Origin of the sequence: Mycobacterium sp. WUMAC-067 (assembly GCF_020217485.1) — a bacterium.
Taxonomy (GTDB): domain Bacteria; phylum Actinomycetota; class Actinomycetes; order Mycobacteriales; family Mycobacteriaceae; genus Mycobacterium.
The window spans coordinates 1-40,904 of sequence record NZ_JAEKMI010000041.1; the positions used below are offsets into that span (position 1 = coordinate 1).

The 40,904-nt window shown below is 66.1% G+C and carries 25 protein-coding genes and 2 pseudogenes; 13 read left to right on the forward strand and 14 right to left on the reverse strand.

Going from position 1 to position 40,904, the window contains the following annotated elements; genetic code table 11:
* Positions 1-480: 480 nt before the first annotated feature.
* Positions 481-1,095: a DUF305 domain-containing protein gene (locus tag JF781_RS22170; protein ID WP_225330634.1), complete on the forward strand. Its 615-nt coding sequence runs from the start codon at positions 481-483 to the stop codon at positions 1,093-1,095.
* A 20-nt stretch (positions 1,096-1,115) separates the two neighbouring features.
* Here the strand turns inward: JF781_RS22170 and JF781_RS22175 are convergent, their stop codons facing one another.
* The 6 genes from JF781_RS22175 to JF781_RS22200 form a co-directional block, all read right to left on the reverse strand.
* Positions 1,116-3,311 carry a heavy metal translocating P-type ATPase gene (locus JF781_RS22175; protein WP_255642209.1) on the reverse strand — a complete coding sequence of 732 codons (2,196 nt, stop codon included), beginning with the start codon at positions 3,309-3,311 and terminating at the stop codon, positions 1,116-1,118.
* A gap of 138 nt (positions 3,312-3,449) precedes the next feature.
* On the reverse strand, positions 3,450-3,656 hold the full coding sequence (locus JF781_RS22180; protein WP_014711838.1) for a heavy-metal-associated domain-containing protein: 207 nt from the start codon (positions 3,654-3,656) through the stop codon (positions 3,450-3,452).
* A gap of 289 nt (positions 3,657-3,945) precedes the next feature.
* A complete protein-coding gene (gene nbtC, locus JF781_RS22185; RefSeq protein WP_225329657.1) occupies positions 3,946-7,047 on the reverse strand; it encodes a nocobactin polyketide synthase NbtC in 3,102 nt (1,033 codons plus the stop codon).
* A gap of 3 nt (positions 7,048-7,050) precedes the next feature.
* Entirely contained in the window at positions 7,051-8,349 is a 1,299-nt protein-coding gene (locus JF781_RS22190) for a polyketide synthase (RefSeq protein WP_225329658.1), read from the reverse strand.
* A complete protein-coding gene (locus JF781_RS22195) occupies positions 8,346-9,104 on the reverse strand; it encodes a thioesterase II family protein (RefSeq protein WP_225329659.1) in 759 nt (252 codons plus the stop codon). Before JF781_RS22195 ends, JF781_RS22190 begins: the two co-directional genes overlap by 4 nt.
* A 165-nt stretch (positions 9,105-9,269) precedes the next feature.
* Positions 9,270-9,827, reverse strand: coding sequence for a GNAT family N-acetyltransferase (locus JF781_RS22200; RefSeq protein ID WP_225329660.1), 558 nt, complete (start codon positions 9,825-9,827; stop codon positions 9,270-9,272).
* Between the two features lie 265 nt (positions 9,828-10,092).
* Here JF781_RS22200 and JF781_RS22205 point away from each other — a divergent pair, with 265 nt between their 5' ends.
* Together JF781_RS22205 and JF781_RS22210 are read left to right on the forward strand one after the other, a co-directional pair.
* Complete coding sequence (locus JF781_RS22205; RefSeq protein ID WP_225329661.1) at positions 10,093-15,123, forward strand: non-ribosomal peptide synthetase; 5,031 nt, start codon at positions 10,093-10,095, stop codon at positions 15,121-15,123.
* Positions 15,080-19,678: a non-ribosomal peptide synthetase gene (locus JF781_RS22210; protein WP_255642208.1), complete on the forward strand. Its 4,599-nt coding sequence runs from the start codon at positions 15,080-15,082 to the stop codon at positions 19,676-19,678. The genes JF781_RS22205 and JF781_RS22210 overlap by 44 nt, the downstream gene beginning before the upstream one ends.
* Positions 19,679-19,878: 200 nt before the next feature.
* Here the strand turns inward: JF781_RS22210 and JF781_RS22215 are convergent, their stop codons facing one another.
* The gene (locus tag JF781_RS22215; protein ID WP_225329676.1) at positions 19,879-21,255 is read right to left on the reverse strand and encodes a SagB family peptide dehydrogenase; all 1,377 of its coding nucleotides are present in this window, start codon (positions 21,253-21,255) and stop codon (positions 19,879-19,881) included.
* A gap of 398 nt (positions 21,256-21,653) precedes the next feature.
* On the opposite strand from JF781_RS22215, the gene JF781_RS22220 reads away from it, so the two are divergent.
* The 3 genes from JF781_RS22220 (at position 21,654) to JF781_RS22230 (ending at position 24,430) form a co-directional block, all read left to right on the forward strand.
* Positions 21,654-22,361: a YoaK family protein gene (locus JF781_RS22220; protein ID WP_225329663.1), complete on the forward strand. Its 708-nt coding sequence runs from the start codon at positions 21,654-21,656 to the stop codon at positions 22,359-22,361.
* 508 nt (positions 22,362-22,869) lie between these two features.
* A complete protein-coding gene (locus tag JF781_RS22225) occupies positions 22,870-23,079 on the forward strand; it encodes a hypothetical protein (RefSeq protein ID WP_225329664.1) in 210 nt (69 codons plus the stop codon).
* A 16-nt stretch (positions 23,080-23,095) separates the two neighbouring features.
* Complete coding sequence (locus JF781_RS22230; RefSeq protein WP_374109732.1) at positions 23,096-24,430, forward strand: MATE family efflux transporter; 1,335 nt, start codon at positions 23,096-23,098, stop codon at positions 24,428-24,430.
* 216 nt (positions 24,431-24,646) lie between these two features.
* Here the strand turns inward: JF781_RS22230 and JF781_RS22235 are convergent, their stop codons facing one another.
* The gene (locus JF781_RS22235; RefSeq protein WP_225329665.1) at positions 24,647-26,062 is read right to left on the reverse strand and encodes a cell wall metabolism sensor histidine kinase WalK; all 1,416 of its coding nucleotides are present in this window, start codon (positions 26,060-26,062) and stop codon (positions 24,647-24,649) included.
* Positions 26,055-26,747, reverse strand: coding sequence for a response regulator transcription factor (locus JF781_RS22240; RefSeq protein WP_374109733.1), 693 nt, complete (start codon positions 26,745-26,747; stop codon positions 26,055-26,057). The genes JF781_RS22235 and JF781_RS22240 overlap by 8 nt, the downstream gene beginning before the upstream one ends.
* Before the next feature lie 370 nt (positions 26,748-27,117).
* Between JF781_RS22240 and JF781_RS22245 the strand changes: the two genes are divergently transcribed.
* The 4 genes from JF781_RS22245 (at position 27,118) to JF781_RS22260 (ending at position 30,641) form a co-directional block, all read left to right on the forward strand.
* Positions 27,118-27,471, forward strand: coding sequence for a hypothetical protein (locus tag JF781_RS22245; protein WP_225329667.1), 354 nt, complete (start codon positions 27,118-27,120; stop codon positions 27,469-27,471).
* Positions 27,472-27,661: 190 nt separating this feature from the next.
* Positions 27,662-28,321: a TetR/AcrR family transcriptional regulator gene (locus tag JF781_RS22250; RefSeq protein ID WP_225329668.1), complete on the forward strand. Its 660-nt coding sequence runs from the start codon at positions 27,662-27,664 to the stop codon at positions 28,319-28,321.
* Positions 28,318-29,256 carry an alpha/beta fold hydrolase gene (locus JF781_RS22255; RefSeq protein ID WP_225329669.1) on the forward strand — a complete coding sequence of 313 codons (939 nt, stop codon included), beginning with the start codon at positions 28,318-28,320 and terminating at the stop codon, positions 29,254-29,256. The genes JF781_RS22250 and JF781_RS22255 overlap by 4 nt, the downstream gene beginning before the upstream one ends.
* A complete protein-coding gene (locus tag JF781_RS22260; RefSeq protein WP_225329670.1) occupies positions 29,253-30,641 on the forward strand; it encodes a carbon-nitrogen hydrolase family protein in 1,389 nt (462 codons plus the stop codon). Before JF781_RS22255 ends, JF781_RS22260 begins: the two co-directional genes overlap by 4 nt.
* Here JF781_RS22260 and JF781_RS22265 read toward each other — a convergent pair.
* Positions 30,638-31,948, reverse strand: a complete 1,311-nt coding sequence (locus tag JF781_RS22265; RefSeq protein ID WP_225329671.1) for a hypothetical protein — start codon at positions 31,946-31,948, stop codon at positions 30,638-30,640. The genes JF781_RS22260 and JF781_RS22265 overlap by 4 nt on opposite strands.
* Positions 31,945-33,828, reverse strand: a complete 1,884-nt coding sequence (locus JF781_RS22270; protein WP_225329672.1) for a N,N-dimethylformamidase beta subunit family domain-containing protein — start codon at positions 33,826-33,828, stop codon at positions 31,945-31,947. Before JF781_RS22270 ends, JF781_RS22265 begins: the two co-directional genes overlap by 4 nt.
* 177 nt (positions 33,829-34,005) lie before the next feature.
* Here JF781_RS22270 and JF781_RS22275 point away from each other — a divergent pair, with 177 nt between their 5' ends.
* Positions 34,006-35,379 (forward strand): FAD-binding protein, encoded by a 1,374-nt coding sequence (locus tag JF781_RS22275; protein ID WP_225329673.1) that lies wholly within the window; start codon positions 34,006-34,008, stop codon positions 35,377-35,379.
* Positions 35,380-35,424: 45 nt separating this feature from the next.
* Here JF781_RS22275 and JF781_RS22280 read toward each other — a convergent pair whose 3' ends face one another.
* On the reverse strand, positions 35,425-36,687 hold the full coding sequence (locus tag JF781_RS22280) for a DegT/DnrJ/EryC1/StrS family aminotransferase (RefSeq protein WP_225329674.1): 1,263 nt from the start codon (positions 36,685-36,687) through the stop codon (positions 35,425-35,427).
* Between the two features lie 324 nt (positions 36,688-37,011).
* Between JF781_RS22280 and JF781_RS22285 the strand changes: the two genes are divergently transcribed.
* Both JF781_RS22285 and JF781_RS22290 read left to right on the forward strand, forming a co-directional pair.
* Complete coding sequence (locus tag JF781_RS22285) at positions 37,012-37,299, forward strand: hypothetical protein (RefSeq protein WP_225329675.1); 288 nt, start codon at positions 37,012-37,014, stop codon at positions 37,297-37,299.
* A gap of 125 nt (positions 37,300-37,424) precedes the next feature.
* Positions 37,425-38,777, forward strand: a pseudogene (locus JF781_RS22290) (phosphopantetheine-binding protein); the annotation flags it as partial.
* Between the two features lie 301 nt (positions 38,778-39,078).
* On the opposite strand, the gene JF781_RS22295 reads toward JF781_RS22290, so the two are convergent.
* Both JF781_RS22295 and JF781_RS22300 read right to left on the reverse strand, forming a co-directional pair.
* On the reverse strand, positions 39,079-40,380 hold the full coding sequence (locus JF781_RS22295) for a pyridoxal-phosphate dependent enzyme (RefSeq protein ID WP_308011591.1): 1,302 nt from the start codon (positions 40,378-40,380) through the stop codon (positions 39,079-39,081).
* 188 nt (positions 40,381-40,568) lie between these two features.
* Positions 40,569-40,904 (reverse strand): annotated as a pseudogene (locus tag JF781_RS22300) (integrase core domain-containing protein); the annotation flags it as partial.

Sequence of the window (40,904 nt, forward strand, 5' to 3'; positions counted from 1 at the left end):
ATCGGCCTCACACGTTTGCAGGTGTGACCCAACGTTAACGAATACAGCGAAATTGTTGATACAGATTACTTGCACATGACACAAGAACTCACAAAGGGTTTGGCGCCTCGTCTGAGAAATCGCGTCCAGCCGCCTTCGAGGCGCCGCACAGCCATGATGGGTTGTGGGGTGTCGATGCCCCTCACTGCCATTGGCGGCACAGCCGGAGTGATTCGCTGAACGAGAATGCCGTCCGACGCCGCGACTCGGTATATGCCGGTCCACTGGTGCTATCGGGATGCGGTAGCAATACGACCATTCCTCAGGAGGGTCATCGGGATCGTGACCGGGTAGGGTCTCTATCGGGTTGGTGGAAGCGTCTGATTGAGCCACAGCGGCTGCGGGCAGACTTGTAGCTGTCGTGCAGCGGTCCAGAAGTCAAAGCACCGCCAAGGGCCGCCAAGGGAACCGGCCCTCGAACCGAGGAAAGGGCTTGTTGTGATGAGAATCAGGACTCTGACGGCGGCTGTCGCGGCGTTAGCGGCGCTGGTCGGCGTCGGCGCATGTAGTAACTCCCACACTGACCAGGCAGGCGCCACAAAGGGCGCACCGACGTCAGCGTCGGCCCCGGACGGCCATAAGCAGGCTGATGTCGTGTTCGCACAGCACATGATTCCGCATCATCAGCAGGCCGTTGAGATGAGCGACATTGTGTTGGGCAAGCAAGGGATCGATTCCCGTGTCGTAGATCTGGCGAATCAGATCAAGGCAGCTCAAGGGCCAGAGATTGAACAAATGCAGACTTGGTTGGGTCAGTGGGGGACGCCGAGCCAGACGATGATGCCCAGCCAGAGCATGATGCCCACTCAGAGCACGATGCCGGGTATGAGCGGGATGTCCGACGAGGACATGGCTGCGCTAAAGAATGCTCAGGGCGTGGAGGCCAGCAGGCTGTTCTTGACGCAGATGATCCAACATCATCGGGGCGCGATCGCCATGGCCCAGGACGAGGTCAATTCCGGTGGATATCCTGCGGCGACGGCGATGGCCCGCTCGATCATCGCCAGCCAACAGCAGGAGATCGACACTATGCAGAAGCTGCTGGCCTCGCTGTAACTGTCAAGACGCCCGCGGGATCACCGGATGCCCGGCTGAAACCGGCGAAGCCGCAAGCTGTTACTGACGACGAACCCCGAGGAGAGCGCCATCGCGGCGCCGGCCAGCATCGGATTGAGCAGCCCGGCGGCGGCGAGTGGCAGCGCGGCGACGTTGTAGGCGAAGGCCCAGAACAGGTTTCCCTTGATCGTGGCCAACGTCTTGCGCGATAGCCGGATCGCATCCGGCACCGCGCGCAAGTCGCCGCGGACCAGGGTGAGGTCACTGGCCTCGATGGCGACATCGGTGCCGGTACCCATCGCCAGTCCGAGGTCGGCCCGGGCCAGCGCGGCAGCGTCGTTGACGCCATCGCCGACCATGGCCACCACCTTGCCATCGGTCTGCAGCCGCTTGATGGTATCGACCTTGTCCTGGGGCAGCACCTCCGCGATCACGTGGTCGATGCCGACCTGACGGGCGACCGTGTCAGCGGCGGCCTGGTTGTCGCCGGTGAGCATGATCGGCGTCAATCCAAGCGCGCGTAGTTGGCTGATGGCCTCGGCCGACGTCGGTTTGACCGCGTCGGCCACCACGAGCACGCCGCGTGGCCTGCCATCCCAGCCGACCGCGACGGCGGTTTTACCATGCGACTCGGCCGCGTGCATGGACTCAGCGAGCGTCTCCGGCAGGTGCTGCGACCAGTCCGCCAGCAGCCGTTCGCGGCCCACCATCACCGCGTGGCCATCGACCACACCTTGGACACCGAGCCCCTCGAGGTTGGTGAATTCCTCGACGGCCGGAAGTTCGCCGAGCTTCTCGCGTGCCGCTTTGGCGATCGCGGTGGCGATGGGATGCTCGGAGGCAGCCTCCAGCGCGCCGGCTACCCGGAGCACCTGATCGGGCTGTTCGCCGTCGTCGGTGATCACATCGGTCAGGGTCATCGCGCCAGCGGTTACCGTGCCGGTCTTGTCGAGGACGATGGTGTCGATGCGTCGCGTCGATTCCAGCACCTCGGGACCCTTGATGAGGATGCCGAGTTGGGCGCCGCGGCCGGTGCCGACCATCAGAGCGGTCGGCGTGGCCAGGCCTAGTGCGCAGGGGCAGGCGATGATCAATACTGCGACGGCGGCCGTGAACGCCGCGCCGATCGACCCGCCGACGACCATCCACAATCCCAGCGTCGCTACCGACAACACGATGACTATCGGCACGAAGATGGCCGAGATCTTGTCGGCCAGCCGCTGCGCTTTCGCCTTTCCGGTTTGCGCCTCCTCGACCAGCCTGGCCATCTGCGCCAGCTGGGTGTCGGAGCCGATCCGGTTGGCCCGCACCACTAGTCGGCCGCCGACATTGACGGTGGCCCCGATGACGTGGTCGTCGGGCCGAACCTCCACCGGCACCGATTCGCCGGTCAGCATCGATGCATCCACCGCCGAAGCGCCCTCGACGACGACGCCGTCGGTGGCGATTTTCTCCCCAGGCCGCACCACAAACTCGTCGCCGACCGCCAGTTGTTCAATCGGAATGCGTTGCTCCACACCGCCTTTGCGCACCGCGACGTCCTTGGCGCCAAGGTCGAGCAACGCACGCAGCGCGGCGCCGGCCCTCCGCTTGGCTCGGGCCTCGAAGAACCGGCCAGCCAGGATGAAGGTTGTGACACCGGCGGCGGCCTCGAGATAGATGTTCCCGGTGCCATCGGTGCGTGTGACGGTGAACTCGAACGCGTGCCTCATCCCAGGCATTCCGGCGGTGCCCCAGAACAGCGCATAGACGGACCAGCCCAACGCGGCGAGCGTGCCCATCGAGATCAGCGTGTCCATGGTGGCGGTGCCGTGCCGCAGGTTGGCCCACGCGGCCCGATGGAACGGCCATGCCCCCCACACGACCACTGGAGCCGCCAGCGTCAGCGAGAGCCATTGCCAATTGGTGAACTGGAGCGGCGGGACCATGGCCATCACGATCACCGGCACGGTCAGCACCAGCGAAACCAGGAGCCGCTGCCGTAGCGACGCGGTGGGGTCGTCGGGCTGCTCGTTCAGGTCGCCATCGGTCGCCTTGGGCTGGGGAAGCGCCGCCGAGTAGCCGGCATCCGCGACAGCGGCCACCAACTGATCGGCCGAGACATCTCCGACGTAGGCCACGCTGGCCCTTTCCGTTGCGTAGTTGACCGTCGCGGTGACGCCGTCAAGCTTGTTGAGCTTCTTCTCAATTCGGGCCGCGCACGACGCGCAGGTCATGCCGTCGATCAGCAGCTCGACGTGGCCGTTGGGTGTTGTCTCGATGACGGGACGCACAATGCTCTCCTTTAGGGGCCCGGCCTGCTAGCGGGGCCGGCGGACCGTTCGACGGGGGTCGCACACAGTTGAGGGTTTGCTTCAGCCGGCGAGCTGGTATCCGGCCTCTTCGACGGCGGCCTTGAGCGCGTCGTTGTCGACTGGGTTGTCGCTCTCCACGGTGACCTTGCCAGTTGACAAATCGACGTCGACTGCGGTGACGCCGGCGATGCTGCCGACCTCATCATGTACTGAGGATGCGCAATGGGCGCAGGTCATTCCCGCAACCCTGACTGTGACGGTGCTCATGTCGGCTCCTTTCACGTCGAAAGCCGTTTCAATCAACAATATACCCCCATAGGGTATCTGTCCAAGTGTCAACATCCCGAACGAACGCGTTGCCGAGCTCACGGGGACGAAGGTTCATTTGGCATAACCACATTTCGCCGAAAATATTGCCCCGATCGAAAGATGGCACGGACCACCAACGGCTATTGACGGCCTCACTGCGAAGCGAAGCGCCCATTTATCGAGTCGCATCGGGCCGGCATGCAGTCCGGCGGCCGGATCGACGCGACGCACAGGAATTAGTTCCTGGTCAGGGTGCAGCTCCCGGTCCGCCCAACTGCGTCAGAACGTCTGCAAGGGATGCCCCTCCGAGAAGGTCCGAGACCTCTAGATCGTGATTGAATTCCGCCTTTACGCGGCGGCGCAACTCCAGTGCCTGCAGGGAATCCAGACCGATGGCGACCATGGGGGCGGTGGTGTCGATTGTCTCGGCGCGGTCGACACCGATGGCTTCGGCCAACAGGTTTACCAACCGTTGGGGCAGGCCTGTCTCCTCGACGGGGGCTGGAGCTTCGATGACAGAAGTTGCCGCGACGGGCGAGGTCAGCCGGGATAGCAGCGGGCCGTAGCCGTAGACCTCCAGTACCGATCGCGCGCGAGGAAAGTCGAATGCCGCGACGATGGCATTGCCAGGAAGTCGGCGCATTCCCAAAGCGATTGCATCGGCGGGAGACATCGGGACGACACCGATGCCTGCCAGCTGCGCCATGCTCGTGGCATCGAGGTCAAAGTGGACGGTCCACTGCCCCCACTGCACGGACACGCAGTCCAGCCCCTGGGCTCGCAGCCGGTGCGCCATGGCATCCAGCATCCGATTGGCCGCCGCGTAGACGACCTGCCCTCGGCCTCCGATCGTCGCCCTGGCCGAGGAGCATAGAACTACACGACAGTTATCCGTCCTGGGGAACGCCCCCAATATCCGCCAGATGCCAACAACTTTGGCGCGTAACGCCTGGTCGACTTTCTCGGCGGTGATGTCCAGGAAATCGACAGCCGAATACTCTACGGCGGCGTGGATTATCAGATCCGCAGGCACGCCTTGGTTTTCGGTAGCCAGTCGCGATACCGCTGCTTGGTCGTCCACGTCGCACCTGGTGACACGGATCTGCGTCGCTGTGGCCGAACGAATGTGCTGCAGCCGATCTGCGACGGCAGCCGTCTCGCCCGATCTGCTTACCAACGTGATCCGCTGCGCGCCGCGGTGCGCGAAGTGCTCACAGAATTCGAGCCCGAGATTTCCTGTGCCCCCGATGATGAGCACATGCTCAAGGGGTGCTGTGTCGCGGTCGCCGGCGAAGGTGTCGCCCTCGGCGAGCCGCTTGGCGTAGAGGCCGCCGTTGCGGAGTGCCAGCTCCGATTCTTCAGCCGTGTGCAGCGCCATGAGGATCGCGTGTGCCGAGTCTGACGCCGTCAACCCGCGCGGCAGATCGAGGTGCCGGAATCCGATGCCCGGATAATCGGCGCCTATGCTGCGAAACCCTGCGCTGGCTGCCGCATGCACCGGATCCGGCGGCGCATCGTCTGCAACAACCGCCTCACCGCCGACTGTTACGAGCCAGCAGTCGGTGAGCGCGTCGTGTATCCCCGGCCACCAGCTGCGGTCGGCAAAGAATGTTGCGACCTCGGCTGCTGCGGCGGCGTCGTCCAGTTCGGGCGATTGCGGAACCAGTATGACGAGCGTATCGAGATCGCCACTGGCGGCGCTGTTTTCGGTGTTGATCATGCGAGCCGTGGCGCCGATCTCTTCTGCCACGACGCATAACGTGGTGGCCAGGTCCCCGCAGGTCCCGGTGTGATCAACTATTCCGATGGCGCGCGGCGGCATCAGTGAGCGCTGCGACAGCCGAACCCACTCCTCGACGAGAAGGCGAGCCGGTATGGCTTCTGCGGCTAGGCCGCGCGCCGAATCAGCCACTGCGGCAACGGGTGTGACAGCGGATGATTGGCGGGCACGCACGGGCAGAACCTCGTTATACGGCAGCCACAGCCGCGTCTCGTTCATCCGGGTGTTGGGAAAATCGCGTAATGGGAGCCGGACGTGGCAGTCAGATTCGGTGCGCAGGCACTCCCACGAATAGTCGAGGTCGTGTACTGCCACCTGCGCGAGGCCGCGGGTGAACTCGCCCAAATCGGTGGCAGTTCGCTCCGACGTGCCGACCACCACCGCCTCGCGTTCACCCGCCTGGACAGCGAGATTCTCGTGAATCGCCAACTGCAGCGTCGGATGTTCGGCCATTTCAACGAAAGTGTCGATGCCGTGCCGCACCGCGGTCGCAATCGCTTTATCGAAGCGAACGGTGTTGCGCAGGTTCCAGAACCAATATTCGTCGACCGGCAGCTCAGGCATGATGGGGCCGCCGAGAGTGCCTCCGAGGCAGTCGATGTCGGTGTCGAGGAACTTCGGATTCTGCAGTTGGCGCTGCATGGACGCACGTACCGAAGTGGCGAGCTCATTGATCAAGCTGCTGTGCGCGGGATACTGCACGGCAATGACGCGCGCGAACGTGCCGCGCTCGGTCAACGTGTCCACGATGCCCTGCACCGTCTCTTGATCACCTGAAATGCCCACCATGCTCGGGGAATTCACCACCGACAGCTGCGCCCAGCCCGAGCAACGTGCGAGTAAGTCCTCGCAGGTGTCGCGGTCGGCGGCGACAACGGCCATGGCGTAATCACCGGACGCGAACTCGTCGGCGGCACGTGCGCGGAGCCCGACGACTAGCGCGGCATCTGCCAAAGTGGTCATCCCGGATACGTAGGCCGCGGCGATCTCGCCCTGACTGTGCCCGATGGTGACGTTGGGCGCAATGCCGAATGATCGCCACATCGCGGCCAGGCCGGCCATCTGGGTGAACAACGCGGGCTGGACGACGCCCGAACTGTCTTCGGCTGGAAATTCGTCGTCGAGAAGGTATTTCAGCGGCGACTCGCCGAACTGCGTCTGGAATGCCTCGGCACAGCGATCTGCCTCGGTGCGGAACGCCGGTAGCGACTCGTAAAAGAGCCGCCCCATCCCCGGCCGTTGGCCTCCCTGCCCGGGAAAAACATAGGCGAGCCGTCGGGTGCTGGCGGGTGTATTCGTGCGAACCAACGAAGGGTGTTCGTGTTCATCGATAACCGCGCGCAGGGCGCTGATCAACTCGTCGTGGTGGGTCACCATGGCCAAGGCTCGGTGCCGGCGGGCGATCCGCGTCCGAAACAGCATTTCGGCGATCCGGTCGGGTGCCACCTCGGGATGATCTGCCGCATAAGAAAGAAGGCCTGCAGCTTCCTCACGCAGAAGGTCGCGGGATTCGGCGGATAGCAGGACGGGAATGGCGCCGTTCGGAAGCCGGTAGGTAACAGGTGCCACTATTCACTCCTGGGAACTCGCGGGCATCGCGACGATTGCGTGCGCGTTGGCGCCTCCAGCGCCGAACGACGACACGGCACCGTAGCGGACGCCGCCTTTGGGCTCCCACTGGTGCAGTTTTGTCGCCAGTCGCAGGCCCGTCAGGTCCCAGTCCACCATCTTGGTTGCGTTGTCCGAGAAGAGAGTTGGTGGGATCTGACCGTGCTGGCCGGCGAGTAACAGTTTGATCAGTCCGAGGATTCCGGATGCCGCTTGCGCGTGCCCGGCGTTCGACTTCAACGAGCCCAGCCGCGCCTCGGATCGCGCCGCGCCGTAGGTCTTGAACAGGGCGAGCAATTCCACCGGGTCGCCCGCACGGGTCGCGGTCCCGTGCCCTTCGATCATTCCGACATCGACCGGATCGATCCCCGCCGCCTCTATTGTCTTGCGGATGAGCTGCTCTTGCGCGCGCACCCGGGGTACGAGGATCGGCTTGCCTTTGCCGTTGTGGTTGGTGCGGACGGCCAGGATGCGCCCATAGATCCGGTGTCCCAGCCGGCGTGCGCGGGATTCAGATTCGACAACCACCATCCCCGCGCCTTCCCCCCACACGGTGCCGCTGGCGTCCTCCGAGTAGGCGCGGCAATGCCCGTCAGTGGAAAGCGCATTGAGCCTTGCGAACTCGTAGAAAGCTCCCGGTGACCCCATGACGCACGCCGCGCCGGCAAGCGCCCATTCGCACTCGCCCGTCCGCACCGCCGTGGCTGCCAGGTGCAGGGCGGTCAACGACGACGCACACGCCGAATCGATACACATCGATGGTCCGGACAGTCCAAGGCAGTGCGAGATACGCCCGGCGGCCCCCAGCTGGCCTAGGCTGGCGATCCGATGCCCGCTGTGGGCATCGGCTACGGCCGCACGCGGGCCGTACTCCATCGGGGACATCCCGACGAAACAGCCGACGTCGGCGCCGTCCAGCGCGCCGGGGTTTATCCCCGAATTCTCCAGTGCCTTCCACGCCACGCGCATCGCCACCCGTTGCTGGGGCTGCATCACGAGGGCCTCGCGATGCGTGATACCGAAAAAAGGCGGGTCGAATGTTGTTGCGCCGTCGAGGAACCCGCCCGCGTCGAACACCGGCCCCCAGCCGTCTAGCTCGGATACCGACAGGAGATCGTCGATCGGCCAGCCGCGATCGCGCGGAAAGGGGGCAATCAGTTCCCTGGCTTCGGCAAGTGCGGACCACAAGGCTGCGGGGCTGTCGATTCCCCCGGGCGCCTCGACGGCCATTCCGGAAATGACGATTGGGTCGTCGCTGCTCACGCCGTCTGCTCGCGGTGCGCACTAGACGCCAACAACTCCGCGACGGCGCCTATGTGCGATTCCAGGTAGAAGTGTCCGCCGTCGAACATCGTGACCTTGAGGGTGTCGGTATGTTTGCCCCACCCGTACAAATCGCCCAACGTGATATACGGGTCCTGATCACCGCCCATCGCGTGTACCGGAGCCGCTACCTTGATGTCGTCGGCGCAGGAGTAGGCGTCAAAAGCGTTGTAGTCGGCTTTAATCACCGGAAGTGCCCGTCTCATGATTTCGCGGTCCGTGAACACGTCCGTGCTGGTTCCCTCCAGCGCCGCTAGATGGTTGAGGATCCCCTCGTCATCCTTGGGATGCGGTGGCTTGGCCGCGGCGCGGTAAGGGGCAACCGCCGCGGAGACGTTCAACTGGCGCACATCGATTCCGCTGGCTTCGGCGATACGGACAAACTCGAACGCGACCAACGCCCCCATGCTGTGCCCAAACGTGACGATCGGGATCCCGCGATTGTGCTCCGACGTCCAGAATTCGCCGAACGCTCCAGCGGCGATCTCGGGGAGTGATTGCAACGACGCTTCAGCCGCCCGGTCCTGCCGTCCCGGGTACTGGAAAATGATGACGTTGAATGTCGTGCGCAGTGCTTTCGAAAATTCGCGGTAGGCCGACGCGCCAGCCCCAGCATGCGGAAAAACCAGCAACGGAACGCTTTCGGGCAAATCCGGTTCGTGGAACTGTCGGATCCACCGCAGTGTGCGCGGCATGCAACGCTACCTTTCGCTTCGTGTCGCTCGATGCGCCACGAGGAACCCGCGCGGCGGCACGACCACCGCGTGCGTCATTAACTTAGCGTAGGCTAACATAAGCTCCTCGCCTGCGGGAGATGGCACTGGCCCGCCGTCCGAGTTTGGGGCGGCGCTTGGTCGGCCCTATCGGTCACGGATCATGAGGGCGGCGCGCTTGTTCGGCAGATCGAGTTCCGTGATGCGCTGAAACCCAGCGTGGTCGAGCACCCGGAGCACCCGCACATTGTCAACGTCGGGTTCGGCGACCACCCGGGCGGCTTGCGTATCCGCATCCAGTTGCCATGACGAGACCGTGCGTAGCAGGTCCACCGCCAGCCGCCGTCCGCGGTACTCGGGTGGACCCAGCAGCATGTGTACGCCTGCGTCGTGCTCGCGGGCGTGGTAGTACTCGGCCAGCGGATCAAGATCGGCGCGGTAGAGCTCCCAGTAACTCATCGGGACGCTATCCAACAGGCCCAGGTATGGAACCGAGTGCGCGCTGGAGTGCTGTTGGTGCAGATAGGACGCAATCCGGACGCGGGACCACGGCTTCCTCCAGAATCGCGCCACCTCGGGGTCGTTCATCCAGCAATGCATCAGGTCGAGGTCGCCGTCGGGGTCCAGCCGGCGCAGCGAGAATTCGCCCGCGAACACTTCATGATCAACCGCGGCGCGGCGTTGCTGCAGATCTAGCGTCTGCACCCCGTGTACCTCCCGACCAAAGGGCCCATGCGGTGCGCGACGAGCACATCGGGCAATGAGCAATCCGATCTCGTCGCCGCGGCAGGCGCACGAGCCATGTAACTTAGCGAAGGCTAACATAAGCCCTCATCGCGGTACGGTGCCGGCGACGAAGGGATCATTGATGCGTGTCGTGTCGTGTCGTTCGGGATTGCGGACCCGGGGGCACAGGACGCTCCGTGCTCTGATCGATCCGGCGAACTGAATAACGGGAGTGAGGCGAGCCATGGCCGACGACGTCAAGACTTTGCAGCAACATCGCCTGGAACTGTTACGAAGGCGCATCGCCGAACGCGGTCTGGCGGCGAGGGACTCGGCCGAGCTGGTGCAGATCTGTGCGGGAGAACGTTACCGTCTGTCGGCCGGCCAGCGCCGGATGTGGTTTCTGCAGGCCATGGACGCAGACGACGTTACGCTGAACATCTGCGTCGCCTACCGGCTGACGGGCGCTCTGGACGAGGCACGCTTACACGCAGCCCTCAATGAGGTCGTTGCCCGGCACGCTGTTTTGCGTACCACATACGCGGTGGATAACGAGGGTGAACCTTATCAAGTATTTTCCGATGATGCTGAGATCGGTTGGCGAACAGATGATTTGACCCATCTTTCAGAGGCCGAGCGCGAGCGCCAGATCCAGGCGTTGGTGCGAGACGAATTCGGCAGGCCATTCGACCTGACCGAGGATCTTCCGCTGCGGACAACCCTGATCCGCTCCGGCCCAGACGAATTCGTGCTGATCCTCGTCGTACACCACATTTGTTGGGATGATGACTCCTGGGCTGTCTTCTTCGGCGAGCTCAGCGCCGCCTACAACGGTCATCAACTGAACGGTCGCGCGCCACAGTTCATTTCGGTCGCGGTGCTTGGGAACGAGGCGGAACCCACCAGTGCCGACGTCGGCTACTGGACGGACACTTTGCGGCCGTCACCGGAACCGCTGGAGCTTCCCGGTGTGGGTGCCGCGCATCCGTCCAGGCGGGCCGAACGTCGAACTCGCGCCCTTCCCGCCGACTTGTTCGGCAGGGTCGAGGATTTTGCCCGAAACCGCTCCGCTTCACCATTTATGGTGTTATTGGCGGTCTTTGGCGTGCTGATACGCCGCTATACCGGCGCAGCAGATTTTGTGATCTCCGTGCCGGTTACCGGACGCAGCGCCCCGGCCGAGGGGGCGATCGGGTACTTCGGCAACACGCTGTTGCTGCGGATCGTCGCTCGACCGCACGACACGTTCACCTCGTTCGTCGACACGGTACGTGAAACCTGTTTTGCCGGGTTCGCCCACCAGTCCGTTGGCATCGATCGAGTGGTGCGCGAAGCCAACCCGGAGCGGGCAATGGGGCACGATGGCATGGACCAGCTGGTCCGCTTGGGTTTCAGCATGCGCAACAGCGCAAGTGGATTGGCATTGGACGGTGTCGCGGTAGGACAACTCGAATTGGGCGCGGTGGCCGCCCACCTTCCGTTGACCTTGACGGTGGTGCTCGACCCGGACGGCGTATCGGTCGAGCTCGAGTACCAGACCGATGTGTTGAGCTCGGCACTCGTCGATCAGATGCTGGCTCATTACCTGCAGCTGTTGAACAACGCCCTGGCCGAACCCGAACGTCGCCTCACCCGTCTGGACCTGCTCGGCGCCGGTGAGCGGGAAGCCGTCCTGGCGCAGTCGCATGGGGAAGTTGTGGCCACGCCCGCCGCCACGATGGTCGCGATGCTTGAAGCAGCCGCGGCCGTCGCTCCCGGCGCGGTCGCGCTCGTTTCCGACGCGGGTGAACTGACCTATGCCGACCTGCATGCTCGCGCAAACCGCCTGGCGCGCTGGCTTATTGGGCAGGGTCTCGGCGCCGAGGACATCGTCGGCCTCCACATGACCACGTCGATCGAGTTCATCGTCGCGCTGCTCGCCGTGCTGAAAGCCGGTGCGGCTTACCTGCCGATCGACCCCGCCTATCCCGACGACCGCATCCGATACCTCGTCACGGATGCCCGCCCGCAGGCGGTTATCGGGCGGCAGGAACTCGACGCCGCCGAAAATGCCGCCGCACAGTTGTCGGACGCCGCGCTCACCGACGCCGACCGGAAACGTGCGTTGAGTCCGGACCACTTGGCTTACGTCATCTACACTTCCGGTTCCACTGGCCGGCCCAAGGGCGTAGCGGTCTCGCACCGCGCGATCGCCGAGCACGTGGAGGGTTTCATCGCCGAGTGGAGTGTGACCGCAGAAGACCGGTGGCTGCAGTCGTCGTCGGTGAGCTTCGATGCGTCACTGGCAGACATTTTCATCCCGTTGTCGCTTGGCGCACAGCTGATCGTGCCCAGGCCCGAGGCCTTCGGTGACATCGACTACGTCGCCGAGCTGATCAATCGGCGCGGCGTCACCGTGCTCCACATGGTGCCCTCCGTGCTGAGCACCCTGCTGATGCTGCCGCAGGCCAGCCAATGGCGGCAGTTGCGTCATGTGCCGGTGGGCGGGGAAGCGCTTCCCGCTGAGGTAGCCGACAAATTCGCCAGCTACTTCGACGCGGAGCTACGCAATCACTATGGCCCGACCGAGGCCGTCGTGTGCTCGACACACAAGCGGGTCGCGGGGTCGCCGGGCGCGCGCGTAGTGCCGATCGGCGTGCCGAACCGCAACGTCTACGCCTATGTGCTCGACGAGCAGTTGCAACCGGTGCCCGCGGAGGTCGTCGGTGAGCTGTACCTCGGTGGCATTCAGTTGGCGCGTGGATATCTCGGTCGTCCCGGGCTGACCGCGCAGCGATTCATCGCCGACCCTTTCAATCCCGGCATGAGGCTGTATCGATCCGGAGACCTGGTCCGCCGCAACATCTCTGGCGACCTGGAGTTCGTCGGCCGAGCCGACGAGCAGGTAAAGATTCGTGGCTTCCGCATCGAGCTCGGCGAGGTCGAGTCCGTGATCGCAACGCATCCAGCGGTGCGGCATTGCCTCGTCGCCGTGGAAGACACCGAGGCCGGGCCCATGCTGGCCGCGTACCTGGTGCCAGCGGCTGATGAACACCTCTCCGCCGACTTGGATCTCGATGAGATACGCGCACATGCCGCCTCGGCCCTGCCTGAATACATGGTGCCCAGCGCATTTGCGGTTATCCATGAGATCCCGCTAACTGTGAGCGGCAAACTGGACAAACGGGCACTGCCCGCACCTACGCCTATCGCCGTGCGCCGCTACCGTGAGCCGGCGACCGAGACCGAGCGCCGGATGTGCTCGATTTTCGCCGAACTGTTCGGCTGGGAGCGTGTGGGTGCTGAGGACTCATTCTTCGGGCTGGGTGGCCATTCGCTGTTGGCGGCTCGGCTGGTCGCGCAGATCCGTGCCGAATTCGGCATAGAGCTGACCGTTCGCGCCGTGTTCGATACGCCCACCCCGGCCGGCTTGGCGGCTGCGCTGGTCGAGCAGTTCCGTGCCGAGTTCGATATCGACCTTGACGCGATGGACGCCGAGGACACTTTCGACGACGCAACGTCGGCGTGGCAATCAAGCCGCCCAGAACTCGTCGAATCGGTCCGCCCGGAGCGGCTTCCGTTGTCCTACTCGCAGCTCGCCGCGTGGTTCCAGTATCGGATGGAAGGGGCGGGGGACGGCTTTAACATGCCCTTTGCGCTTCGCTTCGACGGTCCCCTGGACATCGTCGCCCTCACCGCGGCGGTCAACGACGTCGTTAAGCGCCACGACGCCCTGCGCACGAACTTCGATGAGCACGAAGGCGTTCCGTATCAAATCGTGCACCCGAGCTTGCAGTTGGAACTACCAGTCCGGAAGATCACCCCGGACGGCTTCGATGACACGGTGGCGCAGCTGCGCCGGCACGTGTTTATGCCCGAGTCGGGGCCGTTGATTACGGTCACCCTGTTGGCGCTCGGCAAGGATACGCATGTGCTGTTGGTGGTCGTGCACCACATCGTCAGCGATCACGCCTCTCTGGGGATCTTCTTTGACGACCTCGTCACCGCCTACCGCGAGCGGCACCAAGGGCAGGCGCCGCGGTGGACCACATCGCCGATCCAGTTCGTGGACCACGCGCTGTGGCAACGAGATGCATTCGCTTCCCTATGGGGACAGGCGGAGCTGGCGTATTGGCGTGACGCCCTAGCTGGGTTGCCCGACGAGGTCTCGGTTGCCCACGATTATTCCCGCCCGCCGACGCTCGGAAAGCGTGGGGAGGTGGTGACTTTCACCTTACCCCCCACCCGCCGGGCGTCCTTAACACAGCTCGCCGAGCAAAATGGCGCCAGCGAGTTCATGGTTTATCAGGCCGCCCTGGCGGTAGTGCTGCACAAGCTCGGCGGAGGGACGGACATTCCGCTTGGCAGTCCGGTCGCGTCCCGTGTCGAACCGATCACGGCCAATCTGATCGGCTTGTTCGCCAACGTGGTGGTGCTGCGCAACGACCTGTCCGGTGATCCCAGCCTGCGCACCATGCTCACCCGTAGCCGCGACACGGTGCTCGACGCATTCGCACACCAAGAGCTTCCGATCGAACGTCTGGTTGAGGCTCTCAACCCGCCGCGCTCACGGTCCCGAAACCCGCTGTTTCAGAACATGATCCACTTTCGCGGAGAGGACTGGGCGCTGATACCGCGCCCTCTCACCGAGACCGGCGGCACCACGGTCGTACCGCTTCCGATGGACTTCGAGGTCTCACTACTGGATCTGGACGTGGGCATCAGCGTGACGCCGGGCGGTGAACTCGACGTGCGCGTCGTCGCCAATGCCGATCTCTACGAACCTGCGACGGTTGCCCTTATCGCCGCCGCTCTGAACGCAGCACTCGATGCGTTCGCGACGGCGCCGGACCGTCCCGTGTCCAGCCTGGAGTTGCTTCCCACGGATGATATGGAGAAACTCCTCGCCCCGCCGGCCCCGCCCGTCGCTGCGCCATCGAAACCGCCCACCGCAGGCTCGGTGGAAACCGAGCGGATCCTCATCACCTTGCTGGAGGAGTTGCTCGACGTCACCGGTCTCGATCGCGACGACAACTTCTTCGCGCTCGGCGGTGACAGCATCATTTCCATTAAATGGTCGGCGCAGGCAACCGCGCACGGACTGGCCTTCACCCCGGGAATGGTGTTCGAGTACATGACCATCGGCGAGCTGGCCGCGGCGGTCGACGCGGCAGCGGGTGAGCCGGCGGCCGAGGCGGATTCGCCGCCGAAGCAGGAATATACGCCGATGAGTGCGTCGGGCCTGACCCCCGATGCGTTGGCCCAACTCAACGCATCCTGGCTCAACGAGTCGTGAGGTATTTGTGACCACAGATCCGCCGCAGATCGAGGATGTACTCGCTCTTAGCCCTCTGCAGGAAGGGCTGTTTGCGTTATACCGATTGGCGCAGGACAGTATCGACCTTTACAGCATGCAGTTCGTCGTCGATGTCGACGGACCAGTCGATCTCGAGCTGCTCCGCCGCAGCGCTCAAGCCATGCTGGTCCGACACCCGAATCTGCGCGCCGCCTTCTGGGATCGTGATGTACCGAAGCCCGTGCAGATCGTGCCCACGCAGGCCGAGCTGCCCTGGTCCGAACGGTTCGCACCGCCAACGGAATTCGATGCCATCGCACGATCGGAGCGGCGCCGCCCGTTCGATCTGAGTCGTGGACCGGCATTGCGGGTTGTGCTGCTTGGCACTCCCGGCGAGACCAGGCGCCGGATGATTTTCACCGCCCACCATATTCTGGTCGACGGCTGGTCCCTCGCCGTGTTCTTCACCGAGATGCTCACCGTGTATCGGGCGGGAGGATCGACCGACGGGCTACCGACCGCGCGCCCGTACCGTGACTACATCGTCTGGCTCGCCCAGCAGGACAGGGCGGCCGCGGCCGCTCAATGGATGACGTACCTGCAGGGTGTGTCCGGGCCGCTCATGGTGGCAGACGGGACCGTCGCCGCGGGCGAGGGCGAGCCGGAGAAAACCGAACTGGTGTTGCCTGCGGCCGATACGGCGCGGCTGCGACAATGGGTGGGTCGCAACGGTCTTACCCTCAACACCGCCGTGCTATTCGCGTGGGCGGTCGTGCTCAGCAGGCTCACCGACCGTCGCGATGTCGTTTTCGGCACCGTCGTCTCCGGCCGTCCGGAAAACCTGCCCGGCGTGGAAACCATGGTCGGACTGTTCATCAACGCCGTGCCGGTGGTGCACCAGGTGAGCAGCGCCGACTCGGTGGTGGAGCAATGTGCCCGGTTGCAGCGCGAGTCATCGGCGATGCGCGACATCGGTTATCTCAGCCTGTCGGAAATCCAGCGTGAGCATGGCCGGGGAGCCCTATTTGATTCGCTGTTCGTCTTCGAGAACGCACCGATCGAGGACGCGATCCGGGCGGTGACCACACCGGACGGGGCCCGGTTCAGTCCGGTAGAGATGGAAAGTCTCACGCACTACCCGTTGACTGTGGTCGCGCACATGAAAGACGACGCGCTGTTGGTACTGGTCGAGGCGATTTCTGAGGCACTTCCGCATCTTCGGCCCTCCCAGATCGGCGAGCGCTTGCTCGCCGTGCTGCGCCAACTCCCCGATATAGGCGACGGCACCCCCGACGCACTGGATATTCTCACCACGGCGGAGCGCGCCGAGTTCGAAGGGCTTGCGACGCGGCCGCTACCCTCTGCGGAGAGCGTCTCGGTGTGGGAGACGTTCGAGCGGCAGGTGCACGCCACACCGCATGCCGTCGCCCTGACTACCGGTGGTGGTGAGTGCTATACCTATGCCGAACTACACGCGCACGCGTGCCGGCTCGCGGGGGAACTGGCCGAGCAGGGCATAGGACCGGAGAAAATCGTCGCGCTGGTGCTGCCGCGCTCGACTCGATCCATCGTCGCCATCCTGGCCGTGCTTGCCGCCGGTGGCGCCTATCTGCCGGTCGATATCACGTTGCCGAACGCTCGTATCGAATCTATTTTGCGGCAAGCAAATCCGGTACTCGCCATTGTTGAAGCCAGCTACACGGAGTTGGTAAGCGGTGGGGTCGCCACAGTGGTCATCGACGATCCCGCTGCCGCCGGGCGCATCTCGCAACGCGCAGCCGCCAGCCCGGCGGTTCGCCGGCACCCCGAGCACAGCGCGTATGTCATCTTCACATCGGGTTCGACCGGTGAACCCAAGGGCGTCATCGGCACCAATGCCGCGTTACTCAGTTATTTCGCTGACCACCGCGACCGTGTCTACCGGGCGGCCTCGGCACGCCTGGGCCGCCCGCTGCGGATCGCCCACGCCTGGTCCCTGAGCTTTGACGCCTCGTGGCAGCCCATGGTCGGCCTGCTCGACGGGCATGCGATCCATCTGTTCGACGCCGAGGAGATGCGCGACGCAGATCGGCTGGTGAAAGGGATGTCCGCCAACCAGATCGACATGATCGACACCACCCCGTCGATGTTTCTCCAACTGCGTGCCGCGGGACTTTTGGACCACCCTCTTTCGGTGCTGGCCCTCGGCGGTGAGGCAATCGATACCGCGCTGTGGGAGCAATTGCGCGCTCCGTCGCCGACCGCGGTCTACAACTGCTATGGCCCCACCGAAACTACGGTGGAATCCGTGGTGGCACCGGTCGCCGCATATCAGAGGCCGACGATCGGCACCGCGAACGCTGGAACATTCGGCTACGTCCTGGATTCGGCGTTGCGGATGGTGCCCGACGGTGTGGTAGGCGAGCTCTATCTGTCCGGGGCGCAGCTGGCCCGTGGCTATGTCGGCAAGTCCGCGATGACCGCTGCTCGCTTCGTGGCGGACCCGCTGCGTCCCGGACAACGCATGTACCGCACGGGTGACCTGGTACGTCGTCTACCGCACGGCGGATACTCCTATTTGGGACGTGGCGACTCCCAGGTCAAGATTCGTGGCTATCGCGTCGAAATCGGCGAGATCGAGGCTGCGCTGCGTGGGCAGCCACAGATACACGATGCCGCGGTTTCCGTTCTGCGTCGCGACAGCGGCACAAGCCTCGTGGGTTTTGTTGTGTGGCAGGAGGATACGGCTGCTGACCCGGTGCGGCTGCGTGCCGCGCTCGCCGAACGGCTGCCGCCGTACATGGTTCCCGCCCGGATCGTGGCGATACCTCAGCTGCCGGTGAACGCGAACGGCAAGCTGGATGGCCGTGCATTGGACCGGCTCGCCGAGGATGCACTTTTGCGCGTCACTGACGGTGGGGCGGCATCGGCGTCCACCGACACCGAACGATCGCTGTGCGGAATATTCGAAGAACAGTTCAACGGCCTAGTGCCGCACATCGACGACGACTTCTTCTCACTTGGGTTAGACAGCATTGTGGCGATCTCGGTGGTCCACAAGGCACGGCGGCGCGGTCTCACATTGAGTCCACGGATGCTGTTCAGCGCTCCGACAATTCGCCAACTCGCTGCTGCTATCGATGCGGCGCCGGAATCCGCGGCGGCCGTAGAGAACACCGAATACGGTGAGATACTGCCGCTGCCGATGGTGTCCTGGCTCTACGAGTACGGAAACTACCGCCGATTCACCCATACCGTGTTGCTGCGATTGCCGTCTGAAATCGACCGTCCATCAATCGAGGCGATGCTGCAACTGTTGCTCGACGGCCACGACACTCTGCGATCGATTCTGATCGAGACCGCCGAGGGGCCACGCCTGGTTACCCGCGAACCCGGCGTGGTCCGTGCCGCTGACGTGCTCACCCGTCTTGAGCTACCGAAATCGTCCGCCGCGGAATTCAATGCGGCCTTAGCGCATTCGGCGCGTAAGGTCACCGACGAGATCGATCCCCACTCGGGTGCCATGGTGCGAGCCGTGTGGTTGTCCAGCGCCGGACCAGGCGAGATGCTGCTGATCACCGCACATCACTTGGCGGTAGATGTGGTGTCCTGGCACATCATGCTCGGGGATCTCGCGGCGGCGTGGCGCTCGGTGACATCGGGTGCGACGCCGAAGACGATGCCCGAGTTCACGTCTTACCGCCGCTGGTCGGAACTGATGTGGCAGCGGGCCGCTACGGCCGAAGTGCAGAGCCAGCGCGATTACTGGACCGCGCAGGTTCACGGGCCGGATCCTGCGCTGGGTAGGCGGCGTCCTGATCCGACTCGTGACACGTGGTCGACTCTGCGGGTCACACGGGCACTCACACCGACTGACGTCACTGAGCGCGTGCTCACAGCGCTCACCAGAGATGGGGGCATGAACGAATTCTTGCTGGCCGCGCTCACGATGGCCGTCGCGAGTTGGCGGCGTACTCGTGCACAAAATTTTGCGGCGGGCACGCTCGTCACGATGGAGGGCCATGGGCGCGCAGACGCTATTTTGGGGACCGACACCACAAACACGGTCGGTTGGTTTACGACTGCATACCCGGTACGGCTCGGAGTGGGTGCATCAGGTGTCGATGCCGAGCAGGCAGAATGCGATCCGGCAGCGGCCCGAGCGCTATTCGATTCGGTGGCTGGCCATTTGAGTATGGTCCCGAATGAAGGTCTGGACTATGGACTGCTTCGTTATGTGGACCACGTTCCAGAATTGCAGAATTCTGTCGAACCTCAGATCATGTTCAGCTACTTGGGTCGCCTGGACCTCACTGGTGGAACCGAGCAACCATGGTCGTTAGTTGCCGGCGACCAAGGCGACGCATTGCCCGTCGACCCTGAGCCAGATCTGCCACTGCGTTTTGCGCTGTACCTCGCCGTGGCAATACGGGGAACACCGGAGGGTCCGCAACTGACGGCTAACTGGCTCTGGAGCGATGCCCTGTTCGGGCACTCCGACATCGAGCGCCTGACGCAATTCTGGCAGCGCGGCATAGCCGCGCTCGCAGCCGGATTAGATGAAAGGCCGGCATGAAGCCTGGCGCACCCGAACTACCCACCGTCCCGGTCAGCGACCGTACGGCACCGCATCACACCGACGGTTGGCGTGCACGGCGATTTCTTTGGGTTCGGCGTCGATTCAATGTCGGCCGCCCCGATTCGCGCCCTGGCCGTCATTGCACCCCACTGCCTCGACGTCGCAGCATTGACCGACGAGGAGGTTCTCGCCGAAGGCTAGTTCGGGGCGGGTGAACCGACGATGATACTGCCGACGCTGCACTCCTGTAGTTCATCGACACCGGTGGCCGCGACGAAAGCGGCGGTATCACCGAAGCCTTGCGCGCACGCGCCGAGGCCCATCGCGGTCGCGGCCAGGTAGATCGTCTGCATGAGGACGCCGACATCTTTGAGGATGGCGGCATAGGCGATCTGCTCGTAGGTCCACATGATGCGACCGCAACGTGCAGCCATGACGACGAGCACTTGCGGCTCGGCACCTCCGGTGAGAGTCGCTGCGGCCGGTTTCAACAGCTGGGACACGGCCTTCGAATCTGCTCCGGCGACAGGGCGTAGCACATGGTCGAACGAGTCGTAGTGGTACATCCCCGGCGCGAGTCCGGCGACATTGCGCACCACAGGGTAGAGCTCCAGCTCATAGAGACTGCCACCAGAAGGGTATGGGCGTGACACGAGTTCCTCGCCGTCACCGACGAGTTCGGTTTTCCGTGTTCGCGCTGTGCGATAGAGCAATTCGGCCAGCTGCCCAATAGTAATCGGGCGGGCGTCATCGAATGTCCTTGTGGAAACTCGGTCTTCGAGGACGGCCGTCAAAGTCGGGTCCTGCATTCGTTTGGCCGTCAGATCGGGAACCGAAAGGGTGATCGGCTCACCCGGATAATTCGTCCTGCGCGCCGGCGGCTGTGGGAATCGACCCTTCGCCCACTTGGTCGGGCCGAACCGCTCCCAGGTGACGGTGCGTTGACCCAGCGTGCTGCGGCGGTGAAACCACAGATCCGGTGCGCTCCAGCTGAGGGCATCGAACCTGCCGTCTTCGTCGCCGAGCTGGGTGAGGATGCCGCACCAGTGCAGATCCTCGATGAACCCTGTAGCGACGGCGCTCGGCACGCCTGAGGCGTCTGCTGCAGGCCCGTCGAGTAGGACAAGCAGGCGTGAGTCGTGAATGCGCACATCACACCATGCCAGCGGATGTTCAAGGACCAAGCCCTCTGAGTCTCGGTGCAGTACAGCAAATTTCGATAACGCGAAGGATCGCGGCGACATCGGCGCCGGCCGCATCGCGGGCCGTCCGACCGGCAGGATGGAGTAAAAATCGTTCTTTTCGTCGCGCACCGTGACCGCCAGCCAACCGCTCGTGGTGAGCTGATCTATCAGCGTGCCGACGCCACTTTCGCCCGCCTTCGTGAGTATCTCCGACAGCGTTGCCGGCCCGAGGTTCAGAGCCTTGAGTGCCTGTAGCTGGCCGGGGGTTAATCGGGTCAGTTTCTCGCTGCGCGGAGGATTCAGCAGCACGGCTCCAACGGGCGTGACCAAGCAGGTGACACCGGAACGGAACGCGAATCTCGTTTGGGCGGCGTATGTGACGTCGGGCAATCCGCGAACCCTTCCGCTTCCGATTTGATCCACCGTGTCGACTCCCTCAGCGTAAGCGAGGCACAATTCATGCGGGTTAGCAGCTCCGGCGCGGGCTCACCAGCAAGCCAGCGGATAGCGTGCACGTGACGGACCTATCGCAAAACGGGAAACGCGAATCGCGAAGTGCACATTTGCCACACGTAACACGGCGCTGCCGTTCGGTCTTCCGTGAGAACGGAAGGGAGTATGACCATCAAATAGTCGCTCCGGGCACGGCGGGCGGCGGGTCGGTTGGGAGGGGGGCGATAACAGTGGCCGTCGAGCCGCGCGCCGAGGTTGCCGCGCCCCGCATGGGGTCTTGATAACATTGCTGCGTTTGCGTATGTGGCCGACCGAGCACCGACAGGGTAGAGACGATGCCAACCTGGCCGATTCCCGAGACCTGGATCCCGCGGGTGGTTCTGCTCGGCTACAGTGGGTTGCTCGCCGCGGTCGCGGGGTTCGTCAATTCGGTGGCCCTTTTGGTGTGGGCATTTCCGGTGGGGAACCTCACCGCCTTGACCACCAAGGCGGGTATGCATAGCACGAATCCTCTCATCTACCAGGGCCGCATGATCGCGGCGATCGTGTTTGGATTTCTATTCGGAGCCATTGCGGCGGGTGCGGTGCTGGCTGCCGTGCGGACTTTTGCTGGCCCTCGTCACGCTGCCGTCCTGCTGGCCGAAGCCGCGCTGCTGCTCGCCGCAGCCGGCGTTGAGCACCCGATCGGCAGGGCGCTCCTCGCCGCGTGCGCATGCGGGCTGCAGAACGGCATGACGTCCAATCTTCCGGGGATGCCGATTCGCACCACGCACTTCACCGGCACGATTACCGACCTCGGTCTGCTCTTGGGCCGCAGCCACCGCCACCGGGTGGACAAGTGGAAGGCCACCGTGCTGACGACGACCGTGCTGCTGTTCGTCGGGGGCGCAGCCGCCGGCGTGCTGCTTGGCAACCGGATTGGTGACCACGCGCTGATTCCCCCCGCCGTCGCCTGCCTAGCTCTGGCCGCGGTCATCATGCTGCAATACCGCCGTCGCGGCGCCCGCGAGGCTCCGGTGGCAGCGGTAGTCGAGCCCGCGTAGCGAGTCATCTCAGCCCGCCGGATCGCTCGGCAGCGACACGTGCACTACTGATGCCGTACATCCTGTCGCACGCGCGGTCATGCGCTGCCGCGCAATGTGCGCTCTGAGTGCACGGACATACATGCACGCTGAGGGGCTAGAAACCTCCATCATGTTCGACGCCGACCGCAGTCGTCCTGGCTGGTAGGCGACCACCACCCGACCGAGCGCCCCTAAACTGAGGTGGCACTCATTTGCCACGGGTAACGACCGACACCGGGTCGTTTCGCGCGCCCCGCGCACATCGGCTGGCCACGCGGCCCGTTGCGATCTGCTGGACAATTCCGCGATTAGCCAGGCACCGCTGGACCACCCTGCGTCTGCCTGGCTGACGATACTGTCGTGGGTGTTGGGCTCGGCCGCCACGGTTGCCCGAAGCCGGCGGTGGTCGAGCTGGTCTATGCGGCGGTCGGAAGCCGGCAGTGGTCGGCGCGCGCCCAGGGGAAGTTGAGAGAGCATCATCGATATCGTGTGCACCACGCGACAGGCCGAGGCGGCGACGGTGGTTATAGAGACCGAGCCGCAGCAGGGGCCGGTGCCGACGCGGGCCAAAGCCGCGGTGGATGTGGCCGCCATCATGTCGACGTTCGGCGGCGGCGGGGACATGCTGGCCGCCAGCGATACAACCGCCGGTCCTGCCGCCGAAATTGTCACTGCCCTGGTCACGGCACTTGCCTGACGAGCACCCGGCGGCTGTGCCGCCGACAGGTCCGCGAAGCCGCCGCGTCGGCGACCTGGAGCGGAGCATCACCGGCCTGGCCCTGCCGGCGCTCGCGGTGCTCGCCGCCGAACCGCTCTACCTGTTATTCGACACTGCGGTGGTGGGCCACCTGGGTGCGGTGAGCCTGGCCGGGTTGGCCATCGGCGCCGTGGTGCTCGGCCTGGTCGGAGTCCAGTTCCTGTTCTTGTCGTATGGCACGACGTCACGCTCCGCCCGCCACTTCGGTGCCGGCGACCGGGCATCGGCGGTCACGGAGGGAGTGCAGGCCACGTGGTTGGCGCTCGGCCTGGGCGCCCTGATCGTCGTCATGGTGCAGGCCGCCGCGGCGCCGCTGGTGTCGGCGATCGCCGCACGCGGGCAGATCGCCGGCGCGGCGTTGCCGTGGTTGCGGATCGCGATCGTAGCCGCTCCGGCGATCCTGGTGTCGCTGGCAGGTAACGGGTGGATGCGCGGGGTGCAGGACACCGCGCGACCCCTGCGCTATGTGGTCGCCGGTTTCGGGCTGTCGGCGCTGCTGTGCCCGTCGCTGGTGTACGGCTGGCTGGGCTTGCCCCGCCTGGGCCTGGCCGGCTCGGCGGTGGCCAACCTGGTGGGCCAGTTGCTGACAGCATTGCTGTTCGGGCGCGCGCTGTTGGCCGAGCGGGTGCCGCTGCGGCTCGACCGCACTGTGCTGCGCGCCCAAGTGCTGATGGGCCGCGATCTGATCGTTCGGACCCTGTCGTTCCAGGTTTGTTTCATCTCCGCCGCGGCGGTGGCCGCCCGGTTCGGCACAGCGGCGGTGGCCGCGCACCAGGTGCTGCTGCAGCTGTGGGATTTAGCTGTGCTGGTGCTCGACGCGCTGGCGATCGCGGCGCAGTCGCTGGTGGGCGCGGCATTGGGGGCAGGCCAGACCGTGCGTGCCAAGTCGGTGGCCCGGCATGTGGCGGCGTATTCGCTGGCCGCCGCGACGCTGCTTGCTCTCATGTTCGGCCTGGGCGCTCCGGTACTGCCCACGTTGTTCACTCACGACCGGTCAGTTCTGGACGCCATCGCTGTGCCGTTGTGGTTCTTGATCGCCCAGCTGCCGATCCAAGGGATCGTGTTCAGCCTGGACGGAGTCTTGGTCGGCGCCGGCGACGCCAGGTTCATCCGCAACGCCACGCTGATCAGCGCATCGGTCGGGTTCTTGCCGTTGATCTGGCTGTCGTTGATCTTTGGCTGGGGACTCGCCGGTGTCTGGTCGGGTTTGGGCACCTTCATGGTGATGCGATTGGGTTTCGTGGGGTGGCGGGTGTGGTCCGGTCGTTGGACGGTGCAGGGCACCGGCTAATGCCCTTGTGGGCAATGCGCCGAAGTTTCGTGCACGGTTAGCCCAACGCCTCGTCGGCGAGTCGGCCTGCACGCGCGCCGAACGACGGATTCCACCACCGCAAGCAGCAGCCCCTCATCCCACGACAGCTCATCATCCGTTCTCGGCACTCACTGTGACTCGGTGACCGCGATGAATCGATACTGCTGCGGTGAAAATCCCCTACAGACTGCGCGGTCAGACCGTGGGCCGCTGGTCGGCCCGCGCCGTCCGGACTGTGCCATTCTGCCGCAAGGCGGGAAGTCGGGTGATGAATGTTGCGCCGTGGCCAGGAGTGCTGTGGGCGGTGATCATCCCGCCATGGGCCTTGACGAGCTGGGCGACGACCGCCAGTCCGATGCCGGAGCCGTCGGCGCGCGCGGTGCGGCTGCGATAGAAGCGGTCAAAGATGTGCGGCAGGTCGTCGGCCGGAATGCCGGACCCGGTGTCGGCGATGGCGAGCTCGGCCCATCCGTCGATCTCGTGCAGGGTGAGGGTGACCGCGCCGCCGGCGGGCACGAACTTCAGCGTGTTGGTCAGCTGATTGGCGACGATTTGGGCAACTCGCACCGGATCCGCGTCAACCCATACCTCGTCGAAGTCGGTGCGCACGTCTATAGCGGCTTCGTCGAATCTGCCGGCCAGCGAGTCCGCGGTGTCGGCCACGATGCTGGTCAGTGAAATCGGATGCCGGTCCAGGGTGAACGCGGCAGCGTCGGCGGAGGCCAGCGCTTCCAGGTCAGCGACCAAGTGGGTCAAGCGCAGGGTTTCGTTATGCAGGGAGCGGATGACGCCGTCGGTGGGCTGGCGAATTCCGTCTTGCACTGCCTCGAGTTCACTGCGAAGGATTGCCAGCGGGGTGCGCAACTCGTGGGCGACATCCGCGGTGAAAGCGCGGCGCAGTTGATCCTCTTTTACGACGTGTTCGACCATGGTGTTGAAAGCCTTTGCCAACTGCCCTATTTCGTTGTTAGGAACAGCGGTGACGCGTCGGTCCCGATGTCCAGCGGCGAGAGCGCCGGCGGCGCTGGTTAGTTCGGTGATGGGTTTGGTGGCGCGGCGGGCGGTGTACACGCCGACGAGCAGCGCTACCAGCGCCGCAGTGAGCGCACCGGCCAGCAGTAGCCGGTTGACCGATGAATGGAATTCCTTGTCCACGGTAGGTACTGCGCCTTGCGGTACGCGAACGACGAGGGTACCGACTTGCCTGCCCGCGACAACAACGGGCAAGCTGCGGGGTGGCCCGAGGCCACCGGTGCCCATCATTTTGCGGTGCATCTCGGGTGTGCCTGCGTCGGTGTTGGCGTCGGCCACTGACCACACGCGATGACCAGAGGCATCGCGAAGTTCGGCCTCAGAGCCGGTCATGATCACGGTAGGCGCAATGCGGTTCAGCGACATGGGGCTCCAGGCATCGTTGCGGCGATAGTCGGCGGCAAACAGCGCCACCAGCTGCTCCTGCTGAGCGTGTTGCTGTTTATCGAGGTAGTCCTGAAACCGTCCGGCGAAGGCCGTGTTGACCAGGACCGCGGTCAGTAGGGCGGAGCCGGCGCCGAGCGCCGCGAAGGCCAGCGCGAGTCGGCGGGCGAACCGGCCCGGCAGCAAACTAGGCATCGCGGTCGATTGCGAATTTGTAGCCGATACCCGGCACGGTAGCCACCAGCTGGAACGGTGCGGCGTCGCCGAGTTTGCGGCGCAGGTTTTTTACGTGCACATCGATGGTGCGTTCGTAGGCATCAAATGCGTGGCCCTGGGTGCGGCCGACGAGTTCCAGCCGTGTCCAGGCCCGTCCCGGCCTGGACGCGAGCACGGCGAGCAAATCGAACTCGCTGCGGGTGAGCTCGACAAGTGCATCGTCGACACGCGCTTCCCGGCGATCGGTGTCGATGCGTAGCCGTCCATCGCCGTAGGAGATGTCGGATTCGGTGGCCGAAGGCCGACTGCGGCGCAGCACCGCCTCGACGCGGGCCACCAGCTCGCGCGGACTGAACGGTTTGACCACGTAGTCGTCGGCGCCCAGCCGCAACCCGGCGACCCGGTCGTTCTCGCTGGCCTTCGCGGTGAGCATGACGATCGGTAGGTCGCTGTCCTTGCGCAGCAGGCGGGCCACTTCGTCACCGGGCAAGCGGGGCAGGCCGAGGTCGAGCAGTACCAGATCAGGGCCCGCGGTCCGGGCCAGGTCGAGGGCCGTTTGGCCGTCGGCGGCCTCGAGCACCGCGTAACCCTCGCGTTCGAGGTATTCGCGCACCAGGGTCCGTAATTTCTTCTCGTCGTCGACGACCAGCACCGTGGGGCTCACGAGTTCACGGTAGGGCACGCCGATCACGGTTTGCTGGCAAGGCGGTTGTTCGAGCGGGGCCGAAAGCTCGTGCCTTTGCCGTTGAATTTGCAATCATCCTGCTGCTGTTCATCGCGCCCACCGTCTTGCTCGTCGCTGTCGTTCCCGACCCGACGCCGTCGGCGTCGACGTGGTCGGTCGCGCGACGGCCACCTGCCAGGTGTCTGAGGCGATTCCTCCGACAACCGGGGTGAAGGACATCGGCTCGACAAGAAACCACACCAGCCGCATATCGCACGCTCATCGGTTCTTCACATCCCCGGCATACGTTGAAGTCGATCCGAACCCCGGATCGCACGCCGAATGGAATCTGTGGAAAAGGAATTCAACCATGACCATCTCAATGCGTCGCGTCGCGCCGTTGTTTGCTGCTGCCACCGCCACCGCAATCTTGGGAATCGGCATCGCCACCGCCTCCTCCGCGGCCGCCGAACCCAGTGGCTCCGGCTCGGGCGGCGTCTCCGGCGGGTCGGCTGGCGGGGTGCAAACCCCGTTTGGTGGGGGAAACTTCGGGTCCAACACCTCTGGTGGAGTGCAAATCCCGGGCCTGCAACACCCGTTCGGCGGGGGGAGTGTTGCCGGCGGGTCGAGCACCTCTGGCGGCGTGCAAACCCCGCTTGGCGGGGGAAACATCGGATCGGGTACCTCGGGCAACGTCGGAGTGGGACATCCCCGCCATCGATGAAGTCGTTAACGCATACGTTGCTGCCCAGGCGACTGTTACCTCAAGTAGCCGGACAGAACCGTACGAATTGATGACCGTCCGCGGGTTGAAGAACCGTGGGCGGTCATCGATGCGCCGGCTAGAACCGCCTCGCCGCCGCCGCCGATCAGATATTGCAATGGGATTCTAATATTGCTATGTTGTTACAACTATGCAGACAGGGACGGCTGCCGAGACCCGCCAAAACCGGCGCAAGGCCCGCACCGCGGGCGCGATTCTCGGCGCCGCCGAACGCCTCTTTTTGACCCACGGTTACCGCGCGACCACCGTCGAGCAGCTCGCCGAGGAAGCCGACGTCGCGATCGGATCGCTGTACGGGCACTTCGGCGGCAAGGAAGGCATCTATGCCGCCTTGATCGAGCGTGCGCTGGAGCTTGACCAGCGCTACTGCGACCAGGGGTGGGCCAGCGGCGGTGAGGACCCGATTGGTCGCCTGGTCGGGCTCGCCGACGGGTACTTGCGGTTCGCGAGCGAGAACCCCGGCTACTTCCGCATCTTTCGTTTTCCGCCTCCGGATGCGCCGACCGACGGGCCGGTCGTCGTCGCCGCCGAGCGGGTGACCCAGCGCATCCGGTCCGAGACCGAGCGGATGGCCGGGGCGATTGCCGAGGCCATCGAGGCCCGCGTCATGCGTGACGTCGATCCGCGACGCGCGGCGGCGTTCCTCTGGGCGGCGTGGGATGGGGTGATTGCGGCCCACCTGCTTCCCGGCAACATGGGGTTCACCGAATCGGAGTTCGAGCAAGTGGTCTCGCTCGGTCGCCAGGTCCTCACCCTCGGCCTGCTGGAACCGCGGGGCGGTGCCGAATGATCGAGCGCGTCCCGGTCGACGGCGGCTACGCCAGGCCCGCGGAGCCGGCCTGGCGGCGCACCGACTGGTCGGCGCGTGAACACGACGCCGTTGTCGGCGGCCGGCGGCTTCGTTACCTCGACACCGGCCACGGCGACCGTGCGTTCGTCCTCGTGCACGGGATGGGCGGTCGCTGGCAGCATTGGCTCGAGGCGATCCCGACGCTCGCCAAGCAGGGTCGAGTGCTCGCCCTGGACCTACCGGGTTTCGGCCGAAGCGAATCGCCCGCCGCGGGCACATCCCTCGACGGGTTTGCCGCCGCCGCGGCTGAGCTCGTCACCAGCCTCGGCATCGAGCGCGTCGTGTTCGTCGGCCACTCGATGGGCGGCCCGATCGCGCTGCGCTTCGCCGCGCGTCATCCGGAGCTGGCCGACGGGATCGTGCTCGTCGCCGGAGCAGTGTTGCAGTTCAGTGACGTGCTCGGCCTGCGCGGGATGCCCAGGTTCGTTCGCGAGCGCCCGCGGGAGACTGCGGCAATCGCGATGGAAATCGCGACGGCGGGGCTGCCCGCACCGGCACCGCTGCGCCGCCTCGTCGTGCGATCGCAAGCGCTGCGTCGCGTATTCTTGTCGCCTTACGTCCTCGACCCACCGGCCCTGCCCGCCGACACCGCCGCGCTGATCGTCGATGGCGCCGGTGCCCGGGGTGTCTTTCCGACCGTGCGGGCGATCGGGCGCTCAAACCCCCGCCAGGGGTTGGCCGACGTGCGCTGCCCGATCCTTTCGCTAGCCGCCGAGCACGACCGGATCGCCCCACTCGGCGATACCGAGTTGCTCGACGCCGAGCTATCAGGCGTTCGGACCGTTGTATTGGAGGGTTGCGGTCACATGCCGATGCTGGAACGCCCGACGGCGTTCAACGCCCAGGTCGTTCGGTTCGCGGAGGAGTTGGGATGACCGGGGATCTGCGCGTCGCGGCCGTCCAGCTCGAGCCCGTCGTGGGCGATGTCGAGGCGAACCTCGACCGGGCAGAGCGGCTCGCCCGGCGCGCCGCCGACGAGGGAGCCGAGGTGATCGTTCTGCCCGAGTTCTTCACCACCGGCATGGCCTTCCTGGCGCAGGTGGGCGGCGGCGCGCTGCCCGAGGACGGCGCGGCCACCGAGATGATCACCCGGGTCGCGTCCGACAAGCGGGTCATGGTTGGCGGCTCCTTCCTGTGCCGCGGGTCCGACGGCGACGTCCGCAACGCCTTCCTGCTCGCCGGCCCTGACGGGCTCATCGGCCGTCACGACAAGGATCTGCCGACCATGTGGGAGAACTACTTCTACGCCGGTGGCGACGACCCGGGCGTGATCGAGGCGCCGGGTGGCCTGCGGATTGGCGTCGCCCTCTGTTGGGAGTTGATGCGCGCCCAGACCGTGCACCGGCTCCGCGGTCGCGTCGACCTTGTCCTCGCCGGGTCCGGGTGGTGGAGCATCCCCCAGTGGCGGCCTCGCGCGGTGCTCCGTCGGTGGGAAGCGGCCAACCGGGAGCGGGCGCGGCGCAGCGTGCTCGACTTCGCCGCGCTCGTCGGGGCCCCGGTGGTACATGCCTCGCTGTGCGGGCCGATCACCTGCCCGCTACCCGGGATGCCGGGACGCTACCGCGGCGAATACGAAGGCCCCAGCGTGATCTGCGACCGCGACGGCGAGGTGCTCGCCGAGAGGCCGGCTCAGTCCGGCCCCGGGGTGACGGCCGCCACGGTGCCCACCGGCGCCGCCAACCCCTCGCGGGATCCAGCCCCGGGCTTCTGGCTTCGCCCGCGAGGCCCGCTGCCCGCGTTCGCCTGGGCCTATCAGGGCTGGCTCGGTCGACGCGCCTACCGCCAGTGGCTTGGGAGTCCCCCAGCGGGCAACGGGCCCGCAGACGATTCGGAGGTGGAGCGCATGACCCGCGCGAGAACGAACGAGACGCTCGTGCTGTCCGGCCTGGTCGAGCTCGCAGCCGGGGCGGTGACGGGATGGCCCTACGCGCTCGCGATCGCCGATGCCGAGCGTGCGCGTCGGATCGGGATTCGCTCGACGCCGCGCCTGCGCCAGTGGCATCTCGACCTGATCGCGCTCGGTGCACTCTCCCTGCTGGTCGGCGCCGCGGTGCCCGAGCTGCCGCGCCGCGTCGCCTGGCCGCTGGCCGCCGGATGCTGGACTAATGCGAATGCTTTCGGCTTGCTCGCCTTCCGCCCCGAGGCCGCCGAGACCCCCGCCTACCGCATCGCGGTGGCGGCGTCGTTCACCACCGTCAGCTGGGGCTTCGTGTCGCTCGCCGCGCTCGCCCTTCGACGCCGCTGGCGGATGGATCGCTAGAGCGGCTCGCTCACCAAGTCCTGCACTGCCATCAACCGGTCGAGCAGGCCGGGCGCCCGCCGGATTCGGACAGACAGGGCGGCCGACCCGTTCTCGACCCAGAGCGACTCCAGGGTCAGACCCAGGGCGGCCAGGCAGTCCTCGATCATCTCGGGGTCGTGCGGGAAGTAGCGCAGCGTGGTGGTCAGGGCGGCACTGATCTCGGCAAGCACAGCCTCCTTGTCCCGGCCACGCAGCGTCGAAAGACGGACCGGTTCGATCGAGTCGGGTGGCGCTACGCGCACCGGATCGACCCGGGATGCCCGGAAGCGGCAGGCGCGCCACTGGCCGACGGTCGGCACGCCGTGGGCGAGATAGGCGGGCAGCGCACGGCGGGCGCTGATATGCACGGACCGGCGCCACAGGTCGATCAGGACGTTCTCGCACGCGGGATCGAAGTCCCAGGTGGCAGTGATCGCATCCGCGCCGCCGAGGCCGTGCACATCGCGCACCAGGTTGGTGATCTCGTTGAGCGGCGCGAACCCGCCGGCCTCGCGCACCGTCGCGGCCCGCACGGCCAGGTTGCAGCTCAGCGCGATCGCTTCGGCGTGCTCACCGAACTCCGCGTGGGCGGCCCGGGACGAAGTGCCGGGTTGGCGCAGCCGGCGCAGAGATCTGGCCGCCAGCAATGCGCGGAAGGCATCGGCGGCAAAGAAGGCCGGCAGCATGGCGGCCGGGGTGGATTGCGGGCTGTCGAACAATACTGGGCCGAGCGCCAGCCGGGCCTTACCGGTCACCACCCGCAGCAACCCGGCCAGCGTTCCGGCCGGCAGCCGCACGATGTCGTCGTCGGCCACTACGCAGCGGGTGACTTCTGGATCGCACTGCTGTGCGTCTAGCACCGCGTCCAGCATCAACTGACGCAACACCCCGAGACGGGTGCGTTGCGCTAACGCCACGTCGGCGACGGCGAACCGCACTGCGTCGCAGCCCAGCGCCTCGCCCAGCTGGCGCGCACGGGTGGCGGTGTCATCCGCCGGCCGGGTTTGCGGCCGGTTCACCAGCAGCACCACCGAGATCGGCACCGACGCCCGCTGCCTGGACAGCTCCCGCATGGTGTGGGTGAGCACCCGGACGCTCTGCCCGCCGAAACCGACGGTCGGAATCAGCACCGGCAGCGCGGGGCCGGCCGGCAGCTGAGCGGCCAGCTGCTCACGCACGGTGTTCAGCAATGTCTGATAGGTCGCGTCGCGCTGCACCGCGGCTGACCGCCAGCTGGCCGCCGGGCCGGGTATCGGCGTCGTGTCGATGTCCCAGAGCGCGCTCATTGGTCCTCCCCCTGCCCAACCGGTGCATCCGCCTCGGCAATTGCTGCGGCCCGCTCGGCGATGGTGCTCGCTAGTTTAGCCAGCTTCCGGAAACCCTGCATGGACAGCGGTTTGCGCAGCCCGTCGCGCAGGGGGTCCCACTCCGGGTCGCCGAAGGGACGGTTGCCGGGCCCGATCTCGGCGACCGGATCCAGCGCGGGCACCGCCTGGATCACCAGGTCGCGAAGCCGGCAGAGCAGATCGATCTGGGTGAACTGGGTGCGCGACAGAATGGGTGCGGTGGTCCACCCGAAGCACTCCTGACCATCGCCCTCGGTCACAGTGGCCGTCACGGTGAGCAGGTCCGGCGTCTCGGGAACCCGGATCTCGCAGGTGTGCCGTCCGGGCACCGGCTCGGCCGCGCCGTCGCCCACCGCGACCGTCCAACTGAACCGCGCGGTCTCCGCGACCGGGCGGTCGACATCGACCAGGAAGGTCGCAACCTCACCGGCGACCAGCAGCCAGCGGCGGTGACGGACCGGGAACGGCCCCAGCACGCGGACACCGTGCCGGGCGAGGCGCCCGATGACGTTGCGGGTGACCCCGGCCACCACCGGGTCGTCGCCGCGGGCCAGCACCCGGGGCCAGTCGGTGGTGCCGCACGTGAAGACCGTTCCGGTGTCGGTGTAGGCGCCGAGCACGGCGTTCGCGGCCGGTCCCGCCGGCCGGTCCTGCCATCCCTTTCCCAGGCGCGCCAGCCCCAGCACCGCGAAGTCCGCCGGTGTCCCGTCGGTTCCGGCGGCCCGCAGCCGCCCTGCGGGGCCGGGCTCGACCACCGCACCGTCACACTCGTAGCCCACCAGGTGCTCGCCGGCGCCGAAGACGTCACCCGAGTGCAGGCCCAGTCCCTGGTAGACCCAGTGGCCGGCGTGCTGGACGGTGTACCCCAGCGGCTCCCGTTCGCCGTCCCACCAGCCGCCGCCCTGCCGGTAGCTGACTCCCGTGAGCCCGTTCTCTGGCCGGCTGCGCCACCAGTTGCCGCCCGACGGGTGGCTGGCCGGCGGATGCACGCAGGTCAGATCGCCGGCCGCGTCCAGGTCGATGCGCCACCAGGCGGTGTTGCCGCTGAAGAACGCGACATTCCCGCCGGCACGGACGAAAGCGTGCACCCCGTCACGCATCCGGGCACTCCAGTATTCGTCGTGCCCGACGCTGAGCAGCAGGCGGTACCCGATGAGGACGGCGGGATCGTGGTGCAGGTCGAAGTCGGTGCAGTAGTCGACCTCGATGCCCTCACGTTCCAGCCACGAGATCATCGGAGCGTCCCAGTGCGCGAATCCCTCCCGCGGGGTGGCGGTGTCGTAGACGTCGACGTCCTGGGGGAATGAGAGGGCCCCTCCGGTGCCGCCGCCGGGCCGGCGTGTGGTCAGCCGAGTGGTGGCGATCGAGGGTACGAACGAGGCCGTGTGGTACATGCTGCCGCCACCGGAGAAGTTGTAGGCGTGGTAGGTGGCCAGCGAAAGCTTGTACAGCACAGCGGCGTGTTTCCCGGTTGCCGCGGGCCGCACCACGAACAACGCCTGACCCGACCGGGCGTCGACGTCGGGCAGCCAGCCGGGCACATCGGCGTCCGATTCGTCGTCCAGGATGACCGCCAGATAGGCGCCGGACCGCCAGTCAGCGGGGACGTCGAACGTTTCCGGCGGCCATCCCCAGTCCCGATCGGGCAGACCGGCGGGCAGCAGGTGGCCCCGCCGCCAGGAACTGCTCCCCATCGGCGTGATGTCGCGGCCCACTCGGTAGAAGCCGACGCGGTAGCGCTCAGCGGGCGTGGACACGTGCAGCACCAGCCGCCCACCGGCCGGCACGCTCACGCTCGACGGATACGCCAGGGCGGTCACCCGCGCACGGCCTTCGTGTGCGCCGCGCGGTTCGCCTGAACAGGGCCTGATCCCGTTCGTGTCGACATGATCCTCCCGTCCCGGTCCAGCTAGCGACATGGTAGGCAGGTGCCGGGTGAAATGCCGGGGCGGCGTGATCTGGCATTAGCCGGCCAGGACGGGAAGTGGAGGCGTGGAGTGGGTGTCACGGCCGATGTCGTGGTCGTCGGCGCGGGCTTGAGCGGCCTCGAAGTCGCCCGCCTGCTGGCCGCCGACGGTCTCCGGGACGTCCTGGTGCTGGACTCGGGAGGGGTGGGCACCGGATTCGGGCCGGCCACCCCAGCAGTGCGGTGGCACAGTTCACTGCCGCCGCACTACCAGGTTGTGCGGCGTTCCGACCAGGTCGGCGGGCGGTCGCTGCGCTGGCACGGCGTGGTCATCCGGATGGACGACTGGGCGCTGGCCGATCTGTGCTGGCCAGAGCGCATTCGGGCGGCGCTACTCGAGTCGCTGTACGACGACGTCGAGCGCGATCTCATGGCCTGGGCTGGCGGCCCGCTGGCGCCGGCGCCGCCTGCTCGGCCGCCCGATCCAGTCTCGGCGGCGCTGGGCACGCTGCTTCGCCCGGTCCCGCAGGCGGTGCGGTCCGAGGGTGGCGTTCGGCGCGCATACACCCCGTTCGACCGCTGCGCTGGCGGGCGGGGGCCGCAGATCCGTGCCCGCTGTGAGGCGGTGGAGCTGGTGTCTGGTCGGGGGCGGGTCCGCGGGGTTCGGGTACGGCGTGCCGACGGCGCGGAGGAGGTGATCTCCGCCGGCGGGGTCGTGCTGGCCGCCGGGACGCTGGAGAACACCAGATTGGTGGCCCAACTTCCCGAGCTGGCCGGTCACGGCCCGGTGATCGGGCTCAATGATCACCTCGTGCGCGGTTTCGTGGTCCGGTTGCCGGCTGCGGCGCTCGGGGTATCCGGCTCGCTAGACGCCCTGTGGTACGCACCCGGTGATGCGACTGCCCGCTGCAACGTCTTCGTCCGCCTCAGGGACGCGCCCGACAGCCACCCGGAAGAGGTCCTGCTCGACGTGTGGGCGATGGGGGAGCAGGTGCGATCCGCGCACACCCGGGTGTCGTTCACGCCCATGGCCGGATCGCCGTGGCCGGGCCTGATCGAGCCCGGTTTCGCGCCGGACGACCTTGACGTGCTGGCCGCGCAGCGCGACCTGCTCGGTCGTGTGTGGACGAACGTCGCGGCGGGCGTCGGCCTCCGCGCTCCGGAGCTGCGGTTCGGCGATTTCCGCACCGCCCCCGAACCGTTCGACACGGCGATGATGCAGGTGACCGGACTGCCGGTCGGGGCACCGGCGACCTATGGGTGGCCACTGGGGTCCGTCGATCACGAGGCGGGGACGCTGCCGCTCGGCGGTGATCTCGTCGACGAGCACGGGCGGCTGCGCGCCGTGGACGGCGCCTACGTGGTCGGCCCGGCGTCCTTCCCTCGTTCCGGGGCGGCCAACCCCTCGCTCACCACGCTCGCTCTGGCCCACTGGACCGCGACCGGGCTGACGTCGACGTCCTGACCATGCGCCGGCACGCTGCAGGCCAGCCGGCGGTCAGTCAGCGGCTCACAGCTCGTCTGCGTGTGTGGCGACCTTGTGGAAGGCCGCCACAATCGCCTCTAGGCCGGCGGGCTCGGACAGTAGGGCGCGGTGGGGCAACAGGATCAGGTTCTCGTAGAGCGCCTCGGCCGCAGGGAAGCGTTGCTGCGCCGCCTCGCGCAGTCGGTCATGCAGCCACCGGTAGCGTTCCTTGGTCTGCGGGCAGTACAGGATGTTGTCGTGCAGCGGCCGATCCGAGCGGTACACGCGCAGGCCGAGTTCGGCCGCCAGCGCGGCGCACACCCGATCGGTCGGCGCGTCCGCGAAGGCGCCGGGGTCGCGGCGCACGGTGTAGGCGAAGATGCTTGGCAGCTCCAGCTGGGCTGGCCGGGCCATGGGCCGCACGCCCGGCACCCCGGCGAGTTCGCTGTCGAGCAGCTCGGCCGCCCGGGCCCGCTGCCGCAACTGCTGGGGCAACCGTTCGAGCTGGTCGAGCAGCAGCGCCGCAGGCAGCTCGGCCAGGCAGTGGTTGGTGCCCATCACCTCGCCCGCCTCGACCAGGTAGGGATAGCCGATGTCCGGCTCGGCGGCGGGATAACGCCGGGCATCCGCCCGTAATTGTTGGAGCCGGTCGTAGAGCGCCGGATCCTTGGTGACGACGGCGCCGCCCTCACCGCAGGTGAGCACCTTTCCCTGCTGCATGCTGAAAGCCCCCACCGCGCCCAGCGAGCCGGCCGGCCGGCCTCCCCAGCGGGCGCCGTGCGCCTGCGCGCAGTCCTCGACTACTGGCAGCCCGTGCGCGGCCGCCAGGGCGCCGATCGCGTCCATATCGGCCATTCGACAGTGCAGGTGCACGACGGTGACCGCGCGGGTTCGCTCGGTCACCGCGGCCGACAGGGCCCGGGGATCCATACATCCGGTTTGCGGGTCGACATCGACGAACACCGGGACCGCGTTGACATTGAGCACCGCCGTCGCCGTGGCCACCCAGGTCAGCACCGGGACAATCACCTCGTCCCCGGCTCCCACCCCGAGCGCCTCCAATGCGATCATCAGACTGCTCGAACCGTGGTCGGTGCTCACGCAATACGGCACCTCGACGAATTCGGCGAACCTACGGGCGAACACCTGCTCGTAGGGCTGCGCGCCGGTCCAGCCGCTGCTGACCGTCCACCGGCCGCTGCCCAGCGCGGCGACGACCCGTTCGGATGTGCGCGCGTCATGCTGCGGCCACGCCGGCCAACCGTCTTGCCACAGCGGCGAGCCCCCGGCGATCGCGAGCGTGGCCATTCACGTTCTCCTCGTCTTGGCGGGCACCGCTGGGTTACCCAATGCACCGAGCCAGTCCCGGCGTACTTAACGCGAGATTACGTTCCCGGGACGTCTTGAGTGCCTGACGAAAACGGGCTTGCCGCCGTGCGGGCCCTAATGACAGCTGCGGTCGAGTCCTCCGACGAGAATCGGTCCTTTCATACGACTTCACCGACACAAAACTGTGGCGGTGCACCCATGATCCAGCGGGCGGTAGGTGGCCGACCATCCGCCCCCACGAACCGTCTCTGACGATCATGTGTTGCCTAAGGGGAAGGAATTTTCGTCGCACGATTCCTCGCATTGCGCATTTACCGCCCAGGGCTGGGCATGGGCATGTTCGGCATCGGGGACATGCTCGGCATCGATGGCATTGGCGACATCGACGGCATGCCAGGCGTATTCGGCATGTTTCCCATCGGCATCTTCATGCCGTCCATCATTTTCTTCATGTCCTCTCTCATGGCGGCACAACACGGCATGTCTCCATTCATGGAGCCACAACAGTTAGGGTGCGCGAACAGAAGGTATAGACCCGCGACGATCACGAAGATGCCGACCGCGATGCCGGTAATGGCAACGGCTGGGTAGAGCCAGCGAGTCCACCGGGGGTGGTGGCGGCCGGAGGGGTGGGGGGTTGTGTCGGTCATTGCTTCCCTACCTTTCTGGGTGTTCCAGGCCGAACCGTACACACTCTTGTTTTCGGTGTGTGGGCAATCAAGGTCGGGGGTCGGCGCATCGAGCTTGGCGAGGTGGATTCCGCGCTGGTGAATCTGCTCGGCGTCAGCGCCGCAGCTGCCGCCGTGCGGCGCACGCCCGGCGCCGGCGAGCTTGCTGGTCGGCTACATCGTGAGCATCGATCCATCGTTCGATGTGGCGGCCGCACGGACGGCGCTGGAGCAAACGCTGCCCGCGGCGCTGGTGCCGCGGCTGGTGCTCGTTGAGCAGTTGCCCGCCCGCATGTCGGGCAAAGTGAACCAGGACGCGCTGCCGTGGCCGGTTGGCGAAATGGCGAATGAATCGCCAAACCTCGGGGACACGATGGGCTGGCTGGCCGGGCCGTGGCGCCAGGTATTGGGCGCTGCCATCGACGGGCCGGACGCCGATTTCTTCGCGCTGGGTGGCGAATCGCTGTCGGCGGCTCAGCTGGTGGAAGCGCTGCGCCACCGCTATCCGCAGATGACGATAGCCGAGCTCCACGACCATCCCCGGCTGTCGTCGTTGGCCCGTTTTATCGATGAGTTCGATCCGCCGGTCCGCGTCGCGCCGCACGCGGTGCGCCCGACGCCCGTGGTGGACACAGGCCGCGCAGGTGCTGCTGTCGCTACCGCTGCCGACCCTGACGGCATGCAGTGGGGTGAGGTGGCTGGCGCTGGCAACACTGTCGCCGGCCCGCTGCGGCTGCTGTCATGGCCGGTGACGGTCGACGGGTGGTGGATCATCGCCGGATTTCTGTTGTTCATCACCCCGGCGGGGCGCATAGCCATCGCGGTCTTCGGAGCGCGGCTGCTGCTATCACGCTTGCAGCAGGGCACCTACCGGCGCGGGGGCTCCGAGCACCTGCGGGTCGCTGCAGCTGAAAGCGCTGCGGTCCCTCGTCGAGACCTGCCAGCTGATCCCGTTGATGGTGATGATTGCCATCGGCGTCGCCGTCGTGGACGCATTGCGTTGGCTGGCAAGCGAATTCGGCTACGGCTGGGCTGCTCTGGGCAGCGGTGTCGTGCTGCTGGCGGCCGGCGCGATCGCCGGCGCTGCCACGATACTGGCGAAATGGTTGTCGGTCGGCCGCATCCGGGTGACCGAGCGGCCGCTGTGGTCGTCGTTCGTGTGGCGCAACGAGGTGTCTGAAGCCTTCGTGCAGACGGTGGCGGCCCCTGGTTCGCGCGGGGGCCCGCGGCACGCCGGTGTTGAACCTGTGGTTGCGCGCGCTGGGCAGCGGCGCCAGCGTCAACCGCGGCTGCGTGGTTCAGACGCATTTGTTCCACGACCGGATCATGCGCACCGGCACGGTGGTCCTGGAATCCGGAGCTACGCCGGGCCCGCATAGTGTGGCGCTGCCGACGGCCCGGCCGGGTACCGGCGCCACCGTCGGACCGGCGTCGCTGGTGATGCGCGGCGAGCACGTGCCGTCGTCGACCTGCTGGCAGGGAAATCCCATCGCGCCGTGGGTGTTCCGCAAGAAACGCCTGGGCCGGGCGGTCGGCGGCCAACCGAGAACATCGCCGCGTGAGGAATCCTGCCGAGGCGGCCGGAAAAGTGCGCGCGCTGGCGCCGCCATGATCGACCCGGAGCTGAGTCGCGCTACGAACTTCCACATGGAATACAACGTCGCAAGCAACCGGCTGTCGGGTGGGGCCACGATCACCGCGGTCACCGGCACATGCCTTTCGGCAGCGCACCTTCGAGAGCTGTCAGGGTGGGTTCAAGCACCGGTAGATCCGGCAGGTGGCTCGCGGACGAGCCGGGGTCCTTCAACCCGGTCGACGTCGACAACACCACCACGCTCTCATCAGGATCGATCCACTTCCGCTCGGCAAGTTGTTGAGCTGCGAGCACCGCCAACACGGACGCCCCTTCTGCGTAAATGCCTTCGGTCGAGGCCAATTCGAGTTGCATGCGGGCGATCGCGTCATTGCTTGGTTCGGCGATTGCCGTCCCGTTGGTGGCTTTTATGGCGTCCAATCCCTGATAGGTGGCCCTTCGCGTCGCCACGGAAAACGCCATTGACGGCTGAGTGGCAACCGTTGGCTGCTCTCCTTCTTCGCAATGGAGCCCGCCGACGTAGGCGCCGAACGGGTCGACCGCGACCAACCTGGGCATGCGGCTGATAAGACCCAAACCGACGAGGTCGGAAAATCCCCGGCGAAGACCGGCCAACCCGTCACCGTGGGCGGTTGGCACCACGACAACGTCGGGCGTTTCGCCGAGTTGGCGCCACAGCTCGAAGGCGATCGTCTTGTACCCCTGAATGCCAAACGGATTGGAGCCGATCTGGGGAGTTACAAGCCCGGATACCGGCATCCAGCCGAACGCCTCGACCGCCGCCCGCAGCACCGACCACCGGTCCGGGCCGTTGTCGTAAGCGACGACGCAGGCGCCGTAGGCCTGCATCAGAATCCTGATCTCGCGCGGCACTGAAGACACGGTGAGCACCACGCAGCCAAGCCCCGCGGCGGCGGCGTAGGCGGCGACCGCTGCGCCGTGGTTGCCGGTCGAGGAGACGACGACGGTTGAAGCTCCAAAGGCCGCCGCCTTCGTGACGGCGACCGCTGCGAGCCTGTCCTTGTATGACCATGTCGGATTGCGCGCCTCGTCTTTGAGCATGAGTCTGCGCAAGCCCAGTCGTGTCCCCATCCGACGCAACGAAACCAGAGGCGTCCCACCTTCGCCCAGGCTCACCGGGACGTCGTCGGGCGCCAACGGCAGCAATCCGCGAAAGCCGAAAATGCCCGGCTGGGACGCCTGCCACGGCAAGGGACCCGGCGCCAACGCGTATGCAGGGGCCAGATTGACTCCGATGCCGTGGCGGGCGCAGGCCGGGCATCCCAACGATGCTTGGTCTTCTGTTGCTTGCACTTCGCACCGGGGACAACGGAGAAACCCAAGATAGCGTGCGTTCATAGTGTTACGACGGCGAATTCCCGATCGAGCATGGTTAGAGGTCTGACCCATCTTCGGTGACCACCCCAGGCATTTTCCGGTCGACCACCGCGGTGGATTCGGTGAAAGTGCGGTGATCCGGGCTTACGTGGCATGTACTTCCCGATCGAGGCAACCATGACACGTAACTGTACGACTGGGCTTGACCCCGTTTGGTGGACATAGGGTCAGGCGGCCTGTGCCGTCTGAGTGAATGTGTTTTCGTATTCGACCGGGCTGATCATGCCGATAGCCGAATGTCGTCTGCGCCGGTTGTAGACCCGCTCGATCCAGTCGCCGACAACGAGCTTAGCCGCCGCCCGGTTGGGCACAAGTACCGGTCATAGAACTCGACTTTCAATGTGGCCCATAATGATTCGGATGCAGCGTTATCCCAACACACCCCGGTACGGCCGACCGAGCGGGCCACGTTGTGTGCCGGTCAGCGAAGCGTGCGAGCTGCGCGCAGGTGTACCAAGAGCCGAGGTCGGCATGCTCGCCGCGCATTGCCACCGCCATCGCGACCGCGGACTCCACGAGATCGGTACGCACGTGGT

Bases quoted from the DNA above. Each gene is read 5' to 3' on its own strand.
- JF781_RS22205 (WP_225329661.1), top strand. From the start codon at position 10,093: ATGGCCGACGACGTCAAGACTTTGCAGCAACATCGCCTGGAACTGTTA.
- JF781_RS22220 (WP_225329663.1), top strand. From the start codon at position 21,654: ATGCCAACCTGGCCGATTCCCGAGACCTGGATCCCGCGGGTGGTTCTG.
- JF781_RS22280 (WP_225329674.1), bottom strand. From the start codon at position 36,687: ATGGCCACGCTCGCGATCGCCGGGGGCTCGCCGCTGTGGCAAGACGGT.
- JF781_RS22195 (WP_225329659.1), bottom strand. From the start codon at position 9,104: ATGCCGCGCACACTGCGGTGGATCCGACAGTTCCACGAACCGGATTTG.
- JF781_RS22250 (WP_225329668.1), top strand. From the start codon at position 27,662: ATGCAGACAGGGACGGCTGCCGAGACCCGCCAAAACCGGCGCAAGGCC.
- JF781_RS22180 (WP_014711838.1), bottom strand. From the start codon at position 3,656: ATGAGCACCGTCACAGTCAGGGTTGCGGGAATGACCTGCGCCCATTGC.
- JF781_RS22255 (WP_225329669.1), top strand. From the start codon at position 28,318: ATGATCGAGCGCGTCCCGGTCGACGGCGGCTACGCCAGGCCCGCGGAG.
- JF781_RS22245 (WP_225329667.1), top strand. From the start codon at position 27,118: ATGACCATCTCAATGCGTCGCGTCGCGCCGTTGTTTGCTGCTGCCACC.
- JF781_RS22175 (WP_255642209.1), bottom strand. From the start codon at position 3,311: ATGACCTGCGCGTCGTGCGCGGCCCGAATTGAGAAGAAGCTCAACAAG.
- JF781_RS22265 (WP_225329671.1), bottom strand. From the start codon at position 31,948: ATGAGCGCGCTCTGGGACATCGACACGACGCCGATACCCGGCCCGGCG.
- JF781_RS22210 (WP_255642208.1), top strand. From the start codon at position 15,080: ATGCGTTGGCCCAACTCAACGCATCCTGGCTCAACGAGTCGTGAGGTA.
- JF781_RS22295 (WP_308011591.1), bottom strand. From the start codon at position 40,380: ATGGGTCAGACCTCTAACCATGCTCGATCGGGAATTCGCCGTCGTAAC.
- JF781_RS22235 (WP_225329665.1), bottom strand. From the start codon at position 26,062: ATGCCTAGTTTGCTGCCGGGCCGGTTCGCCCGCCGACTCGCGCTGGCC.
- JF781_RS22170 (WP_225330634.1), top strand. From the start codon at position 481: ATGAGAATCAGGACTCTGACGGCGGCTGTCGCGGCGTTAGCGGCGCTG.
- JF781_RS22260 (WP_225329670.1), top strand. From the start codon at position 29,253: ATGACCGGGGATCTGCGCGTCGCGGCCGTCCAGCTCGAGCCCGTCGTG.